At 61.9% G+C, this 56,735-nt stretch carries 57 protein-coding genes and 1 pseudogene (2 of these 58 running past the window's edge); 29 read left to right on the forward strand and 29 right to left on the reverse strand.

Annotated features, from left to right (window positions below):
- The 5 genes from RCO31_RS07155 to RCO31_RS07175 all read right to left on the reverse strand — a co-directional run.
- Positions 1-13, reverse strand: partial view of a MaoC/PaaZ C-terminal domain-containing protein gene (locus RCO31_RS07155; protein ID WP_308967557.1) — the 5' portion only. Its footprint begins 434 nt before the window's first position; 13 of the gene's 447 nt are visible here — the first part of the coding sequence; the start codon lies at positions 11-13; its stop codon lies beyond the left edge, outside the window.
- Complete coding sequence (locus RCO31_RS07160; protein ID WP_308967558.1) at positions 13-1,647, reverse strand: AMP-binding protein; 1,635 nt, start codon at positions 1,645-1,647, stop codon at positions 13-15. The genes RCO31_RS07155 and RCO31_RS07160 overlap by 1 nt, the downstream gene beginning before the upstream one ends.
- Entirely contained in the window at positions 1,644-3,434 is a 1,791-nt protein-coding gene (locus tag RCO31_RS07165; protein WP_308967559.1) for an acyclic terpene utilization AtuA family protein, read from the reverse strand. Before RCO31_RS07165 ends, RCO31_RS07160 begins: the two co-directional genes overlap by 4 nt.
- On the reverse strand, positions 3,431-4,207 hold the full coding sequence (locus tag RCO31_RS07170; protein ID WP_308967560.1) for an enoyl-CoA hydratase-related protein: 777 nt from the start codon (positions 4,205-4,207) through the stop codon (positions 3,431-3,433). The genes RCO31_RS07165 and RCO31_RS07170 overlap by 4 nt, the downstream gene beginning before the upstream one ends.
- A 703-nt stretch (positions 4,208-4,910) precedes the next feature.
- Entirely contained in the window at positions 4,911-5,357 is a 447-nt protein-coding gene (locus tag RCO31_RS07175) for a hypothetical protein (protein ID WP_308967561.1), read from the reverse strand.
- Between the two features lie 523 nt (positions 5,358-5,880).
- Between RCO31_RS07175 and RCO31_RS34685 the strand changes: the two genes are divergently transcribed.
- The 4 genes from RCO31_RS34685 to RCO31_RS07190 all read left to right on the forward strand — a co-directional run bounded on the left by RCO31_RS34685 (position 5,881) and on the right by RCO31_RS07190 (position 8,989).
- Entirely contained in the window at positions 5,881-6,141 is a 261-nt protein-coding gene (locus RCO31_RS34685) for a GCG_CRPN prefix-to-repeats domain-containing protein (RefSeq protein ID WP_374991439.1), read from the forward strand.
- Between the two features lie 160 nt (positions 6,142-6,301).
- Entirely contained in the window at positions 6,302-7,483 is a 1,182-nt protein-coding gene (locus RCO31_RS07180) for a serine hydrolase domain-containing protein (RefSeq protein ID WP_374991440.1), read from the forward strand.
- Positions 7,484-7,522: 39 nt separating this feature from the next.
- Positions 7,523-7,816 (forward strand): hypothetical protein, encoded by a 294-nt coding sequence (locus RCO31_RS07185; RefSeq protein ID WP_308967564.1) that lies wholly within the window; start codon positions 7,523-7,525, stop codon positions 7,814-7,816.
- A gap of 705 nt (positions 7,817-8,521) precedes the next feature.
- A complete protein-coding gene (locus tag RCO31_RS07190) occupies positions 8,522-8,989 on the forward strand; it encodes a hypothetical protein (RefSeq protein WP_308967565.1) in 468 nt (155 codons plus the stop codon).
- A gap of 568 nt (positions 8,990-9,557) precedes the next feature.
- Here the strand turns inward: RCO31_RS07190 and RCO31_RS07195 are convergent.
- A complete protein-coding gene (locus RCO31_RS07195; protein ID WP_308967566.1) occupies positions 9,558-9,815 on the reverse strand; it encodes a WGR domain-containing protein in 258 nt (85 codons plus the stop codon).
- A 920-nt stretch (positions 9,816-10,735) separates the two neighbouring features.
- Here RCO31_RS07195 and RCO31_RS07200 point away from each other — a divergent pair.
- The 4 genes and pseudogenes from RCO31_RS07200 (at position 10,736) to RCO31_RS07215 (ending at position 13,842) form a co-directional block, all read left to right on the forward strand.
- Positions 10,736-11,323 (forward strand): hypothetical protein, encoded by a 588-nt coding sequence (locus RCO31_RS07200; protein ID WP_308967567.1) that lies wholly within the window; start codon positions 10,736-10,738, stop codon positions 11,321-11,323.
- Positions 11,324-11,609: 286 nt separating this feature from the next.
- Positions 11,610-12,536, forward strand: a complete 927-nt coding sequence (locus tag RCO31_RS07205) for a zincin-like metallopeptidase domain-containing protein (protein WP_308967569.1) — start codon at positions 11,610-11,612, stop codon at positions 12,534-12,536.
- Between the two features lie 657 nt (positions 12,537-13,193).
- Entirely contained in the window at positions 13,194-13,508 is a 315-nt protein-coding gene (locus tag RCO31_RS07210; protein WP_308967570.1) for a DUF736 domain-containing protein, read from the forward strand.
- Between the two features lie 65 nt (positions 13,509-13,573).
- Positions 13,574-13,842: pseudogene (locus RCO31_RS07215) on the forward strand (DUF4326 domain-containing protein).
- 116 nt (positions 13,843-13,958) lie between these two features.
- Here the strand turns inward: RCO31_RS07215 and RCO31_RS07220 are convergent.
- Both RCO31_RS07220 and RCO31_RS07225 read right to left on the reverse strand, forming a co-directional pair.
- Positions 13,959-15,110: an RHE_PE00001 family protein gene (locus RCO31_RS07220; RefSeq protein WP_308967728.1), complete on the reverse strand. Its 1,152-nt coding sequence runs from the start codon at positions 15,108-15,110 to the stop codon at positions 13,959-13,961.
- Positions 15,111-15,507: 397 nt separating this feature from the next.
- Positions 15,508-15,666 carry a hypothetical protein gene (locus RCO31_RS07225; protein ID WP_308967571.1) on the reverse strand — a complete coding sequence of 53 codons (159 nt, stop codon included), beginning with the start codon at positions 15,664-15,666 and terminating at the stop codon, positions 15,508-15,510.
- Between the two features lie 70 nt (positions 15,667-15,736).
- Here RCO31_RS07225 and RCO31_RS07230 point away from each other — a divergent pair, with 70 nt between their 5' ends.
- From RCO31_RS07230 to RCO31_RS07275, 10 genes are all read left to right on the forward strand, one after another.
- Positions 15,737-16,015: a type II toxin-antitoxin system Phd/YefM family antitoxin gene (locus RCO31_RS07230; RefSeq protein ID WP_308967572.1), complete on the forward strand. Its 279-nt coding sequence runs from the start codon at positions 15,737-15,739 to the stop codon at positions 16,013-16,015.
- A complete protein-coding gene (locus tag RCO31_RS07235) occupies positions 16,012-16,449 on the forward strand; it encodes a type II toxin-antitoxin system VapC family toxin (protein WP_308967573.1) in 438 nt (145 codons plus the stop codon). The genes RCO31_RS07230 and RCO31_RS07235 overlap by 4 nt, the downstream gene beginning before the upstream one ends.
- Positions 16,450-16,747: 298 nt before the next feature.
- Positions 16,748-17,920, forward strand: a complete 1,173-nt coding sequence (locus RCO31_RS07240; RefSeq protein ID WP_308967574.1) for a site-specific integrase — start codon at positions 16,748-16,750, stop codon at positions 17,918-17,920.
- Positions 17,921-18,183: 263 nt separating this feature from the next.
- Positions 18,184-19,389, forward strand: coding sequence for a plasmid partitioning protein RepA (gene repA / locus RCO31_RS07245; RefSeq protein ID WP_308967575.1), 1,206 nt, complete (start codon positions 18,184-18,186; stop codon positions 19,387-19,389).
- 2 nt (positions 19,390-19,391) lie between these two features.
- Entirely contained in the window at positions 19,392-20,411 is a 1,020-nt protein-coding gene (repB, locus tag RCO31_RS07250; RefSeq protein ID WP_308967576.1) for a plasmid partitioning protein RepB, read from the forward strand.
- A gap of 212 nt (positions 20,412-20,623) precedes the next feature.
- Positions 20,624-21,856, forward strand: coding sequence for a plasmid replication protein RepC (repC, locus tag RCO31_RS07255; RefSeq protein ID WP_308967577.1), 1,233 nt, complete (start codon positions 20,624-20,626; stop codon positions 21,854-21,856).
- Positions 21,857-22,414: 558 nt separating this feature from the next.
- Positions 22,415-23,158: a ParA family protein gene (locus RCO31_RS07260; RefSeq protein WP_308967579.1), complete on the forward strand. Its 744-nt coding sequence runs from the start codon at positions 22,415-22,417 to the stop codon at positions 23,156-23,158.
- Positions 23,159-23,164: 6 nt separating this feature from the next.
- Positions 23,165-24,142 (forward strand): ParB/RepB/Spo0J family partition protein, encoded by a 978-nt coding sequence (locus tag RCO31_RS07265; protein WP_308967580.1) that lies wholly within the window; start codon positions 23,165-23,167, stop codon positions 24,140-24,142.
- A 219-nt stretch (positions 24,143-24,361) separates the two neighbouring features.
- Positions 24,362-24,880 (forward strand): plasmid mobilization relaxosome protein MobC, encoded by a 519-nt coding sequence (gene mobC / locus RCO31_RS07270; protein WP_308967581.1) that lies wholly within the window; start codon positions 24,362-24,364, stop codon positions 24,878-24,880.
- On the forward strand, positions 24,877-25,950 hold the full coding sequence (locus RCO31_RS07275) for a relaxase/mobilization nuclease domain-containing protein (protein WP_308967582.1): 1,074 nt from the start codon (positions 24,877-24,879) through the stop codon (positions 25,948-25,950). Before mobC ends, RCO31_RS07275 begins: the two co-directional genes overlap by 4 nt.
- A gap of 31 nt (positions 25,951-25,981) precedes the next feature.
- Here RCO31_RS07275 and RCO31_RS07280 read toward each other — a convergent pair whose 3' ends face one another.
- Positions 25,982-26,353, reverse strand: coding sequence for a hypothetical protein (locus RCO31_RS07280; RefSeq protein WP_308967584.1), 372 nt, complete (start codon positions 26,351-26,353; stop codon positions 25,982-25,984).
- 235 nt (positions 26,354-26,588) lie between these two features.
- Between RCO31_RS07280 and RCO31_RS07285 the strand changes: the two genes are divergently transcribed.
- The 7 genes from RCO31_RS07285 (at position 26,589) to RCO31_RS07315 (ending at position 32,470) form a co-directional block, all read left to right on the forward strand.
- Entirely contained in the window at positions 26,589-27,008 is a 420-nt protein-coding gene (locus tag RCO31_RS07285) for a hypothetical protein (RefSeq protein ID WP_308967585.1), read from the forward strand.
- A gap of 304 nt (positions 27,009-27,312) precedes the next feature.
- Positions 27,313-28,629 (forward strand): MmgE/PrpD family protein, encoded by a 1,317-nt coding sequence (locus RCO31_RS07290; RefSeq protein ID WP_308967586.1) that lies wholly within the window; start codon positions 27,313-27,315, stop codon positions 28,627-28,629.
- A gap of 56 nt (positions 28,630-28,685) precedes the next feature.
- On the forward strand, positions 28,686-29,681 hold the full coding sequence (locus RCO31_RS07295; RefSeq protein WP_308967587.1) for a tripartite tricarboxylate transporter substrate binding protein: 996 nt from the start codon (positions 28,686-28,688) through the stop codon (positions 29,679-29,681).
- Between the two features lie 2 nt (positions 29,682-29,683).
- Positions 29,684-30,157, forward strand: a complete 474-nt coding sequence (locus RCO31_RS07300) for a tripartite tricarboxylate transporter TctB family protein (protein ID WP_308967588.1) — start codon at positions 29,684-29,686, stop codon at positions 30,155-30,157.
- Positions 30,157-31,656 carry a tripartite tricarboxylate transporter permease gene (locus tag RCO31_RS07305; RefSeq protein WP_308967589.1) on the forward strand — a complete coding sequence of 500 codons (1,500 nt, stop codon included), beginning with the start codon at positions 30,157-30,159 and terminating at the stop codon, positions 31,654-31,656. The genes RCO31_RS07300 and RCO31_RS07305 overlap by 1 nt, the downstream gene beginning before the upstream one ends.
- A gap of 66 nt (positions 31,657-31,722) precedes the next feature.
- The gene (locus RCO31_RS07310) at positions 31,723-32,208 is read left to right on the forward strand and encodes a hypothetical protein (RefSeq protein ID WP_308967740.1); all 486 of its coding nucleotides are present in this window, start codon (positions 31,723-31,725) and stop codon (positions 32,206-32,208) included.
- Positions 32,120-32,470, forward strand: coding sequence for a hypothetical protein (locus tag RCO31_RS07315; RefSeq protein ID WP_308967729.1), 351 nt, complete (start codon positions 32,120-32,122; stop codon positions 32,468-32,470). The genes RCO31_RS07310 and RCO31_RS07315 overlap by 89 nt, the downstream gene beginning before the upstream one ends.
- Positions 32,471-32,876: 406 nt before the next feature.
- Here RCO31_RS07315 and RCO31_RS07320 read toward each other — a convergent pair whose 3' ends face one another.
- On the reverse strand, positions 32,877-33,221 hold the full coding sequence (locus tag RCO31_RS07320; protein ID WP_308967590.1) for an FCD domain-containing protein: 345 nt from the start codon (positions 33,219-33,221) through the stop codon (positions 32,877-32,879).
- A 1-nt stretch (position 33,222) separates the two neighbouring features.
- Here RCO31_RS07320 and RCO31_RS07325 point away from each other — a divergent pair, with 1 nt between their 5' ends.
- A complete protein-coding gene (locus tag RCO31_RS07325; protein ID WP_308967731.1) occupies positions 33,223-33,492 on the forward strand; it encodes a hypothetical protein in 270 nt (89 codons plus the stop codon).
- Here RCO31_RS07325 and RCO31_RS07330 read toward each other — a convergent pair.
- The 4 genes from RCO31_RS07330 to RCO31_RS07345 are packed head-to-tail and all read right to left on the reverse strand — an operon-like array spanning position 33,417 to position 39,433.
- Positions 33,417-34,415 carry a tripartite tricarboxylate transporter substrate binding protein gene (locus RCO31_RS07330; RefSeq protein ID WP_308967591.1) on the reverse strand — a complete coding sequence of 333 codons (999 nt, stop codon included), beginning with the start codon at positions 34,413-34,415 and terminating at the stop codon, positions 33,417-33,419. The two genes, RCO31_RS07325 and RCO31_RS07330, sit on opposite strands and share 76 nt — an antisense overlap.
- On the reverse strand, positions 34,412-36,022 hold the full coding sequence (locus RCO31_RS07335) for a hydantoinase B/oxoprolinase family protein (protein ID WP_308967592.1): 1,611 nt from the start codon (positions 36,020-36,022) through the stop codon (positions 34,412-34,414). The genes RCO31_RS07330 and RCO31_RS07335 overlap by 4 nt, the downstream gene beginning before the upstream one ends.
- A 5-nt stretch (positions 36,023-36,027) precedes the next feature.
- Positions 36,028-38,082, reverse strand: a complete 2,055-nt coding sequence (locus RCO31_RS07340; protein WP_308967593.1) for a hydantoinase/oxoprolinase family protein — start codon at positions 38,080-38,082, stop codon at positions 36,028-36,030.
- Between the two features lie 22 nt (positions 38,083-38,104).
- Positions 38,105-39,433 (reverse strand): FAD-binding oxidoreductase, encoded by a 1,329-nt coding sequence (locus tag RCO31_RS07345; protein ID WP_308967594.1) that lies wholly within the window; start codon positions 39,431-39,433, stop codon positions 38,105-38,107.
- Between the two features lie 238 nt (positions 39,434-39,671).
- Here RCO31_RS07345 and RCO31_RS07350 point away from each other — a divergent pair, with 238 nt between their 5' ends.
- Both RCO31_RS07350 and RCO31_RS07355 read left to right on the forward strand, forming a co-directional pair.
- A complete protein-coding gene (locus tag RCO31_RS07350) occupies positions 39,672-40,568 on the forward strand; it encodes a LysR substrate-binding domain-containing protein (RefSeq protein ID WP_308967595.1) in 897 nt (298 codons plus the stop codon).
- A gap of 67 nt (positions 40,569-40,635) precedes the next feature.
- A complete protein-coding gene (locus RCO31_RS07355; protein WP_308967596.1) occupies positions 40,636-40,773 on the forward strand; it encodes a hypothetical protein in 138 nt (45 codons plus the stop codon).
- Between the two features lie 72 nt (positions 40,774-40,845).
- Here RCO31_RS07355 and RCO31_RS07360 read toward each other — a convergent pair whose 3' ends face one another.
- The 15 genes from RCO31_RS07360 to RCO31_RS07430 all read right to left on the reverse strand — a co-directional run bounded on the left by RCO31_RS07360 (position 40,846) and on the right by RCO31_RS07430 (position 56,032).
- On the reverse strand, positions 40,846-41,154 hold the full coding sequence (locus RCO31_RS07360) for a hypothetical protein (RefSeq protein ID WP_308967597.1): 309 nt from the start codon (positions 41,152-41,154) through the stop codon (positions 40,846-40,848).
- A gap of 1,403 nt (positions 41,155-42,557) precedes the next feature.
- A complete protein-coding gene (locus RCO31_RS07365) occupies positions 42,558-43,733 on the reverse strand; it encodes an LPD7 domain-containing protein (protein WP_308967598.1) in 1,176 nt (391 codons plus the stop codon).
- On the reverse strand, positions 43,717-45,663 hold the full coding sequence (locus RCO31_RS07370; RefSeq protein ID WP_308967599.1) for a type IV secretory system conjugative DNA transfer family protein: 1,947 nt from the start codon (positions 45,661-45,663) through the stop codon (positions 43,717-43,719). The genes RCO31_RS07365 and RCO31_RS07370 overlap by 17 nt, the downstream gene beginning before the upstream one ends.
- The gene (virB11, locus tag RCO31_RS07375) at positions 45,629-46,660 is read right to left on the reverse strand and encodes a P-type DNA transfer ATPase VirB11 (RefSeq protein ID WP_308967600.1); all 1,032 of its coding nucleotides are present in this window, start codon (positions 46,658-46,660) and stop codon (positions 45,629-45,631) included. The genes RCO31_RS07370 and virB11 overlap by 35 nt, the downstream gene beginning before the upstream one ends.
- Before the next feature lie 7 nt (positions 46,661-46,667).
- On the reverse strand, positions 46,668-47,807 hold the full coding sequence (gene virB10, locus RCO31_RS07380; RefSeq protein WP_308967601.1) for a type IV secretion system protein VirB10: 1,140 nt from the start codon (positions 47,805-47,807) through the stop codon (positions 46,668-46,670).
- A gap of 11 nt (positions 47,808-47,818) precedes the next feature.
- Positions 47,819-48,673: a P-type conjugative transfer protein VirB9 gene (gene virB9 / locus RCO31_RS07385; RefSeq protein WP_308967602.1), complete on the reverse strand. Its 855-nt coding sequence runs from the start codon at positions 48,671-48,673 to the stop codon at positions 47,819-47,821.
- A complete protein-coding gene (locus RCO31_RS07390) occupies positions 48,670-49,341 on the reverse strand; it encodes a virB8 family protein (RefSeq protein WP_308967603.1) in 672 nt (223 codons plus the stop codon). Before RCO31_RS07390 ends, virB9 begins: the two co-directional genes overlap by 4 nt.
- Positions 49,342-49,343: 2 nt before the next feature.
- A complete protein-coding gene (locus tag RCO31_RS07395; RefSeq protein ID WP_308967605.1) occupies positions 49,344-49,646 on the reverse strand; it encodes a type IV secretion pathway protein in 303 nt (100 codons plus the stop codon).
- Positions 49,647-49,706: 60 nt separating this feature from the next.
- Complete coding sequence (locus RCO31_RS07400; protein ID WP_308967606.1) at positions 49,707-50,687, reverse strand: type IV secretion system protein; 981 nt, start codon at positions 50,685-50,687, stop codon at positions 49,707-49,709.
- Positions 50,688-50,698: 11 nt separating this feature from the next.
- The gene (locus tag RCO31_RS07405; RefSeq protein WP_308967607.1) at positions 50,699-50,974 is read right to left on the reverse strand and encodes an EexN family lipoprotein; all 276 of its coding nucleotides are present in this window, start codon (positions 50,972-50,974) and stop codon (positions 50,699-50,701) included.
- Between the two features lie 17 nt (positions 50,975-50,991).
- The gene (locus RCO31_RS07410; RefSeq protein WP_308967608.1) at positions 50,992-51,708 is read right to left on the reverse strand and encodes a type IV secretion system protein; all 717 of its coding nucleotides are present in this window, start codon (positions 51,706-51,708) and stop codon (positions 50,992-50,994) included.
- The gene (locus tag RCO31_RS07415; RefSeq protein ID WP_308967609.1) at positions 51,705-54,071 is read right to left on the reverse strand and encodes a VirB4 family type IV secretion/conjugal transfer ATPase; all 2,367 of its coding nucleotides are present in this window, start codon (positions 54,069-54,071) and stop codon (positions 51,705-51,707) included. The genes RCO31_RS07410 and RCO31_RS07415 overlap by 4 nt, the downstream gene beginning before the upstream one ends.
- Positions 54,064-54,402 (reverse strand): type IV secretion system protein VirB3, encoded by a 339-nt coding sequence (locus tag RCO31_RS07420; RefSeq protein WP_308967611.1) that lies wholly within the window; start codon positions 54,400-54,402, stop codon positions 54,064-54,066. Before RCO31_RS07420 ends, RCO31_RS07415 begins: the two co-directional genes overlap by 8 nt.
- Positions 54,402-54,698 (reverse strand): TrbC/VirB2 family protein, encoded by a 297-nt coding sequence (locus RCO31_RS07425; protein ID WP_308967613.1) that lies wholly within the window; start codon positions 54,696-54,698, stop codon positions 54,402-54,404. The genes RCO31_RS07420 and RCO31_RS07425 overlap by 1 nt, the downstream gene beginning before the upstream one ends.
- A 701-nt stretch (positions 54,699-55,399) precedes the next feature.
- Positions 55,400-56,032, reverse strand: coding sequence for an acyl-homoserine-lactone synthase (locus tag RCO31_RS07430; protein ID WP_308967614.1), 633 nt, complete (start codon positions 56,030-56,032; stop codon positions 55,400-55,402).
- 220 nt (positions 56,033-56,252) lie between these two features.
- Here RCO31_RS07430 and RCO31_RS07435 point away from each other — a divergent pair, with 220 nt between their 5' ends.
- Positions 56,253-56,735 carry the 5' portion of a LuxR family transcriptional regulator gene (locus RCO31_RS07435; protein ID WP_308967615.1) on the forward strand. It continues 249 nt past the right edge of the window, so 483 of the gene's 732 nt are visible here — the first part of the coding sequence; it begins with the start codon at positions 56,253-56,255; the stop codon falls past the right edge of the window.

Raw genomic sequence — 56,735 nt, forward strand, 5'->3', positions numbered from 1 at the left:
AGTGGCGCCCCATCAGGTGTCCTTCCGCTCGGTGCGCGTCTTGCGCGCACGCAGATCGAACATGCCCGACAGCGCCCGCGGATCGGCCCCGCCGGGGAAAATCTGGTGCTTCTGGATCTTCTGCGTGCCGGTCGTAGGTAGCGTGTCGGTGAAATAGATCCAGCCCGGCGCCTTGAAGTAGGCAAGCTGCGCGTAGCAGTGACGGAACAGCACGTCGGCTTTCGCCTCACGCTCCCGGTCGTCATGCAACACGACGCATGCCAGCACTTCCTCTTCCCGCGTCTCGTCCGGGACGGCGAGCACCGCGACCTGCTTCACGGCTGCATGCGCCTGCAACGTGGCCTCGACCTCGGCGGCGGCAATGTTTTCACCGGAGCGGCGGATGATGTTCTTCTTGCGATCGACAAAATGCAACATGCCGTCGGGATCCTGCTGCACGGTGTCGCCGGTGTGAAACCAGTTGCCACGCCAGGCGTGCGCAGTCGCGGCCTCGTCCTTCAAGTATCCCGAATAGAAGCCGCGCCGCGGCGTTTCGACTGAATGGCGCAGGACCATCTCTCCAGGCACACCGCGCGGTACGTCGTTGTCGTTTTCATCGACGACGCGCACCTCTATCCCCGGCACCGGACGGCCGAAGGCCCGAGTTCCGACCTGGCGCGGCGGCTGGTTGTCGAACAGTAGCCGCACCATCTCGGTCATGCCCCACACTTCGATGAGCGGAAAGCCGAAGCGCTGCTCGAACGTGGCGTGAAGCTGCGGCTCGACACCCGCGCCGATGGCGAAACGCACCGCGTGCCCACGCTCTTCCTCGCCTGCCAGTCGCCCGAGCAGCAGCGGAACGATCACGCCGAGATAATGCACAACCGTCGCGGCCGTCTCTTTCACCTCGCTCCACCAGCGATTGGGATGAAACCGGTCCGGCTGAATCTGGCAGCTCCCGTTCAGCATCGCACCGTAAAACGAGACGACCGCGGAATTGCAGTGGTAGACTGGCAGTGGATTGTAGATGCGGTCTCCCTCGGGCCGGAACGTCGCGAGCCCGCCGCCGTTGGCATACCAGGCCCCCGAAGCAAGTTCATAACCGTGCGACAGCATGCAGCCCTTCGGGCGCCCTGTCGTGCCCGACGTGTAGAGGATGCTTGCCTCACTTTCCGCCGTGATAGGACGATTCCCGGCGCTGGTGCGCGCAGGCGGAAGCGCCGAACCGTCATCGAACACGACGATCGGCGGGCGATGCGCGCTCACATTCATTCCGGCTTCAAGCTGCTCGCGCCGCTCAGGCGCGGCGAGCGCTAATACGGGCTCCGAATGCTCCAGCAGATAAGCGATCTCGTTCGCACGGTAGTCCGGGTTGATCGGCACTGCGGACACACCGAGGCTGTTGAGTGCCAGCTTGTGCAGGAAGTATTCGGGCCGATTGTCGAGCAACACGGCCACACGATGTCCGGGCCCGAATCCGGCGGAGCGATAGCGTGCAACCAGCGCGCTCACTTCGCGCCCTGCCTGCGCAAATGAGATCTCGTAGCCGTTCTGGTGATAGGGCCGATGCGCACCTTTGGGCACCGCCAGGAACGGACGCGCTCCATACGCCTGCTGGGCGGCCGCGAACGCCTCGCCAATCGTCGTGCTGTCGTCGATTTCAATCATCGGGTAGCCATCATTAGCTGATCGGCAAGCGTTCGCGGAATGGCGATGGGGAAATCCATCAGCATCTGCGCGAAAGCCTTGCCTTGGGGATCGATGCGCAGCGATGCGACACCGCCACCGCCGAGCGCGTCGTGCAGGACGAAATTGAGCGCATTCATGCCCGGCAGATCGTAGCGGTCGACACGCGTTACACCGGTCTGAGCGAAGAAGGCTGCTACGGCCTCCGGGGTTAGCGCGGCGCGCAACCAGGGCATATATTCCGTGCGTCGTGCAAGTATCCCGATGTTTGCAGTATTGCCTTTGTCGCCACTACGGCCCACGGCGAGCGCGATCAGCGGCGCGCTGGCATCGGCTACCTCTGCCGGCGCACTTTGGTACGGCTCGTCGGCGCTGGGCGAAAGCCGTGCCGACGCCGCAAAGGGCACCTCGAACTCCCCGCCGCAGATCGCAACACGCGGTGTCAGGCTCGCCTTCGGCCACAGGAACGAGAACAACCGCATGACCGGCTGCACGGCCGGCCGGCCGGCGAAGAACCCGGTGAGCCCTTGCGCCATCGAAGACGCTGCCGGTGCGATCTCGCGCGCGAGAATTTCGAGCGCTTTCTCGCTCGCGTGCCGTGCGCCGATCTTCAGCACGACCTCGCGGGCTGCGCTGCTTTGGGCTGCGGCGCCATACACCGCTTCGGTGCCGAGCACCTCCAGCGAGGTTTCGGTAAAATCGCCTAGCCCGCGCTCGGCGAGCAGACGTCGCACGCGAGCGAGGATCGCCTCGCCCGCGTGCTGCGCCTTCGGCCCAGCATCGCGTCCCGCAATCGTCACGGTGCCGATCGTGCGAAAGCCGTCATGCCACGTCGCGCTGACTTTCAGCTCGGCCGTCGGTGGCCGACCACGCGCCCCGCTGACGCTTACGCGGTTTGCTCCGTCCGCAACGATGGTTACCGCGCGGAAATCGCACACGACATCCGGCAGCACATAGGCCACGGGATCTCCGATCTCGTAGAGCATCTGCTCACCGACGGATAGCGGCGAAACGAGACCGCCGGTCCCCTCCGCTTTGGTGATCGTGAAGGTCCCGTCCGCGGCACAGTCGGCGATCGGCAAGCCCATGTCGTCCCAGCCGGGTACGTCACGCCAGTCCGTGAACAATCCTCCGGTCACCTGCGCGGAGCATTCGATCAGGTGTCCGGCCAGACTTGCCTGCGCAAGCTTGTCGTAGTCGCTCCACGACCAGCCAAAGGCGTGCACAAGCGCGCCGAGCGTCACCGCCGAATCGACACAACGGCCGGTGATCACCACATCTGCGCCGCGGTCGAGCGCGGCCGCGATCGGCTGCGCGCCGAAATAAGCGTTTGCGCTCAAGAGCCTTTCCGGCAGCGCTGCGCCGCTGAACATCTCGCGCGCGTCCGCCGCACGGATCGTGTCGATCTGTGCCATCACGTCGTCGCCGGTGACGACGGCGATCTTGAGTGGGACGCCGACCGCCTCAGCGCGTTTCGCCAACGCTGCCGCGCAGGCGACAGGATTGACACCACCCGCGTTCGAGACGACGCGAATGCCGCGCCGTCTGATCTCCGGCAGCAACGGGGCGACCATCTCGACGAAATCGGGAACGTAGCCAAGCTCCGCCTTGCGCGCACGGACGCGCGCGAGCAGCGACATTGTGACCTCGGCGAGATAGTCGAACACAAGGAAGTCAATCTCACCGCGCATCACAAGCTGGCCTGCGCCTTCGAGGCTGTCACCCCAAAAGCCAGCGGCACCGCCGATGCGGATGGTCTTTGCCATCATCGCCCCGTCCAAACCGGCGCGCGCTTCTCGTTGAAGGCGCGAAATCCCTCGCGCGCATCCTCGGTTTGAGCCATCTGCGGCAGCACGCGCTGCGCATACTCGAGGCACACGCCTAGCGGCAGCGCGTCCATCGTCGCGAGCGCGCGCCGTCCGATCCGGATCGCGGTCGGCGAGCTTGCCGCGATCGACGCAACGAGCTGCTCCACTTTCTCGTCGAGCTTCTCGGCGGAGACAACGTGATTGACGACGCCGTGCGCCAGCGCTTCCGCGGCCGTAATCGGCTCACCCGTCACACAAATCTCCAGAACCTTGCGCCGTGAGATGGTTCGCAGCAGCCATGGCAAGATCATCATCGGGAACAACCCGATCCGCGACTCCGGCGTGCCGAACCTCGCATTGTCGACGGCCACAGCGAAATCGCATGCGCAGACAAGGCCAAAGCCACCGGCCAGCGCGTGCCCGTTGACGCGTGCAATCACTGGAACCGGGCAATCGACGATGGCGCGAAAGAGTTCGACGACCGGATTGTCCACCTCTGCAGGATCGACACGAAACGGATCGCCCTTCGCGTCCGGCTTGAGGTCGCCGCCGGCGCAGAACGTTCGACCGGCTCCGGTGATGACGACCGCTCGAACGCCGTCCTCGATGCGAGCGCTGGCAACGCTCTCGCGCAGACCGCGCAACACCGATTCGTTCAGCGCATTGCGCCGTTGCTCGCGGTCAATCGTAAGCCACATCGCGGCGCCGCGATGCTCCTGGTGTACCTCCTGCACGGCCGACCTCCCATATTGAGTCGGATTCATTTTGAGCCACATTAGCCAGCACAGAGCAAAATGACAATCACCTTGCCGCTGCCGGCCACCGTGCCAGCAGCTCCCTCCTGCTCAATTCCGTCAGGCGTTTCACTCGATGCGACCGTGAGCTAGCGATGCTCGCCCAACGGCACGTCATGTTTCACGATGAGGCCAAGGGTTTTTGTGTAGAATTCCAGCGCCTTGGACTAGTCGTCGACAAAGACGGTCGTGACATAGATTCTCATGGGATTTTTTCCTTCCTGAAGATGTCTATGAAGCCAGATGGTCGCCGCTTGTCGCAGCGCTTTGAAATCGAGAGAGTGGATTTTGGTCCGGCCCGACCAAGAACGTGAACCAGTCCGGCCTTCTCCAACATGTCGACATGTTGGGTGATCGTCTGCCGGGAGATAGCTTTGTCGCCCTCCGCGACTGACACGGCACAAATCTGGAATAGCGACTGGTTCGGCTGCTCACGCAGCCGGATCTATGATCCTGCGACGGATAGGTCGGCCAATGCCTTGAAAACGCGGTCAAGCTGTTCAGCATTCATCCCGCACAATGATTTATTGCATGTCAGTGTGCTCGGCATCTGTCGCGGAAATCCTATAGACCGTCCCGAAACTCTTTCTCCGTTTCATGATTTCCGCGCATTGTGCGCGAGAAGGCTGATCAGATTACCAGCCTACCCTTCAATTTTGCCCTCCAGAATGATCCGGGCGTCGCCACGCCATGCGCGCATCTTGAAGAATGCCCGCCTTTCTGCGTCGTAGCCTCGGAACACGTAGAAGGTGGCATCATCCTCATCAGCGAACTGCGCTAGAAATTCCAACGGCACGCCGTTGTGGAAACACCAATCGACCTCCCCAACCCATATGGGAGGTTCACCCACGGAACGGAAAAGCCCCTCCGTGACCGACGCCAGCCACTTCGTAAGGTCGGCGGGCGCTTCGACCTCGAAGCGCCTGAAAAGTTCGTCCTCGAAATCCTTGTCCCACGACGATGCCGCGTAGGTGCTCTCCGTGAAATTGTGAAGAGCGGAGGCAAATTGTCCTCGCGGCGATCTCAGTTCGGCAACGGCCGCACGACCTTTCTCCTGAAATTTCTTTCTCAGTTCCTCTATCCGAGACAATCGCCTCCTCCTTCGCGAAAGTTAGGCAAGCGGTCCCAAAATGCCTGGTCCGATTCCTGATGGTGGTGGTGCATGGAAGGCTATCACGACGGCACATCGTTCAGGAACCGATCGGTCGCAACTGCTGCTTCTGCCTGAATCTGTTGACGACTATGTGGGGCGGACAACCCGGTTCGCTTGTGTCGGCGAAGATATTCACGCCAAGATCGCCATCGGTCCCCCAACACCAACTGCACGGCTGCCCCAGTCGCGTCGCCTTCAATTTCCACCCGTGATCTATTCCGCGTGCGGCAAGATCGGAGGCCACTTGTTCGGCGCGTGCGCGTGCGATCTTGAGGTTCGCCGCGCGTGAGCCGAGGTCATTCCCAAGCCCTCAGACGAGACGAGTGTCCGCGATGTTTCGGCGAATTTGGTGCTTGGAATTTCGCACTCGTAAAGGTTTCCGGGACAGCACAGTTGCGCGTTCTTGCAAGCTGCGATTGCATCAAAACGCGCGGGAGGAAAATGAGAGGTCTTGAATCCAATGTGTAAACTGGCCTTTGTCGGTGCGGCGTTCATTTTTGCCGCGTTCACTGCTGTTGATGCTCACGCGCTTCCGATCGCTCCTTCAGACCCGGCATCCCAAATCGACCAGGTGATTCAGATCCGTCAAGGATGTGGGCTTGGCTGGCACCGAGGCCCTGGTGGCGGCTGCCGCCGAAATACGGCTGCTGGCGGACCTCGCGGCGCTAATCGATGCTGGTTCGTCCGGACGCAACGGGGCGCGCGTAAGATCTGCCGCTAGGCCACCCTTAACGCGGCTTTGCGCCTCGCATATCCGGAAAACGCAACACTGGACAGCTCGTCCTCGAAGAACCGGGCGAGCCAACGCGCAAATTCGAAACGATCGCGACGCAAGAAACCGGGCGATCAAGAGTTGCGCCGCAGCGCGAGAGAACGACAACATGATAACTCGGCGTGACTTCCTGCAGGCTACCAGTGGCCTGGCCGGAACTTTCTTCACCGGAATATGGCCGCGCATCGCGAACGCCGATCCGATCCAGTCCATTCAGAATCTGGTCGATGACTATTGTCGAGAGTCCTTGAACAATTACGGGGCGAATGTTGGCGTCGTCGTCGGCATCGTCACGCCGGACAATGCCTCAAACAACGGGCGGATTATCTTCGCGGGTCAGAAAGCGCTCACCGACCCCTACGGGAAGCCCCTGGAGCTCAACGAGCGCACCCCGTTCGAAATCGGCTCGACCTCAAAGGTCTTCACGTCCGGGATCCATTATATGTTGCACGGCCCTTACGAGGGTACGCTCGGTTCCTGGTTGGGGCGCAGGATGACGATGTCGCGAACAGTCGCAAGCATCAGCTTGAAAAATCTTGCCGTCTATCAGACGGGACTGGCGGAGGATAACAGGGGCGGCGTCTATCCACCAACAATGATGGAGAGTCTGACGAACCTTTTCGACGTCATGGCGGGGCTCACGCCGCCATTTCGGCAGGGCACCTGCTATTCCTACTCCAACATCGGGTGGGCACTTCTCAGCATGGCGACGGTCAAACTCGATAGCACCGACACACAAGAATTCGCCCGCACATACAATGAAAACCTCGTGAAATTCTGTCGCGGCTTTTCCGCGATCAACACCCAGGTCTTCCATCCCGACTTCAAGCCGCGCTTGCCGATGGGCTACACGCGCAAATTCGCTCCGCTGTCATCGCGCAGCAAGTATCAGCCGTCCAGAGAGGCAGGATACGGGTCGGGGGGCATTGTCAGCACTGGCGCCGACATGATGCAGTTCTTGCTCTACAACATGGGACTTCTTCCCGGTGGACTGACCGATCCCGCCCTTACTTATCAGCAGAAGGAAACCGTTCGGGCTGCTCCCTGTTCTGGTAGAGGACCGGGTCCGATGACAAGTGCCGGCTGGTTCCACGCCAAAACCGAGACATCTCGAGGAGTGGCCGTCGTGCTCAACAAAAACGGCGGCGTTCCCGGCTTCACATCTTGGATGGGGTTCAGGAGCTGGCGGGGACCAGGTGCGCCTTCATCTCAAGGCGTGTTTGTGCTCAGCAATAGTCCTGCTAGCACGAGGATCGGGACCAGCGCCATGAAGATTCTCCTAAGCGGTTGAGAAACGCCGCATCACGAGCGCGCTTTCCATGGCACATTCTTGGTGTTCTGCCCGCGACGCTACGACCCTTTGCAATTGCAAAAAACGCACTCCGGCAATTCGGATAACGGCTTTTTTTGGTCTCGCCACCGGGTGCTGGCCATCCAGGAGCGAGTATCGAGCGGCGTCACCAATGCGCTAGGCATCACCGGCGATCAGCTTAGCACAGGCGTTCTCGACGACCTATTGGGCCTGATCGTTCTTATCGTTGGCGTCTGGGCCCTCATCGAGCTTGGCTTCCCGCGTGGTCCAGCCGGGCCGAACGCATATGGACCTGATCCGCTGGAAATCTGACGGAGCTAAGCGCAGACGCCGTGTTCTGGGTGCGTGGATCTCAGACGTCTGCTGCATGCATTCCCTTACCGCGTCTTCTGCAAATTTTCGATCAAGGCCAATCGCATTCTTCCTATTGTATCGGAACCCAATCAACAGCCATTACTCATGGCTCGTTGCTCAAATCGGCACGCCAACGGTTTTGCAGGACGTCGAAGGTTAGTGCTAATCAGCATCCGCAAAGCACTCGCGAGCAGTGCTGATGCGCTGCTCGCACAACTCACCAACATGGCGCGATGCGGCACATCGCATTCAATGGCTCCGGGCGCGTTCCTCTCCGCCCACCGTGGAACCTGAAGGCAAGCCGCAATTAGGCCGTGCTCAGTCGAAAATTGCGTCTCACTCTCGCCCCACTCTCGCAGAAGAAACGAGACTTGGGAGCGCGTGGTTACGGGTGGGCTGCATGGCGAACCGAACATTTCAACTCATGTTGGCGATGCTCGCGGGCGTCGTGCTGACGGCGACCTCGGGCAGCGCTGCGCCAGCCGCCGACGAATGTCTCGCCAAGCCGAAGGGCCCGGCGCCTGCAGGCAAGCATTGGTACTATCAAACGAACCGCACAACTCAGCGCAAGTGCTGGTATCTAGCCGACGCACGCGCGAAAATCGTAGAGCCACGCGACCGAAAGCAGCGGACGCAGCACCTCCCGACGATCGCGGAACAACCATGCAGCAGCCTCCAGTCGCGAACGCGCATGCGGAACTAAATGAGCAGCCGCAGGCGAAGCAACCGGCGGTGCCTATGCCACAGCCCTTGCCCGAGACACATACACAGTCCAAGCCCGAAACATTGCAGGGTGCGGCTGACGGCACGAATACGCGCAATTGGGCGCTTGCCTCGCGTTGGCCCGATCAGTCCATTGCGTACTCTTCTGATCGCACAGCGACGGTCGACGATCGCGTGCCGGTTTCACGAGCCGAAGAACCACAGCCGATACTCGCCGCGAATCCGGTCGCGCCGGTGGAGCGGCCGTCAATCGCCGCCGAGAATTCCTACTACACACCTTTTGGCCAAATCGTAGCTGCCCTCATCGTTGTTGTCGTTGTTGGCGGAGTGATCTTCATGTCCTTGGTTTCACGGCGGCGTCACCGGTCATTGGCGACCCTTGAAGATTACCACACAGAGTCCGTTTAGGCCTCATCAGTGGACATGCCAAAAACCTGGCGCCGCGTCAGTTTCGTGCCAGGACCCGTTGGTGCGTCTCTCGCTGCGAGGTGAGCCAGTGATCAGTTGGCAACATAATGCCCGTCGATCACCATCAAGCCCCTGCGCGTGAAGAGCTGTGCCATTGATCCGTCGGTGGTGACGGAAAGGCACATCCTGCGAGGTTGAGTCTTCTGCCAATTGCGACGGAAATGATTGGCCACGACCTGCCATGAGCCCGTGTCAAATTCAGTCGGCTCGCTCCCCCTTCAGCGCGTCCGCGCTACCGTCGGCGTTGAGCCGTATTCGATCGGGCCCTCGTGCCGCGGCGTGGCCGTAGAGTATGGTCTTGCCCGGAAGCGTCCGCGACGCTCACCGGTCCCTTCAAGCGGAATATTGCTGAGGCGGCACGTCGCGGCGATTTCATCCCAATGCCGCCTGACGTAACTGCTTTCAAGTCCAACATGATAGGGACTGGCTTCTCTCCAGCGCGGATATCCACCGCCACGAGAATAAAACCCCGTCATGAATTCAGGAATGCGCGCAATCGCTCTCACAATCAAGGCGTGAAATTTCGTCGGACGTAGCCACGACGTGTTTTTCGGACGAGCCAAGCCTCGAGTGCCTCGACGGCCTGCACCCGCCCAGCGAACAGATCGAGACGCCGGCGGCCACGCTGGCCGAGACGCCCCCATTCGCGCACCAATGCGGTATCGCCAAAGAGGGTCGGCTCGATCGTGAGCACGTAGAACCGGGCCATGTTACGCGCCGAGTCGCAGCGTTCGAGCACAAGATATTGCACCGTGAGTTTGGACATGCGCCAGAATCGCACGCGCCGAATCTACCGTCCAATTAAACTATTGAATCGATCGCGGGCTATCGATTCAGAATTTTCATACCAGCGATCAAAGCGATTGCGGAGCGTTCAACGACCTATCTCAGGCGATCTTCCGGCTTTGTGCGCTTCTCACCAAGCGCGAAATAGGCGTCGCCGTGTCGCGCCGGGCTGGCGGCTACGCTGAAGCCCCGCGAGCGAAACCGCAAAGTCCATCCTATGCTACGCTCGGCGGGCGGCTGGTACGAAGGGGATGTCGAGTGGGCGGATCGTCGCGATCGCCTTTCCGCATCTCTTCACGGCGTTCGAGCGCCGCTGCGCCGAGCGCACCGTCAAGGATTCGTGACCGGACGTCCTGGGAGGCGATCCTCGGCGCGGTTCTCCCGCCCGACGAGCGTCTGTTCAGCAGCACGTCGCGGCGAGATCGACGCCCTCACGTACAAGCTCGACCGGCAGGAGAAGGCGATCGCCGAGTTTCGAGGCGCGATCGCGATTGCGTCGCGTGGGGTAACAGACCAAGGGCGTCACCATTTCGGGCGCAAGCGGAGACGCGAACACGTGCGGTGGAGCGAAGTCGAGCGGGCGGCGGCCTGCTGTAATCTCCCCGGTTTCGGCGTCGGATGACCCTTGGCCGTCACCCCCTCGGTTTGTGCTGCGGTCTGAACCGTCCGCGGTCCGCTTCAAGGGCAAGTCGCGAAGCGATCGGCGCCCGCCGTCTCGCGATGAGCAGCCGCGTCCTTCGCAGGCCTGAAGGCCCGCTCGCCCGCAACCCGCCATGCTCGCGCCCTGGCAGCCGCCGCCCCCTGAAGCGGCCCGCTGGGCCGGTTCTGGTCAACCGCACCCAAGGGAGCGACCGCCAAGGGCCCAGCGCTCCAAAGGTGAAACCGAGAAAGGATCTCATCATGACCAAGACCGCCCGCTCCCCTCGCTCCACCGCGCGCGTCATTCCGCTCCGCCGCGGCGCGACGCTCGAAATGGTCCACCTCGCCTGCCCCGACTCCGCGCAGACGTTGCGCATCTCCGAGAGCTTCGGCCTCGCAGTTCTCGACAGCGACGGCATTCGCGACTTGCACGAGCGGCTGATCGTCGAGACCGCCGACGCTCTCAAGGACGGCCTGAGCGACCGCGCGATGGAAATCCACCTTCAGCGCATCGTGGGCGCCTACGTCGGATCGGCCCACGGTGCCGGCCAGTTCTACTCCCGCGCGGTCACTGAGGCGCGCGATGCGACCGCCAAGCTTGCCAACGACGCACGCGACGAGGACCTCAACCGCCCTGTCGGCGTCGACACCCAGGCGCAGCGCAAGCGCGAGTTCGCGGCCGACATGGGGCTTCAGGCGCACGCTCTCCGCATGGCGGCCGAGGGCGCGGTCGCCGCCTATGAGCAGGTTATCGGCGAGGCCTGGAAGCCTTTCGAGCGGCCGGTCGAACACGCCGGTGAAAACGTGTCGAAGAAGGCCGCCGCGACCCAGTTGGCGGCTTTCGAGTAAGCCACACGGCGGGGACTTCGGCCTCGCCTCTCACACGCTCCCGCTCAGGGCCGGTCGCGAGATCGGCCCTGTTTTATGTCGCTGGCTAAGCCACCACGAGAAGCGGCGTTCTGCGTAGCGGCCCCTCCCGATCGGCGGTCCATGCGGCGGATACGACGCACGCGCAACGGCTGCGCCGTCCTCCGCTGCGCTTCGGCCCGGTCGGGTGCGCGAGCGCGGGATGCCGCCGCCGCGGACCTCGTGAGGGGCCGCGGCAGTCGCGGCCTCCGAAACGGAGGTCATCGAAATGAGCAGGAAGGAAGAAAAACCGCGCGCCGACGTCTACGGGCGGATCACCGATCGCATCGTCGCCGACCTGGAGCGCGGCGTGCGGCCCTGGGTCAGGCCATGGGATGCGGCCAACGCCGCTGGTCGTATCATGCGGCCACTGCGGCACAACGGAATGCCGTACCGAGGCATCAACGTCGTACTGCTCTGGTCGGAAGCCGTCGCGCGCGGCTTCGCGTCGTCGACATGGATGACGTTCAAGCAGTCGCGCGAGCTCGGCGGTTACATCCGCAAAGGTGAGAGCGGAACGATGGTGGTTTATGCCAATAAGGTCACCAAGACCGAGACGGACGACAACGGAGACGACGTCGAGCGGACAGCGGCGTTCCTTCGGGCCTACACGGTGTTCTGCGTCGATCAAATCGACGGCCTCCCCGAGCTGTACTACAAGTCCACTACTCCGAGAGCCCCGCCGGCGCAGCGCATCGCGCACGCCGACGCGTTCTTCGCCAGCACCGGTGCGACGATCCGGCACGGCGGCGACAAGGCTTACTTCGCGCCGTCGCTCGATCTCATCCAGATGCCGCCATTCGAGAGCTTCCGCGACGCCGAGAGCTACGCGGCAACGCTCGCGCACGAGTGCGTGCACTGGACGGCGCCGGCGCACCGAGTCAACCGCGACCTCAGCCGCTACGCGAAGGACCGCAGCGAACGGGCCCGCGAAGAACTGGTCGCGGAGCTCGGCGCCTGCTTCCTCAGCGCCGACCTCGGGATAGTGCCCGAGCTCGAGCCGCGCGCCGACCACGCGAGCTACCTGGCTTCGTGGTTGGGAGTGCTGTCCAACGACAAGCGCTTTATCTTTGCTGCGGCGGCGCATGCGCAGCGCGCTGTCACCTATTTGCACGGCCTCCAGCCGAAATCGGCTGAAATCGACCAGGCGACATGAGCGCACTCAATTCATCGCGGACGCTTGCCTCACCGGCCGCCTTTCGTCAGCTCACGAGGGCCCCGCCTCGCCGTGGGGCCATTTGGCGTATCTTCAATCGTGCGCGGCATCCGGAGAGCGGTGCCTTCCTTCCCATCTCGTCCAACCGCGTGGTCGGGACGCGCCGCGCGGGATTACCGAGTCCCGAGATGTCCGCCAGTTCCTGACCGGGTGTCTTCCTTGAGCGGCGAAAGCGTGACGCGTCGTGAATTGCGCTCGTCTGGCATCGCCGTCGCGGGGGCGAGGCCACGAACGAGCCTTCGGCGCCGCTGGCGAATCTCTTTGTCGCCGTGCCCTGTCTCATCGTGCGCTGCAGCGTGCCTGTCGCCAGATCATATTCCCTCGGCCAACCTGGCGCGCCCAATGCGTCCTCGATTTGGCGTGTCTAACCGAAGGCCGTCGTCGCTTGCGCTCCGCCTCGATTCCAAGACCGCAACGGTCGTTCTCGGCTTTCTTCCCCTGGCCGCTGCGCGTCAATTCCTCGCGAGACAAGAAAGCCGCGCGCTGGCCGCCCTCTACTGCGTGCCGGCCCTCCGGGTGCGGTCCAATCGCCTTCGGTCAACGACTGCCATCGAGGCCGCGGTGGTCGCGGCCCGAGAACCGAAAGAGGATACGAACATGGCTACCATCGGCAACTTCAGCGTGAACGGCAATGGCTTCGTGGGCACCGTCAAGACTCTCGCTCTCGGCACCGTGAAGGCCAAGATCGTCGCGGCCGACCGCACTTCGGACAAGGCTCCTGACTACCGCATCTTCGCGGGCACAATTGAGTTCGGCGCCGCGTGGAAGAAAAAGTCCCAGGAGCAGAACCGCGACTATCTCTCGGTCAAACTCGACGACCCGAGCTTTCCGGCTCCGATCTACGCCACGCTGGTCGAGGTGGAAGGCGAGGAAGGCCACTCGCTCATCTGGTCGCGCCCGAGCCGCGACTGAGGCTCGGTGCAAAAGGCCCCGCCTCGCGGCGGGGCCTTCCAGCGTTCGCGGAAAGGGGAATGATCATGTGCAAGGTGCTGAATGCCCGGAAGGTCGGTAAACGCTCGGATGGATCGCGGGTCTACATCGGTCGGCCCACCAAGTGGGGCAATCCGTTCGTGATCGGGCGTGACGGCGCGCGCGCCGAGGTCATCCGAGGTATCGCGCCTGGATCGCCCCACAGCCTGCGCTGATGGGCACGCTCGACGAACTGCGCGGACGCGACCTCGTCTGCTGGTGCGCGCCGCTCGCTTGCCACGGCGACGTGCTCCTCGGTCTCGCGAACCGACGGTGATCAGTCGCCTGTCCGATCTAATCTCGCAAGACGGTCAGGCATGTCGAGCAGCTTCATCGCTGGCGCGGCGATCGTCCGACGTGTCCGGCGGGTTCCGCGGCGTACCGCACTGAGCGCTACAGAATTCCCCACGCCCGATACCGTCCTCTGCCGGTCGCTTCGCGCAGTCCGAGCTCCGCGACCAGGTTCTGGGCGGCGCGTGGCGTGATGCCGAGTTCTGCGCCGATCATGCCGGCGGAGGCGATCGGCCGGGTCAGCACGTAGTCGAGCAGGGCTGGCAGTTTTGAGCTGGCGCGGCGGCCGGCGAGTTTTCGGGCGAGCAGTGTGCGGGCCATGAGCCAGCGATCATGATGCTTGAGCCCCGCCGCCGCCGCGGCGGTGATCGCCTCGAGTTGGACGGCGAGCCGTGTCGCGGCATCGCCCGGCCGCCGCCGTTTGCGCGGGATGGTTTTGAGGCCCTCGTGGAGACAGGGCAGATGCCAACGGGCCTTGCCGCGGGCGCGCAACACGCTTGCTGCGAGCAGCCGGCCGAGCCAGGGCGTATGTTGCAGCGGTTCAATCGCGATCCACGCATCGGCCGCGATCGCTGCCGCGAGCGTCGGTGCCAATACGCGAACCTGGTCGACGACGGATCTCCAGTCGGCGAGACGTTCGTCCTCGTCCCAGTCGAGGTCGTAGACCAGCGGATCCGGCTCGGGGCGGTGCCTGGGGCGCCTAGTCTCGCCGGTGAGCGCGCGGTCGGTCTTGGCGATGGCGGCATCGACGGCAGCGAAGGCGGCCGCTAGCCGGTCGTCGGTCTCTGTGATGCCACGCGACTCGTCCACGTTCGCGTGGCCCACGCCCGCGTCGGCATCCTCCGCCAGGTCGACGCTTGCCGCTTCCTTCCGGTTGCCCCTTCCCTCCTCCCCACCGCGGCCGCGCAAGGTTTTGAGGCCGGCCGCCGACAGCGCCCACGCCGGCTTGGCGGCGGCGATGCGACGCCGCGTCCGCAGCACCGCGTGGGCGCGGGTCAGCTCATGGGTGGGGCTGCGGACATCCATGCCGGCGTCGTGGAGCACCAGATCTTCCAGGTGGACGAGCTCGCCCGCGAGCCACAGACTGGCGCAGGCATCTATATAATGTGTGCGAGCGACAAAGCCGTCACGGATCGGGCTGTTGGCGAGGCGCTCGTCGAGCCGGGCCAAGGAATCCTCGGCGGCGGCGAGCGGGCCGGCGAGCACAACCCAGGGCAGCGGGTCGGGGATCTGATAGCAGGGCAAGGCGTTGATAACCTTAACGCGATTCGCTCAAACGGAAGGTATCATGAGATTAGCTTCCGTCACAGCGATGTCCCGTTTTGGGTATCTCTCACTATCGATAACTATCTTTATCGATAGTCATGGACGGCGCGGCGCAAATCAGCGAGTCTGGTCGTCTACAGGCGCGGACAGCGCGTCGTCCGGGCACCAGATCGACGTGAGAGCACGCCATGCCGAGGCGCTTGGCCTTCTGGACGATAAAGTCCCCTGCCCTTCCGGTCGAGTTTCGCGCGAGCAAATCGCGCCAGAGCCGGATCGGGGTCAGGAATCGTCGAACAGGCTGTCGCGAAGTTTTCGGCCGAAGTCGACGCCAGCATCGACCAGAAACGGCGGGTCGAGCTCGGCATCAAGATATTGCAGCCGGGGCTCAATTCTCGCTGGCTTCGACCGCGACGATCTCCTCCTCGTTCAGATGCTCGGCGCGAACGGGCCGCCGATCGCGGGCGACGCCCTGGTTGGGATCGGCTGCCCCGTCGGCTTCGTGCAGAAATGGCCCGGTGGCGGGTGAACCACGCCATTTCTGCACGAAGGCACATTGAAAATCGCCTTGAAATCGCGTATAGTCACAATAGTCATTATGGTCATAGGAGAAGATCGTGACAACCTCCCGAAAGACCACGGCGCACGAATCCGGCCATTGGACCGTAGCCGGCGCCAAGGCACGGCTCTCCGAGGTGATCGAGCGTGCCCAGACCGACCCGCAGATCATCACCCGCCACGGCAAGCCTAGCGTCGTCATCGTCTCGGCCGAGGAATGGGCGCGCAAGACCGTCCGCAAAGGCACACTGGCCGAGTTCCTGATGGCCTCGCCTTTGCGGGATGCCGATCTCGATCTCGAGCGGGCCCGCGATCAGCCGCGCGACCTCGATCTATGAACGTGCTGCTCGACACCAACGTGCTGTCAGAGGTTCGCCGGCCGGCGCCGGAGCCGAAAGTGCTCACTTGGCTCGATGCGATCGATGAGGACCGCGCCTTTATCAGCGTGGCATCGATCGCGGAGCTGCGGCGGGGCCTCGCGCTGATGGACGACGGCCGCCGTCGCGACGCGCTTTCGGCCTGGCTGTCGGTCGATCTGCCCGGACGGTTCTCGGGACGGATCATCGCAATCGATCCGGCGATCGCGGAGCGTTGGGGCGATCTGATGGCGCAGGCTCGCCGCAGCGGCTTTGCACTCTCCGTCATGGATGGGTTTTTCGCGGCCACGGCGCTCAGCAGGGGCCTCGTGCTCGCGACGCGCAACACCAAGGATTTTGCGCCGCTGGGCGTACCGCTGCTCAACCCCTGGATCGACGATGGAGCGCCGGCATGAGCCCCTGCCCGCCTTCCGGACGCGGTTTCGACCTTGTGCCGAGAGAGCTGCGGTTCAAGGACAGGGAGGAGTCGGGTGCCAAACCGCTACGTGTGTTTGAGCACTGGGCGCTCGATATCCGCGATGACACCCCCAAGAGCGAGCGCGAAGTCGGCTTCATCCCACGGCCACTGGGTCGATCCCGACGTAGGCCGGGCGATTGCGCAAGACCTGAAGGTGCAGTGCATGCGCCTGCCAGCCCCGACGCCCGCGGGCTGCTGGGAGAATCGATGCTAAGGATTCTGACGGAGCACCGCTCATGGACGACATCACTTCCCGCGCACTAGTCTCCGACCCGGAGACCCGGCGAGCTCTGCAGCTCGATGTGCTCTCCGCCATCTTGCCGATGGAGCGGCGCGATCGGCTCGCCGAACTCCTCACCGACGATGACGTTGAGACGTTGAAGCATCTCGCGCGCAAGGGTCTAGGCGAGAACACCCTTCGAGCATTGGCTTCCGATCTTGCCTACCTCGAAGTTTGGGCGAAGGCCGCGACGGGCGTGCCGCTGCCGTGGCCGGCGCCGGAGAGCCTGGCGCTGAAATTTGTGGCCCATCATCTGTGGGACGCGGCCAAACGCGAAACTGATCCGCAGCATGGGATGCCGGCCGAGGTGGCGGCCGATCTGCGGAACGCCTTGCTTCTTCGGTGCGAAGGGCCGCATGCGCCGTCGACGGTCAAGCGCCGGTTGGCGAATTGGGGCACGCTGCATCGCTGGAAAGGGCAGGAGGGCCCGTTCCGGGGACCCAGTCTTCGCGCCGCACTGCGTCTGGCGGTCCGGGCCAGCGTCCGGCCGCGGCAGCGCAAGAGCAAGCGAGCCGTCACCCGCGACGTGCTCGATCGATTGCTCGCGACGTGTGGGTCCGATCGACTCGCCGACACCCGCGATCTGGCGATCCTGCTCCTTGCCTTCGCCTCCGGCGGGCGTCGGCGCAGTGAGGTGGCGCGGCTGCGGTTCGAGCAGATCAGCAACGAGCCGCCGGTGGCGCTGGACCCTCTGAACCCGCAGTCGCCGACCTTACCCTGTGTAGCGATCCAGCTTGGCCGGACCAAGACCGGCGTCGCCGACGAAGGGGGCAGGGTGCTGTTGGTCGGGCCGCCGGTCGAGGCGTTGCGCGCATGGCTCGAGCGAGCGGACATCAGCAAGGGGCCTATCTTCCGCGCCATTGATCGCTGGGAAGCGCTCGAGGAGCGGGCGCTGACCCCGCAGTCGGTGAATCTAATCGTCAAGCGGCGGTGCGCACTCGCCGGGCTGGAGGCGCAGGAATTTTCGGCGCACGGCTTGAGATCAGGATACCTGACGGAGGCGGCCCGGCAGGGGGTGGCGCTACCCGAGGCGATGCAGCAGTCACAGCACCGTTCGGTTCAGCAGGCGGCAAGCTATTATAATGAAGCCGAGCGAGGGCAGGGCAGGGCGGCTAGGCTCGGGATATAGACATGAGGCCCCCGTTTAAGTTGTCCACGTACAACTAGCTCGGCCCATAGGCCTCGCTGTTCCCAGCGGTTGGCCCCGCACGAGTTGTCAGCGTACAACTGACAAGCTTCGCCGATTCGCGAAGCCTACCATGGTACCGCGCTGCCCTTGTTAACTTCTCGTTAACCCAATAATCCTTGCGGCTCTGGGAGAATCGGGCATTACTGCCGATCAGCGCATTTTCGACTAAACTGCTCAAAAATCCGCAGATGCAGAGAGCACCGATGCCGGCCTCAGCTAAACCCACCGAGGAGAATGTGCGTGATCTGCGCTCATTGATCAACGCCGACGCCGAGGAACTTTCGGCACGGCTGCGGGCACAGCAACTCCGAGACTTCCCTCCTGCGGCCGAGAAAACGATCCGTCGGTTCTCATCGGCGGAGGCGGCTCGGTTCATCGGCATAGCCGAAGGCTACCTCCGGCAGCTCGTTTCGGAAGGAAAGGGCCCTGCGGCGCCGGCAAATAGCCGCCGCAGCTATTCGATCGAGGACATCGATGCACTGCGGAACAGTCTCGAAGCCGCCACCAAGGGCGGCCGGCGGTACGTCCCGCATCGTCGAGAGGGCGAAGCGCTTCAGGTGATCTCGGTGATGAACTTCAAGGGCGGGAGCGGCAAGACCACCACCGCCGCGCACCTCGCCCAATACCTGGCGTTCCGCGGCTATCGTGTTCTCGCAATCGACCTTGATCCTCAGGCAAGCCTTTCAACTCTATTCGGTCATCAGCCTGAGCTGGACGTCGGCGAGAACGAGACCGTCTATGGCGCCATCCGGTATGACACCGCGCGACGCGAGATGCCCGAGATCGTCCGTGCGACCTACATTCCAAGCCTCCACATCGTGCCCGGGCAGCTTGAGCTCATGGAGTTCGAGCATGAGACGCCCAAGGCGTTGTTGACGCGCCGGGACGACGACTCGATGTTCTTCGCGAGGATTGGCGAGGTGCTGGCCCAGGTCAGCGATGCATATGACGTGGTGGTGATCGATTGCCCGCCGCAGCTCGGCTTCCTCACGCTGTCGGCGCTGTGCGCCGCGACCGCCGTCCTCATCACCGTCCACCCCCAAATGCTGGACGTTATGTCGATGTCTCAGTTCCTCAACATGACCGGCAACCTTCTTGACGTGGTCGCCAGTGCCGGCGGCGCGACCCAGTACGATTGGATGCGCTACCTCGTCACGCGCTACGAGCCCAGCGACGGGCCTCAAACCACGATGGTTGGCCTTATGCGGTCAATCTTCGGTTCTCGCGTTCTGACGCACCCGATGGTGAAAAGCACTGCCATTGCCGATGCAGGTCTCACCAAACAGACATTGTATGAGGTTGAACGCAATCAGTTCACCCGCGGCACATACGATCGTGCAGTCGAAGCCCTCGACGCCGTCAACGGCGAAATAGAGAGCTTGATCAAACAAGTCTGGGCGAGGGGCTAACAATGGCGCGCAAGATCAGCTTCGATCTCCCAGCCACGCAGACAGCGACGCCCCAGCCGGACGCACGCGAGTCGTTGCCGCAGCGCACGCGTCCGCTCCTCGGACTTGAGCGCACGATCAAGCAATCAAGCGCGGTCGGCGCGATATCGCAGTCCTTAGGCGGCATCTCGGAAAAAGTTAAGCGCGCGGAGGAGATCGAGCAAAAGCTCATCGAAGGACAGGTCATCGTCGAGCTCGATCCAGCTCTCATCGAGGACTCTTTCGTCCCGGACCGCATGGAAGCCGCTCAGGAGCAGAACGCAGCGTTCCGCGAGCTTATCCGTCAGCACGGCCAGGCCGTCCCCATTCTCGTGCGCCCGAAGTCGAGCGAAGCCGAGCGCTACGAGGTCGCGTTCGGGCACCGCCGTCTCAGAGCCGCCCGTGAACTTGGGATCAAAGTGAAGGCGGTCGTGCGGCCGCTCACCGACGAGCAGTTGGTCATCGCGCAAGGTCAAGAAAACAGCGGCCGCACGGACCTAACGTTCATCGAACGGGCGCGCTTCGCCATGCGGCTCGAGCAACGTGGTTTCTCACGCGAGATCATCATGGCGTCGCTCACCGTCGACAAGGCCGCACTTTCACGTCTCATCTCGATCGCGACCCGTGTGCCCGCTGCTGTTATCGACGCCATCGGCCCTGCACCGGCCTTCGGCCGCGTTCGCTGGCAGGAGTTTACTGAGCTCCTGGAACAGGAGAACAATCGTGCGCGCGCGATTGAAATGGTGAAGGATCCGTCCTTCAACACCCTGGACACGGACAAGCGCTTCGAGGCGCTCGCTACAGGTCTGCGCAAGAAGGCGTCGCGCGCCAAAGCCGAAACGTGGGCGGCGAAGGACGGAACGCACGCTGCCAAGGTCGCCCGAGTCGGCAAGAAGCTCACCTTGACGTTCGACGACCGCGTCGCTCCGAATTTCGGAGACTTCGTCAGAGAGAGACTTCAGGAGCTTTACGACCAGTTCAAAGCCAGCGATCCGCCGGCCTAAACACAGCTTGCCCGGGCGGAATGAGCCGGCCGGACCAAGGCACCGCAACCAAGTCGGAGAACAGGCAAAAGAAAAAGGCCCCCGTCACGTCGCCGTTCCGGAAGCCCCTTCTTTGTGTTGGCGCTCAAAGAATCACACTTCCGCGAATCACTGTCAAGCGTTTTGGCGCCGTTTCGGCGAGCAGGTTTTCTTTGCCTAGCTGAGGCAAAGACATGAAGGCCCATACCCCAACGACGTCCTTTGGGCGGCGATCGCTGACGCTCGCCCATGTGGCGACCCAAATCGTCGCTTCGGGCCGGCCGCCTGAGAAGGTCGTGCACAAGTGGAAGATCTTCCATGCGATCTGCAGCGCTCGAGCACGCCTCGGTGTCTCGGAAAGAGCGCTCTCGGTCCTGAACGCGCTGCTGACCTTCCACCCGGAAACGGCACTGAGGGGAGAAGACGATCTCATCGTCTTTCCGTCTAACGAGCGGCTTACGCAGCGTGCCCACGGCATGCCGGCATCCACGCTACGCCGCCACCTGGCGGTTCTGGTCGACAATGGCCTGATCGTGCGTCGCGATAGCCCGAATGGTAAACGCTACGTCCGCAGGGGTACCTCCGGCGACATCGAGCTCGCCTTCGGCTTCGATCTTAGTCCGATCGTCGCGCGCGCGGAGGAGTTTGAGACCCTGGCCGCGGAGGTCGAAGCCGAGATGCGCGCTCTGAAGCTCGCGCGCGAGCGCATTACGCTTTGCCGACGCGACATCGCTAAGATGATCGCAACCGGCATCGAGGAGGGCGTGCCGACCCGACGAGCTGGAAAGGGGCCGGCCGATTGGCAAGAAGTCCACGCTGTCTTCCGGTCGATCGTAGACGGGATTCCACGAACTGCCACCCGCTCCCAACTCGAGGTGATCGCCGATGAGCTCTCGCAATTGGCGGATGATGTGCTCAATCTTCTGGAAACACACGTTAAAACTACGAATTCAAGCGCCAATGAGTCCCAATCTGAGCGCCACATACAGAATTCAAACCCAGACCACCCCATTGAACTTGAACCCAACCTCCAAAAAGGCAGGGCGGCGAGGGCCGAGCCAAAATCTCAGCCGACACGGTTTGCTGAGGGATCTTACCCCCTGGGTATGGTCCTCAGCGCATGCCCCGACATCGTCGACTATGCGAAGGACGGGATTTCGAACTGGCGTGATTTTATCGCCACCGCGACCGTTGTTCGATCGATGCTTGGGATCAGCCCGAGCGCTTGGGAGGAAGCGCAAACAGTGATGGGTGAGTTGCCGGCGGCGGTTGTTGTCGCGTGCATTCTGCAGCGTGGCGCGGCGATCAATTCCGCTGGTGGTTATTTGCGTGGTTTGACGCGAAAAGCTGAGGCCGGCGAATTTTCGCTTGGCCCGATCCTGATGGCGCAGATCAATTCCCGGCTGCGAGAGAAACGACGAGCGTGAGGCGATGAGGATAGGCCCCATGCGGAGGTTGATCGGGGCGCCTCGACGCATGCGGTCGACCTCTTGCCGTCGACGCCTCCGCTCCAACCCTCGGTCCAGTGAAATTCGACAGAGATCCGCACTGAGATCAGAGCCAGGATGCCGGTGCCTTCGGCAGACGATTTTCGGGGTCGACAACTGCAAGGAGGCTCACCCCCGTCGTTCCACCGCCACAAGGCCACGCATGTTCCGCCGGGCGACATGAAAGACGGATAGGTCACGCCATGCACGCCTTGGGCGAGGAGTCGTTCCTAGCCAGGGCATCCTTTCCGACGCACAGCTCGAAAAGCGTGATTTATGCCGGCGACGATCGCGCCGAGCCGCCTCTCTGGCTCCAGTCCTGCGTGTTGTCTCCGGTTGCCCTGCTTCATGGTCGTCAGGGCATACCCTGTCAATTGTGGCAGGGGACTGCATCCGCAAGTGCTGCGATGGTTCGAAACCGCCATGCGCCGAAGAGTTGGTTTGAACCAACACTCCCGTGAGCAGGCGATAGCTCACTTCGCGTGCGGACCGCATCGGATGAAGACGATCGTGATCAACAACCAAAAGGGCGGTGTTGGCAAAACCACTGTTGCCGTTCATCTCGCCTGGTATTTGGCCGAAGCCGATCGTCGCGTGCTGGTCCTGGACATGGATGCCCAGGCCAATGCCACGGATACGCTGAAGCGATATGCAGGGCCGGCTTCCGCCGCCGACATGTTCAAACCTGCTGCAGAGATTCGTCCGAGCGGAATCGACAATCTCACCTTGGCACCGGCGGTCACGTCACTGACGGATGTCGATCGCAGTGAGGCTGGTGCCATTTTGCGGCTTCGCGAGAATCTGATGGCAGCAGATGAGCATTTCGATGTCTGCGTCATCGACACGCCGCCCTCCCTCGGGCTGCGAAGCGTGGCGGCCCTGGTCGCAGCCTCCCATGTGCTCTCGCCAATTTATCTCGAGGATTACTCCGTCAAAGGCGTGAAGGGTCTGTTGCAAACCTTCATCGGAGCTCAACAGCGCTATGGACGGCCCGATGTGTCGTTTCTCGGCCTGTTGCCGTCAATCTTCAATACCAGGTCGCCGCGTCAGCGGGCTCATCTGGAGCAATTGCTTCGTGATGCAGGCAAGTATGTTTTTCCCGGTCACATCGTTGCGCGTGACGGCTACGCGGAAGCCGTCGCAGAGCGAGCTCCTGTCTGGACGCTAAAGCGGCGCTCCGCACAAGAAGCCGGGCGGGAGATTCGCGCAGTATTGGCGAAAGTCGCCGAATGCCTCGGTTGAGCTCCGATGGCCCTAGATCTCAGCTTCAAGGAACTGGTCGATACGGCCACACAAAATGGCGGCGTGAACGGGCGTCCCCTGCTGATACCCCTGGCTCAGATCGACGAAGATCCCGACCAGCCGCGGCGTGCCTTCAGTGAGCTCGAACTGAACCAGCTTGCAGAGTCCATTCGATCCGTCGGAATTTTGCAACCGATTAGCGTCAGGCTCATTCACGGCTCTGGTCGGTACGTTATCAACATGGGCACACGCCGCTATCGTGCCGCCCGGCTCGCCGGCCTCGATGTCGTTCCTGCGATAATTCAGGACAAAACCGAGCCTGATCGCTACGCGCAGATGATCGAGAACATTCAGCGCGACGATCTTGCAGCCTCCGAAATCGCCACGTTCGTTGTCGCGCAGCTCGATGCCGGCGAGAAGCAAGCCGACATTGCCCGCAGACTTGGCAAGCCCAAGGACTGGGTCTCACGCTATGCCGCCGTCCCGAGAATGCCTGATTTCCTGCGGGCAAAGCTTCAGACGTCCTCCATTCGCGCGGTGTACGAGCTCTATCAAGCATGGCGCGAGATGCCCGTGCCAGTCGAACGGGCGTGCTCGACGCAAGCCAGCTTCACCGATGCGGCAGCGAAACGCGCTGCGCATGAGGCCCGCGCGTCGTCGCCTGCCGCAATGCGTCCCCTTGCCGCCAATGCTTTGCAGCCCGCGCCGGACGCGGTTGGGAAAGAAGAGCTGACAATAAATTCGGCATCGGCTGACAACGGCCAAGGGCTGGCATCCAAACCTCGCAGCATTCGAGGCAGCAAGCATCGAGGCAAGGTCAATGTCGCCATATTGGTGCGACACAGCGATCGCTCAGGTTGTTTGCTCCTCGAAAGGCCCGCAAGCAATGGAGCACGTTTTGCATTTGTACGCTTTGGAGACTCCGGTCAGATCGAAGAGCTGCCCGCTTCTGAGTTGCAGATCGAAGAGATCATCCAGGGTTGAGCCGCTCGATACCGAAGCCGACCGATTTCTATCTTCCAGTTGCTTTGACGCCGTCGATTGACCGGCGCAGTGCGAATTTCGGACTGAACCGCCACGGCGCGCATTCAGAAGGGTCGATACCATCTCAAGGGAGGATGGGGGAGGATGATCGAGGCGTTTCTAGTGCAGGATAGGCTTTGCGCCAGCGATGTATTACATCGCGAACGGGATTGGTAGCGGATGGCCCTGATCTCGCTTCGCATCCCTGACGATGTGGCGGCGCGCTTTTCGGCGCTCGCAGCGACCAAAGGTGGTAAATCCGCGCTATTGCGGCGCCTGATCGGGGACGTTTTGGACACTCCGACGACGTGCGTAGCGCCGATGCTCGTCGGCCGACCCCACAAGGTGACCGTGCGATTTCGCGAGAGCGAGATGCGGCAGCTCACTGAGACGGCACACCAGCGCGGCATGACCCGCACCGGCTGGATCGTTGCCCTCGTGCGATCACGATTGGGGTCGCCTGTGCAGTATTCTCCGGGTGAACACGCTGTGCTTCGGGCCATTGTGCGGGAGCTCAACCGGGTAGGCGGCAACATCAACCAGATTGCGCGTGCGGCGAACACCAGTGTTTTGCACGGCAGGGCGGTGGAGTTCGATCTCTCCGAGATCCGCGAAGCCAGGCATGTCATCGAACTCGCCCTTGCGGAGCTGCGCGGCGCACTCGACGACAACGCGGACTATTGGGAGACGCGGCGGTGACCCGCCGCTGGCCACACTCGGGGAACTTGTTCGCCGAACTGCCCCCGATCTCCTATGTGTGGGAAACGCCGGTGCGGCGGCCTCGCCATGCGGAATGGGACAATCCCGATCGAGGCGGGGCCAAACGTCTCACGCCGGCGATGCGGGCGAAGCTCGAACGCATCGTGGGGCGAGCGCCGGAGGTGATGGTCAAGATCACAGGACGCACAAAAAGCGTCGGCCATCTCAAGTCGCACCTCGAATACATTACGAGGAATGGCGAGCTCGCGGCCGAAACAGAGCAGGGGGCGCTCATGACAGGGCGCGGCGGATTGAAAGACCTGCAGCAGCGATGGACGGACGATACCGCTCTCGACAACAAGCGCCGCCGCGATGGGACGCTCTCGGTCAACGTCATCCTATCGATGCCGGCCGGAACCGATCCGGCCGCAGTCAAGGATGCTTCGCGCGCCTTCGCGATCGAAATGTTTGAGTCCAATCACGATTACGTTTTCGTGCAGCATCTCGACGACAAGCATCCCCACGTCCACTTGACAGTTCGGTCGCAGGGTCACGATGGGAAGCGCCTCAACCCGCGGAAAGCCGACCTTCAAGCCTGGCGAGAGCGGTTTGCTGGCGAACTCCGGCTGCGTGGGATTGCGGCGGAAGCGACGCCGCGGCGCACGCGCGGAAGGGTTCAAAAAGCCGACCGAGGGACCGTGTTGGCGTTGCGCAAGCGGAAGATCACGCCCGATGTCGATCGGCTCGCGCGGGAGGAGGTGCTTCGCGAGGCGCGAAGCGGAAAGACTGCTGAACGGCCATGGGAGGAGCGGACTCGGTTGCGCCAGGAAGCAATCCGGCAGCGTTATCTCGATCATGCCTCGGAGCTAGAGCAAACGAGGTCAGCACGCGATCACGCGCTTTCGCTGCAGATCCGTCAATTCGTTCGCGACCTACCGAAGGTCGAAACCCGTCGGGACGTGCTGAAGAGGGAGCTTTCGGATTTTGCCAACAACCGGCACCGCGATGCGACGCGCACTGTCAAATTAGATCGACGCCGGGACAGCGGAGAGGACGGGCGCAGCAAGTAACCGCCCCATTTGCTAGTTGAAGTCCGTGTGCTCAATCCTGGGGGTTGTTTCCGGAGTGTCTCGAAGCAGGTCCGGCCGTCGCCACAATCGGAACGTACCCCAGTGCCTGATCCAGGGCGGCCAAGGCGTGGTAGGCTCGATCCAATGACGCAGTGGCCTCGCTCAAGTTGCGCCTCACTTCGTTCAGCCGGGAGACCGCAGCTTGGCCGGTCTGAAACAGATCTTGTCTGACCCCGGAAGCATGGCCTTCAACGACCGCGATTTCGAGATGATCAAGCAACTCTGTCAGTGCTTGATGCGCGAAAGCCTCTTCTCGTTCCAGTCGTTCAACAGCAGCAAGTGCCTCACGATAGCGGTTTAAGGCTTCGCTGGCTTTGGTTTTGAGACTGTCATTCTCGGCCATGCCACGATCTCCAACTCCATGATTGAGTCGTTTGCATTATTCCGAGCAAACGAAGTCTTAACGGAGGGACAAGAGCAAGCCCGCCGACGCAAACGCTTCGAGGGGATGGGATCCCAAATGGGTCTGCTGCCGCTTTCCGTGGCTTTGGTTTCTAACCGTCGATCGCCAACCGCACGCGCCGCCTTCGACGGTGTGCCGCTGCCGGCTGGCCGCACGATGCTGGAGCAGGCGGACGATGCGAAGCTGCGACGGTCGGCAGCGGATCGGAGGCGGGGCAAAGCAGAGCGGGCCAGACGCCGGCCAGGCGTTCGCGCTCGGCTTGGTCGTGTTCGTGGCCGTCGTCATCGCGGTCGTTTTTTGGCGCCGCCGCCTTGCTAACAGCCGCGAGGATCCCGCCGTTCCTCGAGGCTGCGGCGCGGCCGTACATCTGTTCGGCAAGCCGCTGCGTCATCTCTGGCTCGCTCGCAGCTGGTTCGCCTTTCCGCGCGCTGCGCAGGGACATAACCGCGTGGCGGTCCGGTGCGGGCACATATTCGTCCTGAAGGAGCATGTGAAGGGCGACGTCTGGCTCACGACGCCAACAGCGGCGGCCGGCGCACGCGGCTGGACGATCGTCGATCCGTTTGCCGGTCGCTCCGCGTTCGCGAGCGCGTAGAGATTTTCGGGATAGCGGTGCGCCTCGCACAACTTTGACGTCATCGCGGCGGCAATGTTCCTCTGGGTAGAAGAACATGATCGTCGCGGACCTGGAGCCTTCCTGGTCATGCACTCGCCACGTCTCACGGCCCGGCAGTAGATCTGCCCTGCATCATTGCGGCCAAACCTCGCTGGACCAACGCTGGATCTCAGCAACACGCGCAGGGCTTGATCACTGCCTGAGCTCCCCGCGCCTGGACTTAAAAGACCGCTTGCTATAGCTTTATGACAAGATGGACTTCGCAAGCAGCGGGGGGCGGGTGGTGTCTGACGGTCGTGTCGAATCGACCTTTACCAAAATCGTCTCGTGGCTGGCGGACTGCGAGGCTCTGCCCGCCGATATCGATGCCAAGGCGAGACTGCTGCTGCTCGACACCTTGGGCTGCATGCTCGCTGGTCTACGTCATCCCGACGTGGTGCAATTCGGTTATGCGTTGCAGCGCGCTTTCCCCGGTGACGTCATCTGGCCTGGCTCGAATATCGCGCTTGGGGCGGCAGGCGGCGCAGCCTTGGGTGCCGCGGCGGCCTGTTGGGATGAAGCCTGCGAGGGCCATGCTTCGGCGCATGGCCGCCCCGGCCTTCCGGTGGTCCCGTCACTGCTCGCGCTGGCAGCGGATCGCGACGCTAGCCTTGCTGATCTGCTGCTCGCACTCGTCACTGGCTATGAAATCGGGGTGCGAGCAGGACAGGCGTGGCGAATTCCGGCCGGGCTGCATGTCGATGGCAGCTGGCATTCGCTTGCGGTCGCGGCGGCGGCAGCGCGCTTGACGTCCGGACCTGACAAAATCCAGCCTGCCATCGAAGCGGCGGCGTGCCAGATACCAGCAAGTCTCTATCTGCCGGTCGCGGCCGGATCGGTCGTGCGCAACACGTTTGCGTCGCATGCCGCACTTCTCGGATTGTTGTCGGCGGCCGCCGCCGAGGCCGGTTTCGACGCACCCGCCGATGCCCTCGAGGAAGCACGCTTTCGGGTGCTGCAGGCCGCTCAGCCAGCCCAAGTTGCGCCCGCGGGCGAATGGACCATCCGCGATGGCTATCTCAAGCCATTCGCCGGCGTCCGTCACACGCACTATGGCGTGGAGGCCGCGCTGCGCATCCGCCGCAAGCCGGATTTTGCATTGAAGAATGTTCGCGCTATCAGACTGAGAACCTACGAAGAGGCCGCGCGCTACTGCGGCAATCGCGCACCACACACCGCAATCCAGGCGCAGTTCAGTCTGTCCTACGCTGTCGCCGCTGCGCTGGTGCTCGGCGATCTCGGCCCCGAGGCGTATGCTGATATGGGGGCGGGCAGCGCTATCATGCGGCTCGAAAAAACAATCTCCGTCGATGTTGACCCAAGGCGTGTCCGCCGTGGCGCCGATCTTGCGGTCGATACTGGCGCGGCAGTCTTCACGGAAATCGTGGATGTCGTCGCGGGCGATCCGGAACAGCCAATGCGGGTTGAAGACGTCAAATCGAAATTTGCGCGCTACGTCGAGCCTGCGCTCGGCGTGAAGCGCGCCGCCGCACTCACGTCGTTCTTCCTGGAAGGCGATTCTCGAGAGCCCGCGCGAAATTGTTTCGCGATAGCAGGTTGAGCGGGGCTCGAATATCGCAAGGAAGGTCAACACGCCGAGCGGAGAAGGGAAGGACCATGAGTGATCGTGCAGCAGGTTGCGAAGTGCGCGACCGTAGAACGATGTTGAAGGCTACGGCCGGAGCCGCGGCGCTGACACTGCTGGGTGGGCGCGTTGCAATCGCTTTTCCCAATCAGCCGATCACCATGATCGTCCCATACGCGCCCGGTACGACCGATCAACTTGCGCGTTCCCTCGGCGGGCAAATGGAAAAGACGCTCGGAAAACCTTTGGTGGCTGAAACGCGACCAGGCGGTGGCGGCACGGTGGGTGCGAACTTTGTTGCCAAAAGCGCGAAACCTGACGGCCATACACTGCTCTTCAGCTTCACCGCACCGCTGACCATTGCGCCATACCAGAACCCGTTGCCTTATAGCTTCGACGACCTGAAAGCGGTCTCGCGCGTGACGCTCGGACCCAACATGGTCGCCGCGCGTGTCGGGGCACCGTTCAAGGATGCAAAGGAGATGGTAGCGTATGCCAAGGCGAATCCCGAGAAAGTGAGCTTTGGCAGCGCAGGGGCGGGAAGCACGACGCATCTTGCGGGGGAGGGATTTGCCCGCGCGGCCGGTATCAAGGTCAATCACATCCCGTTTCAGGGCGTGACCCCGGCGGTGACGGCAGCGGTGGGCGGCACGGTTGATCTGGTCATCGGGCTGGCGCAGGCGCTTTGGCCGCAGATCGAAGGCAAGAAACTGGTGCCGATTGCGCAACTTGGCAGCACCCGCGCCAGTGTCATTCCCGACGTGCCGACGTTCAAGGAGCTTGGCGTCGATTTTGTAATGCCGGCCATCATCGGCGTCTGGGCGCCCGCCGCTACTCCGGACGATGTGGTCAAGCAGATCGCGGGCGCGGTCGAGAAAGCCGCAGCCTCTGTCGAATTCCTGGATTTCGCAAAACGCACACTGACCGAAGTGGAGGTTGCGGGGCCACTGGCTTTCCAGAGCGAATTGGAAGCGGAGAGAAAGCTCTATCAATCGCTTTTGGCCGATCTTGGAATGATGAAGAAGTAGACGTGAAACCCTCCACGCGCGACTTGGTCGGGGCGGCGTTGTTTTTCGTGCTGGGCGGCGTCGTTGCCGTCGTTGCTGCGCAGCTCCCGATGGGAGGTGTGCGTCTTCCCGGTTCTGGCGCCTTTCCGATCGTCATCGGCATTGCCATGATCGTGCTTGCGACGTCACTGGCGCTGCAAAGAACCTTGCCGCCGAATTCGGTTTCATCGTCAGACGAGATTGATGAACCTGAGCAATGGGGGAACGCGCGTGTCGCACTGGTGTGCGCGCTCATCGCAGCCTTTGTGCTGCTGCTCCCGGTCGCCGGATTTCCTCTTGGCGGCGCGCTATTGATGATTGCGCTTTACGTGATCGGAGCAGGGCGACTCGGCGTCGGCTCTGTGGCAGCGGGCGTGGTCACAGCGCTCGTCGCGTACGCTCTTTTTGTTCTGCTCCTCGATGTGCCGCTGCCCCGCGGCTCGCTCTGGGGGTTCTGATGGAAGGGCTTTTCGCAGGTTTTGCAACCATCCTCCAGCCGCTCAATATCCTGTTCTGTTTTGCAGGAGTGCTGGTCGGTACGCTCATCGGAGTCCTTCCTGGTCTCGGCCCGACGGCAACCATTGCCATGTTGCTGCCCCTGACGATCGGGCTTGATCCGGTCACAGCCATCATCATGATCGCCGGCATTTATTATGGGGCGAGTTATGGCGGCTCGACCACGGCAATTCTCGTCAACATTCCCGGAGAAGCCCAGAGCGTCGTGACCTGCATTGACGGCTATCGCATGGCCCGCCAGGGTCGGGCCGGGCCCGCGCTCGGCATCGCTGCGATCGGTTCGTTCATTGCCGGTACGTTCGGCGCGGTCGCAATCGCTTTCATCAGCATGCCCCTGGTCAATGTCGCCGTCCGGTTTGGGCCGCCGGAATATTTTGCCTTGATGGTATTGGGCTTCGTAATCCTGCTCGTTCTGTCCAAGGGATCGGCCATCAAGTCGCTGATCATGATCATGACGGGATTGTTCATTGCCACGATCGGGCAGGACGTGATTACGGGTGAACCGCGCTTTACGTTCGGACTGCCTCAGCTGACGGACGGAATCGGCGTTGTCATCGTCGCGATGGGCATTTTCGGAATGGGCGAAGTGCTGACCAACCTCGAGCGCTTGCAGCAGCGGAGTGTCGAGCCTGTGGCGGTCAGACATCTGTTCCCGACGCGTCATGATTGGCGGGCGTCCGCCGGCCCCATCGCGCGCGGCTCCGTACTCGGCTTTCTCGTCGGTCTCCTGCCGGGCGGCGGTGCGACGCTCGCATCGTTTGTGTCCTATGCCCTGGAGAAGCGGATTTCGCGGACGCCGGAACGGTTCGGGAAGGGCGCCATCGAAGGGGTCGCAGGACCGGAGGCGGCCAATAACGCCGGCGCGGCAGGCTCTTTCATCCCCTTGCTGACGCTGGGACTGCCGGGCAATCCGGTGACCGCCATCCTGCTCGGCGCACTCGTCATGTATGGCGTTTCTCCGGGACCGTTGATGATCCAGAGCCGCCCCGAACTCTTTTGGGGCGTGGTTGCTTCGATGTATGTCGGCAACGCGATTCTCCTGCTGCTCAATCTGCCGTTGATCGGAATCTGGGTGCAGTTGCTGCGGATTCCATATCGCACGCTCTACGCTTCGCTGATCCTGTTCATGATTGTCGGGGCATTTTCGCTAAGCAACAGCGTGTTCGATATCGGCCTCCTGCTGGCCTTCGGCATAATCGGATACGCCTTGCGCAAGCTCGATTTCGACACGGCACCATTGATTCTGGCCTACGTCCTAGGCGGCCCCATGGAACTCAATTTGCGCCAGACTCTCATGCTCGGGCGGGGCTCCTGGGATTTCTTGCTCGACCGGCCAATTGCTCTCGGCATTCTCACCGTGACGTTGTTGGTGGCCATTCTTCCCTTGTTTGCGACGATGCGCCGTCTGTTGCAGCCGGCGCGCGCGGCCAATGAGCTTTGACACCTCGCCCGAACAAAGGTTGCATCTCCATCGGTTCATTTTGCGCATCCGAAATGGACGCCGTAGATGGCCAGCATCGATAAAATTGCCGAGCGATTTATGCCGAGGCCGGGCGTAGTTTACACCGCCGCTGTGTTTAACAAGCACGGCTTCGATCGAGCCGACCGCTATTATCCGAAGATCGACGTCCGACGTAATCGTGGACGCTACGCCACGCACGTTGAACTGTGCGACTCGTTCGCACGTCGCAATTACAACCGTAGCCAGGCACAGCAGATCGCAGCGATCGATGCGACAATTGCCAACGCTCGCGGAGCCGCGAGCCGAAAGGGCTTTATTTTCTATCAGCAACCCGTTCGGTTCGAACTTCGAGGGGCCTCTTACGCTCGAGCAACGCATGGGGCTGCTGGTGTTGGTGATCGAAAAATGCGAAGCAGCGGGGATTCCCGTTACACGGGTCTCATTGTGGAGGCGATGGGTTGGAACTTGCCTCATCTCGTGCGCGAGGCACTTCTGGCATTCTGTAGCCGACTTCCACCTTCATCTGCATAATCAACGGGGCGCATCAATAGCCAATTACTATGAGGGACTTCTGCTCGGCGTGCGTGAGTTCGATACAAGTCTCGGCGGCATGGGCGGATGTCCCTGCTGCGGAAATGGTCGCGCAGCAGGCCATGTGCCGACTGAGGATTTTGTTGATCTCTGCCACGAGAAGGGAATTGAGACCGGTTACAAGTTCGACCGGAAGGGCGGGGATGTCTATGCCAATCAGATGGCGCCATGGAAGTCGGACGACGGTCTGCAAAAGCTCTAAGGAAAGTAACGCAATGTGGCTCAGTGTGGCTGTTCGGATAATTCCTTTCAACCCATACAACCGCGCTGCCGCTGGATCGGCGTAACGGACATGAAATTCCGCTTAGGGTGGACCATCTCCGCTTGTCCGACGCGACAAAAGCTGTTCTTCAAGACGAGCTGCCGTTCACGCGCGACTCCGTTGCTGTCATCCGTCGAAGGAGCATCACCTCAGTAGGTTTGTACAATTCTATTCCGAGTTCGCGAACTCAGTAGGTTTCTACGTAAAGTTCATGAGTTCAGGCGCGGCGCGACTTATAGGCAATTGCGCAAGATTGATCAGTAAACCTTAACTGCTCTTTGCCATGGGCTGTCACGCTGGTCCAGTTTGATCTCTACTTTGCGCGCGCAGCATTCGCCGCGCCGGGCTAGCGGGTTTTCTCGCGAACTCGCTTTTCGACCTGCCGCAAAAGCACGGCCAGCGATTCCTCAAGGTGTTCTCGAGCGAAGCGCTCGGCGCCTGCCGCATCCTTTTCGTGAACGGCGCGACAAAGTCTCTCAAAAACTCGAACAGTGTGGACGTGACGTTCCACGGTCGCGTAGTCGATCGACCAATATCGCCACGCCAATGTCCAGGCGCTCTCGTCGAGTGTTTCTTGCAGGATCGGCTGGAGGCGTGGGTTTGCCGAATGAGTGACCATCGTCTTGTAGATATCGGATATCTGGACGGCAAACTCGCTCGGATTAGGCCTCAACATCACCGCGCCGTTCAAGCTGGATGCGTTCGCGTATTGCACCGATCTTAAGAAGCGCGCCCGGCTCGCTGGTGCGGTCAACGCGATGAAGTTCGAGGTAGATCGGGTGACCGGAGAACACTTCGACGGCATCGGCCTTACCAATGATATCACACGCAATCTCGGCCGCTCGATGAAGTCTCAATCTTGGTGGCTGATGGCCAGGGACTATCCTCAGTCGATCTGGATGTTGAACTGCGTGATGACGCCGCGCCATATCTCCCGCTCCTCGTTGACGAAGCGGGCATAGTCGGCGGGACTCATCGGCAGTGGCTCGGCGCTCTCCCGGGCGAGGCGCTCGACAACGCGGTCGCTCTGGATGATCACGTTGACCTCCTTGTTCAGGCGATCAATGATCGCTGGCGGGGTTCCGACAGGAGCCAGGAGGCCGTACCAGGAATAGATCGTAACATCGGGATATCCGGCCTCGCGCATCGTCGGCACATCCGGAATGCTCGGCATTCGGCGTTCGCTGGTCACTGCGAGGCCGCGGAGAGTGCCCGCCTGAATAGCGGGAGCGGAGGTCGCCACGCCGTCGAAGTAGAAGTCGACGTCTCCGGCCAAGATCGCCTGCAAACCCGGCGCGCTGCCTTGATAGTGGATTGGCACGAAGCTGATGCTGGTGCTGGCGCGGAAAAGCTCCGCCGTCAGGTGGGAGGTTGCACCTGCTCCCTGGGTTGCGACGTTCAGACGATCCGGGTTCGCTTTGGCGAATTCGATCAGGTCGTTCAAACTCCGGAACGGAGACTTGGCAGGCACATCGAGCACCAGGGGTGACCGGCCGATCATCGCAACCGCTGTCAGCTGGTCTGTCGAATAGCCTGGGTTCTTGCGCAACAACGGCATGAAAGCCGTGGTCGAAGCCGTGCTGACAAGCAGCGTGTATCCGTCGGGCTTAGCATGGGCGGCTGCCTGCGCGCCGACGACCGTGCCGGCGCCGGGGCGGTTCTCTACGATGAATGGCTGGCCAAGCTTCTGCGCCAATCCTTCGGCCAACATGCGCGACAGGATGTCGGTCGTACCTCCCGGCGGATAGGGTACGATGATGCGCACCGGCCGTGTCGGATAATCCTGCGCCCACGACAGGGCCGGAGCGAACGCCGCGATGGCAATTGCGATCGCAAGTGAGAAGGCGCGCCGATTCCACATCAATCCTGGATGATTTGCGGTCATGCAATTCTCTTCTTGTTCTCGGCTGATATTGACGAGGTTGGCTCGGGCTTACCCCACCCACCACCGCCGCACGTTTCGATGATGATCAGATCACCTTTCTGCACACGCAAGGTGTTCAGTGCGCCAAGATCGAGAATCTCGTCCCCGCGCTGAATGCGAAAAGCGCTGCGGCTTCCCGGTTCGCCGCCACAGGCACCCCACGGAGCGGTGTTGCACCGGTCGCCATTACTGCAGAACGTCACGTCATCGGACACGATCTCGTAAACCTTGCGGATGCCCATGCCGCCGTGGTGCTTGCCCTTGCCGCCCGAGCCAGTGATGAGGCCGTATGAGCGAACACGGACGAAGTCGAGGTCGAGCTCCATGACCTCGATGGGAGTGTTTCCGGTGTTGGAGAGCGGTTGCGCGACGCCATCGCAGCCTGCGCCGTGCATGGAGGCACCAAGGCCGCCGGCAATCACCTCGTGATAGACGTGATATTGTTCCGGAGTCCTTCGGCTGAAAGCGACGCTCGTCGTCGTCTCGTGGCCGCAGGCCGCCACACGATCCGGGACATCCGTGGCGAAGGCAGCGCGAAGCGCGCTGAAGATCCGGTAGCACGTGGACATTCGCGACCGTACCGGTGCGGGATAGATCGGATCGCAGATGGACCCTTTCCGGGTCCTGACAGTAATCGGGCGGTAGCTGCCGTCATTCACAGGCACGCCTTCCGACATCATCGAGACGAAGAAGGTGAAGACGGCCGAAAACGTGGAAGCGATAGGCGAGTTGACCGGGCCTTCCACCTGGTCGGCACACCCGCTCAAGTCCACGTCGACTTGATCACCGGACACGGTTACGGTGGCGCGGATTGCGAGGGGCGGCTCGCCTGACCGCAGCGGATCGCAAAAATCCTCGCCATGATACGTACCTTGCGGCAGGCGCGCGAGATTTGTGCGCATGTAGCGCTCGGAGTAGTCCTGCAATTCCGTCATGGCCTGCGCGACGGTGTCGGCGCCGAAGCGCTCCACCATCTTCTGCAACAGTTCGCGGCCGCGCAGGCAGGCGAAATGCTGCGCCCGGTAATCGCCGAGCACCAGTCCGGGCGCACGGACGTTGGCTCCGAGGATTTGTTCCAACACGCCGCCGTGGAAAGCCGCGTTCTCCTTCAGCTTCATCGGCGGGATGATGATGCCTTCCTGGAAGAGCTCCGTTGCCGTGCTGCTGATAACCGCACTGCCGCCCACGTCCACGTGGTGTGAGATGCTCCCGGCGAAGCCACACAGGTGTCCGGCGTGGAATATCGGCAGCATCATGATGATGTCATGCAGATGCTGCCCGTTCGCATAGGGATGGTTCATGACGTAGACCTCGTCCGGCTCTGTCGCCGCGAGCTCGAACCGCTCCCGCAGGTAGCCCACTGCAGAGGAAAGCGAATTCATGTGCATTGGGATCATGATGGACTGCGCAACAACGCGGCCGCCTGCATCGAGCAGGCAGGTTGAGGTGTCCTTCGCCTCCCGCGCGATCGAGGAATAGGCCGAGAGGAGCATGACCGAGCCCATCTCATTCGCGATGGAGTGGAACATGTTCGTCGCAGTGCTGAACATGACCGGATCGAGGGACATGACGTTTATTCCTTGCGGGAGTTGCGCCTCGTCAGATGCAGATTGCCGTAAGTGTCGACGTGAAGCCGCCAGCCGGTCGGCACTGCCGTGGCGGTGGTGGACTCGAAGATCATGGCCGGTCCATCCAGTTCTGCGCCGACGGGCAGCTCCGACCGCTCATAGGTGCCCCACTGCTCGGCGCCGTTCAGCCGCACAGTACGGGGACGCGGCGTGGGCTTGGCGACGGTTCGGGCCGGCTCCGGCAGTACGCCCTCGCGTGGCATCGCTGCTTCCAGGCGGTAGTTCACGATCTCCACATCCTGTTCGCGGAAGGAATAGCCGTAGCGGGAGCTGTGCGCGGCATGGAAGGCCTCGGCAATGGCACCCGGTCCCCGGCGCCCGAGCTCAGTTGGGTCCACTGCCACGGTCAATTCGAAGCCTTGGCCGATGTAGCGCGCATCGACAAGCATGCTGAGAACGAGGAGGTCGGTCGTTACGCCGAAACCTTGAAATTCAGATCGGGCATGGACCGCGAGCGCGTCGAAGACGGCGGTGATCGCCGCAGAGTCCAGGCTGGCAAGCTTCCGCCCAGGATCCGCTTGCGTGTAATCCAGGCGGATCTCGGAAACGGTAAGGCCATAGGCGGAGAAGATGCCGGGGTTTGGCGGCACGACGACACTTTCGATCTCCATCACCTCAGCGACGCTCGCGGCAAAGATGGCGCCGCCCCCTCCATAGGGCAAAATCGCGAAGTCGCGCGGGTCCCGTCCGCGCTGCACGGTCGTTTGCCGGACGGCTTGGGCGATGTTGACGATGGCGATGCGAAAGACGCTGAGCGCCAACTCCTCCGCCGACATGTTGAGGCGAGCGGCGAGCGGCCCGGAGGCCCGGACCGAGAGAGCAGGATCGATATGCATCTCGCCACCCAGGAAGCGGGCCGGATCGACCAACCCGAGGATGACAAGCGCGTCAGTGAGCGTAAAGTCGGCGCCCTCGCGGGCGTAGCACGCGGGACCGGGCTGCGCGCCCGCGCTCTGCGGACCAACGTGCAGCATACCGCCATCGTCGATCCAAGCGATGGAGCCACCGCCCGCGCCGATGGTGGTTATATCCATCATCCGGATATTGATCGGATGTCCGTCGATCCTGTATTCGGCCAAGCCCTTTGAGGCCATCATCGCTTGGAAGTCTGCGATCAGGGCGATGTCGCAGGAGGTTCCGCCGATATCCATCGTCAGCAGATTGCCGATGCCGCAGTGTCGAGCAATGAAGGAGGCTCCAGCCACGCCTGCTGCTGGGCCAGAGAGAAACATGCGCACGGGGAGGCGGGCGGCTACCTCTGCCGGCAGAACGCCGCCGTTCGACTGCATGATCATCAGGTCGCGCCGGTAGCCTTGCGAAAGCAGCGCATCCTGCATGCGCGTCACATAGCGCCGGATAACAGGTCTAACGTAGGCGTTGATGACTGTGGTCGAGGTGCGTTCGTATTCCCGAAATTCAGGTGTGATGACCGAGGAGAGCGAGACATCGAGATCAGCGAAGGTTGCCTCGATAAGCTCCCGCGCTCTGTGCTCATGGGCTGGGTTACGGTAAGCGTGTAGGAAGCTGACGGCAATGGAAGTGGCGCCGCGCTCTTCCACCGCCCGGCGCACGCTCGCGACCAGCGCCTTTTCGTCAAGCGGCTGTACGATGCGGCCGTCGGCATCCAGCCTTTCAGGAATGCCATAGATGGCCTCGCGCTCGACGAGAGGCGGGGAACGGCGATAGAACTGGTCGTATATCCGAGTCTTCTCCTGCCTCCCGATCAGCAGCACATCCTCAAAGCCCTTCGTGGTGAGTAGGGCGACGCGCACGCCCTTTCGTTCGATGAGGCTGTTGGTCGCGACTGTGGAGCCGTGCAGAACCTCCTCGACTTCACCCCAGGCGACGCCGGTCTTCTCCAAGAGTTTGCGCACGCCATTGAGCGCGCCCTCGCTCGGGTCCCAGGGCGTCGAACTCACCTTCAATGTGGTCGGCGTCTGACCGTCGCGTAGCAGGATCAGGTCCGTGAATGTCCCGCCGATCTCGATGCCGATCCTCATGCATTTCGTCCGGAAAGTTCAGTTACGCCGCGCGCCGGTCGAGCCAGTCCCGGAAGCGATACCAATTACCGACAATCGGAAGCATCCACGGATGGCCGGTGTAAAGCAGTCGAGTGGGAAAGCCGCGGCCGTCGAAGACGGGAACGCGGTTGCTCTTGCCCAAGATCTTCTTGCCGACCTCCGCGCCCAGATAGGACAGGATAGCCACCCCCGAGCCGTTGCAAGCCATCGCATAATGCAGGCCTTTCTGCGTAACGCCCATATGGGGTAGATAGTCGAACGCGAAGGCGGTATTGCCGGTCCATGCATGGGTGACGCGCACGTCCTTCAACTGCGGCCAGCGTGCAAGCATCATGCGATAGAGGAGCGGGGTCGAGACATCCGGCGTGACCTGGGTGAAGCGGGCCCGGCCACCGTAGATCACGCGTCTATTGTCGTGCGAGAGTCGATAGTAGCATAGGATCCGGCAACTATCGGCGATGGTTCGGCCCTTGGGGATCAGTTTCTTGGCGAGATCGGGATCGATCTCCTCCGTCGCGATGATGTGCGAGGCGACAGGAATCAGGCGTCGTCTGAGGTCGGGGGTCAGGCTGCCAGTGTAGCCATTGGTGGCTATCACCACCTCACGCGCCTCGATGGAGCCGCGTGTGGTTTCGACGCGCCAACCCGAGGCGATACGCGTAAGTCGGTCGGCCCGTGTCCGACCGATCAGAGTCGCGCCATGACGTCGCGCCGCATTCATTAGGCCGCGGTGATAGAGCGCGGGATGCAGCTTGCCCGTGCGGTTCACCACCATACCTCCATAGTAGAAGTCGGACGCCATCTCCTCGTGCTGGCGTTCGCGTGGCAGCATAGAGGCATCCGCCCCGGCAAAATCGTTTAGCGCATCGAGCTTCGAGGCCATGCCGTCGTAATGCTTCGGCGTCCAGGCGCCAACGAAGCGCCCGGTACGCTCGTAGTGGCAATTGATGCCCTCGCGCTCAATGACGGATTCTATATGCGCGAGGCCTTCCGAGGCATCTCCCATGACAGCGCGAAGCCATTCCCGTGCCTCGGCGGGGCTGCTGCGGGCTTTCGCTCCGGACAGGCCCTTGCCCACGCTGTTGCCGCCCGAGACGCCGCCGCCGTTGCGTGTGGAGGCGCCGAAGCCGAGATCCTCCGCGTCAAGTACGACAGCCCGGGCGCTGCCGCGACCGAGTTCGATCGCGCAGTTCAGCCCCGTCAGTCCACCGCCGACAATGACGACGTCGGCCTTCGTTGGAAGATCGATCGGCTCATCCTGCCCCATCTTTATTGCTTCCCACCAAAACGGGCGGGCCTTGAAATTGGGATGAAAGATTGCGGGGTCCATGCTGTCCTCAAGACGCAGCGGAGTGGGTGCTGCGGCGCAGCCGATCAGCGAAGAAGACATAGAGCAGAGGCCGCTGTGTCATGGCTTGCCCATGCCGCCGTGCGTCGCCATTGACCGTCGGTTGATCAATCGAAGGCATGAATAGCTCACGAGTGAAGATGCCTTAGGCGAATGTTTGGGCTTGTCGCTCAGGGCAGTCAAAGGCATTCTCGATCTGAGATCATTACCAAAAGTTATGATGATCACGTATCGCCAGCTCGAAGCGTTTCGCGCAATCATGATCCACGGCTCCGTAACGGCAGCGGCGGAACGTCTCCGCATCTCTCAGCCGGCGGTGAGCAAGACCCTCGCGGGACTCGAGCGCGAAATCGGTTACGCACTATTCACACGCATCAAGCGTCGGCTGGCACCAACGAGAGAAGCGCGGTTGCTCGAGTCCGAGGTGACGCGATTTTACCACAACCTGGAGCGGGTGACCGAAGTAGCTCGCGAGATCCGCGAGCGCGAGCTTGGTGACTTGCTGATCCATTCAACGTCGGCGCTCGGTCGTTCAGTGTTGCCCGACGTAATCGCGATGTTCATGAAACGGCACGCCAAGGTGCGCATTGCTTTTCATGTCCGCAGTTCGAGCTACATCAACCAGAAGATGGTCGACCAGCAGATCGATCTCGGTTTCTCGATGATGCCGTTCGAGCACCCTTCGATCGTTTCCGAAGAGCTGAGTAGCGCCGCCGCCGTCTGCGTCGTGCCGGACGGCCACCGGCTGGCGCGCCGCAAAGTGATCCGGCCGGCGGATCTGCGCGGCGAGAGATTCCTGTCGTTCCCGCTCGACGGTCGCATGCGCCACCTGATCGACGCCGCCTTTGAGCAGGAACGGATAGAGAGGCGACTGGATATCGATGTCTATTCCTCGGCCGATGCCTGCGCGCTGGCAGCCCGCGGGCTCGGCGTTTCGATCGTCGATCCCTTCACAGCGCGCGACCACATGAACGAAGGGGTCATAATGGTGCCGTTCGAGCCTAGAATCCGCTATCTCTTCCGCGCCATGCGACCACGCTATCGCAAGCCGTCGCGGCTCGCCGATGAGTTTCTTGATTCGGTGAAGGCCTATCTCAAGGCAAAAGGCTGGGCGTGAGGTGTCGGTACTGGGTGACGCCGAAGTTGGCCCTAACGATCCGCGCCGAGTCCGGCAAGCTGTTCCTGTGGGGACAGGACAGGCCGAGTACCAGCTGTTCGCTGAGAGCGAAGGCAGCTTCTTCATCTTCATGTACCTCACCAACGCGCAGACCGTGTTCGTGCGCAACGCGGACGGAAAGGCGGATCGATTGCTCTGGCAGTAGGCCCACAAGCCATACTCTTGCCGCCGGGTTGCCTACCCACTGAAGCCTCGAACGCGGTAGAATGGACTTATCTCACGCCTCGCCGGCGGCTACGAATTCGGCGACGGCGCTGCCGACCATCGCGACCTCGCGAACTCCGGCCACGCCGATTGCAACGCCCTTGGTAACAGGATCTTCGGAGTTTTTGGCGATGACATTTGCAAGAAAACCAAGAATCGCCGGGATCTGGAATATCTCAAGCAGGATCTGCGCGGCACGTTGGGCGCCTGTGGCCTCGTCCCAGCCTTGAGCTGTCGCCACCGCGTTCCAGCATCCCCAACCGGTGACAGCCCCAGAGTCGAGCATCACGCCAAGATTGATTTGGTTGCCCAGAGTGCTCACGAGTTCCTCCGGTACAGACGCGGTCCAGGCGGTCGGATTTCCGTCCAGTCGCTGCGCACTCCACGTCATCCCGTATCCTTCCCGGGCAGCATAACGTTGGCGTACAGGTAGAATTGAAAACCCCGCTTTTGGCGGGGGTCTTCTTAATGGGCTCTATTCCTGCTGGCCAGCGCATTATCCGGCCGCACGCTGCCGCCTCTTAGTTGCTGCAATAGAGATAATAGCAAGGGCAGACAAATAGAGTGCGACACCAAGAACAGGCATCACGTATATAGCGGCGACCAATTCGCAAGTCCCGTCTTGACAGGTGCCGAGATAACCCAAATGCGCAAGAGCCATTCCGATAGCGAGCGCTATGCCCAACGAAACGAACAGCACGGCTGTTATCGATAGAGCGCGCAGAATGGAAATCAACATGCGTCATCTTTCGAGTTTGTCGGTTAGATCCAGCGTGCAGCGAAAAGGTGGCGAGAGATCGACGACCAAACCGCTTCAGCAGAGTTTTTCATTGCTGGCGTCGTCCGGTTGACGCGAATAGCGCGAACTCGCACTCGCCGACGAGATAGCGGAGACCTCCTGGGCGGTCCTCGGTCGGGTGCAGATCGAACTTTTCGGCATCCACGCGCGGGCCCGATCGAGGTCCTTCGCTGGCAACTGGATTGCCCCCTTCGCATGCCAAGCATCGTTCGCTCCTCCTGCAAATCAGTGAAATTCCTCCGGCGTGGTGGGGGAGGGCTTTTCGATTTCCCGTCGGCGGTCGCGGTAGATCCAGACTTTGCTTCCCCGAAATCTAGGGGCGGTGAGAAAACGCAAGATGTGGTCATTTATGTCGCGGGAGGAGACTCACGACTATTTCCACCAGTTGGTCATTTCGACGAACAACACCACATTGCGACCACGGTCGCCATGGCTATGAGGGTAATCCGCATAGGGGACAAGGGCGCTCCGGTGGCGCCTTGGCGGACAAACAAGTACGCGACGTTGGAGCATCCACGAACGCTTCGAAGGTGATGCGTGTGGTGTCGATCTTGCAATCTTGCAAAAGAGCTTAGCCGACTAAATCGAAATGAATTGCAGTCCATCGTGGTCGAATCCGGCGCCTCCAGACACCGGTGCGCTTCATGTCGGAGAAATTGCGCACGAGCCCAACTCAATGCCGTCGGCACTGGATCGGTCAGCATAATCTGCTTGATGAGGTCTTCGGCGAGGAGATCGCGCTGCACTCGCGATTGGCGGTCGGCATGTGCTCGCTATCCGCTGCTCTGCGGGACATTGGAAAAATCAATGCAATCCACTCCTCGTTGTGAGCAGGTCGCTCCCTTCTCCATGGGCGTAACGAAACATCGCCACATCATCGTGATGAACAAGCCACGAGACAGAATTGTTGGTGGTGCGATGGGACTTCATCGTTCCCGATCCTGAATTCTCTCCCATACTTGGTTCTGGTTTTGACGCGCATCGCCTCTGTCGTTTCCCGATCGATCACGATCCTGAACGGGTTCAATGACCGTCGCTCGTCCGAACGAGTGACCCTGCTCGAGGTGCTGAGCAATCCGCTCCTGGGCCGCATTCAAGATGCTGGCGCGCACCCGCTGGTTCTCCGGGAATGCGCGTTCCAGGGCCTTCTCGATGATCACCATTTGCGATTGGGCCGCGACCAGGTCGCGATCCCGCGCGGCAGCCTGTCGGTCTGCGGAACGAAATTTCGCCGCCGTCACCCGCCATTGGTTCCGCGGCACCTGCCGCCGCTCGTTACGCGATTTGCCACTGGCCGCATCGATTACCTTGATCTCTTTTTGAACATGCTCGACGCCGTCCCGGCGCACGTGAATGCGGTCGCCTGGTCTTGCGTTGCTGTCGGCGGTGGCCCTTTCCAACCCGACACCCCAGAGCTGATGACGCCGTCCATCGTCGAGCTCGACGGTGAGATAGGCTGAACGTTCGGCATCTACTCGGTTGCGGTAAGGCGCCTGACCGACCTCGATCAGGCGTCCGGATACGCCCGCATCGTAGTCGAACCTCGCGGAATGGCCACTGTTGACCGGAGCCGATCGGTCGTGAGCTTCCGGATTCCGCGGACGGGTTCTCTCCCACACCTCTCGCCGGGCCGCAAGCGCCTGCCGCTCGAGCTCGGTCGGCTCGTAGCCTTGCACCTCCATTCCGTGCGCGCTGGCCTCGAGCCATGCCTCGCGCCGGAATTGTTTGGAGCCGCGAACATGAAGGGCCTGCCAATGTCGATGCTGCGCAACGCTGACCATGTCGCGGATCACTTCGACAGCCGCCAGACGGGTGACGAGGCGGTCTTCTTGGGCCTTGAAGGCGAGATATTCGCCCCGCTCGTCGGCATACAGATTCGTCTCCTGGCCGATTTGATTCTTTCCGACCTCTTCCGCGACAACGTAGTACTTGCGGCGGATACGCTCGGGGAAGGCATCGTCCTTCGTTGCCGACGGCGCCGTGTCGATCGGCGCAGCATTGGTCGACCGAGCCTCGTCGTGACTGTCCCTTCCGGAAGCGCGCTCGGTGCGGTCCCGCCGCTCAATGGTGAACTCATCTCGATCGTCACGCATGTCGTTCATGTTGCTGTCCGTTCCGCTTCCGGCTCGACCGCCGCGCCGGGGCGATGGCCTGGGCATCGATGTGGTTCAGGGTCCAGGCTTTCATGTCCTCTTCGGAGAGCCCTTCGAGATCCACGTCCACGTCGGCGAAATCGAACGTGGCGTTGGTGGGGATTGTCGCCGGGTCGGCGACTTCCTCGTCACTCATCGGTCGCTTCCGGAATACGGCGCGCAGCTCCGCGACTTCAGAGCGAAGCTGCTTGATATCGGCGTCAAGCAGCGCGTTCGAGCGGCCCTTGGGCAATTTCGGGGTTGGCGGCGGCAACACGCGCGGCACGAACGCCGTGTCTTTGTAGTACACGATCTTCTCAGCGATGATCGGCGGAATGCCAGTCCCTAAGATGAACGCTTTGGATTTCGGAAGCAGCTTCAGCTCTTGCGGCAGCATGAGGGCGCGGCGGTGCTCAGAGACCGTTTCGCTGATCGCACGCATCGCCAGCCCCTTCGGGCCGCTGCGGCTCCGCGCCTTCACAGTGTCGTACCCGAAGCGCTCCGAGAGCTCATTCGCCACGTCCTGTTCCTTCGGGGCAAACACCACCTCGACGGCATGGTTGGTCATGATGTTCTTGGCGACGTCGATTCCGTAGACCGCACGGAGCTGAGCTGGGCTCTGAATGACGGTGAGCAGGCGAATGCCGTAGCCAGCGACAAAGGCGACAGATTTGGCCAGCACATTGACGTTGCCAAGTGCTGGAAATTCGTCGAGCAATAAGAGGACCTTCCGGTTGAGCTTCGGATTGTGTTCCGGTAGTTCACGCGTGTTGAGGTCGACCACCTGCTGGAAGAACAGGTTGAGCAGTGGCGCCATGCGGTCGAGATTGTCGGGAGTCACGCCGAGGTAAATCGACATCGGTCGTTGCCGTAGCAGCCGCAGATCGAAATCGTTGGTCGCCGTCGCGGCGTCGATCCGCGGGTTGAGCCACAAGCCTAAGCGCGCGGTCACCGTCTTACGCACCGAGTTCATGGTATTCTCGGATGCGGCAAGGAAATCACTCAGCGCAGTGACGCAATGCCGGGAAAGGGGCGAGGGACTGGACTTGCGCGCGGCGACGATCTTGTCGAAATGCGCCTTCAGGTCATGGGCCGAAGAGAGCTGATGCAGGATCTCGCCGATGGTGAAGGGAAGGCCTGGCGTCTCGGCCACATAGCCGCCGATGGCCACGAAGGCTGAGCGCGCGGCTTCGAACCAGAACGGATCGCCGCGGCTCTCGGCCGGAAACAGCATCACGGCGATCCGTTGCAGATCATCGTATAAGTCAACCGGATCATTGCGCACATAGCCGAGGGGATTATAGCGGGCGGTTCGGCCATTTTCGTCGAGCGGATCGAACAGATAGACGTCCTGGCCATGCGCAGCGCGGAAGCCGGAGGAGCGATCCCAGTTCTCCCTCTTCACGTCCAGAACGACAACCGAGCCGGCCCAATTGAGAAGATTTGGGATGACATAGCCCACGCCTTTGCCGGAGCGGGTCGGAGCGTAGACCAGGACGTGCTCTGATCCTCCGAAGCAGAGCACAGCGCCGTCTTTGCGGCCGAGCAGCAGGCCTTCCGGAGAACGCAGCCCCGCCGCCTTGATCTCCCGCTCGGAGGCGAAACGGGCGCTTCCGTGCAGGGCCGGAGGCCGATGACGGAGCATAACCCCGAGCATTCCAAAAGAGACGATAAGCCCCGCGAACGTCGAGAGCGTCAGCCAGCGATCGAAGCGCGGGTCGGCGCCATAGTGCGGCCAGCCAGTGATGATCTCGGACCAATGGAAGCCGCCATCGTGGAGCCGAAGCCCGAGCAGCAGAACGTTCGAGGCGACCAATAGAAAGAGCGCGCTGGCGCCGAGCACGAGCGCTGCGCCAAAGACCGCCCTAGCGGGCGTGGTCGCGCTTGCGAACGGGGTCATAGTCAATTTCCGTGATCCGGTAGCGGCCCTCGCGCTTTTGCATCTGGATAACGACATCGACCAGAAGGAAAAGGAGCGAGCGGATGTCGTCGCGATGAAGATCGCGACCCTCGGTGCTTTCCTTCACCAACAGCGTGAGTTGTTCGAAAGCGAGCCGGGCACTGTCGGCATGCACCGTGGTGATCGAGCCCGGATGTCCGGAATTCACGTTCCTCAGGTAAAAGAAGGCGGTCCCGTCCCGCAGTTCCTGGAGCAGAATGCGATCAGGCCGCATGCGCAAGCAGGACTCGAGGAGCTCGCGCGGCCCGACTTTGGCAAGACCCTGCCCGTCCTTGGCATAGAGCAGCCGCACGCAGTTCTGATGCGGGACTGCGAGCTCGGCGGTGTCCTCGATGGTGATCAGCCGCTCATGCGCAGGGATTGCGGCAATCAACGCCTTGGACAGCGTCGTCTTGCCCGAGCCGGTCGCACCCGAAATGAGGATGTTGCGACGGGTCAAAACGGCGAGCTCAAGGAACGCGCGCCAGGCGCCGGCGTCCTTCAACGCCAGCAGCCGATCTTCGTCGGCCGATAGATCGTCGCTGGCGGCGCGGACGTCGTCGAGGAGTTTGGCGCGCTCCAGGGCCTCGAGCGTTATCGTCAGCATCGATGGCTTGCGAATCGTCAGGCTTATCGTACCCGCTGGTACAGCCGGCGGGACCACGATCTGGCAGCGTTCTTCGCCGATCAGGGTTGTCGATACGACCGGACAGTCCGGACCGATGTCTTGGCGAGTATAGCCGGCGGCCGCCGTCGCCAGATGCAGCAGGTGGTCCCGCGTCAGAGTTGCTGCTTCATGGCGCGTCCAGCCCTTTGGGCCTTCCACGAAAACCTCGCCCGGCCGGTTGACGACGATCTCGGTGAGCGTTTGATCCGCGAGATAGGGCGAGAGCGGCTCGAGATAGCGCTCGAGGACAAGGCGGCTGCCATCGCGTTCAACGCGTGCAAGACTGGTCATGGCTTCGTCACCACGGCGGGGCCGTAATCACGCCCGGAACGGTCCGGTCAAAAATCTGCGTGCGCGTCTCGACGCGCCGAAGCCGATAGACGGAGGAGAAATCGAGATCGCGGGCAATAAAAATATTGACAAGCTCGCCCTGGTTCTTGTTCAGCGTCGGCGGAATATCGATTGACCGCTCGACAGCGACGCTGGCAGCCGTGTTCGTCGCTCCGGTCGTATTGTTGACCTGGATGTCGCCGTCCTGCAGCTGCTGACGCCCATAGGCGGACCCGTCGCCGACGATCGAAAGCAGGAGCGCTGCCCCGAAGCGTTCAAAGAAGTGCGTATCGATGTCGCCATCGAATCCGGCGCGGCCAAGCGCATCGGTCGCTGGCGAGGCCAGCGCGACGATCACGCCCGTCGGTGTTTTCGCCCGCGTCCACAACACGAACATGCGCTTGGTGCTGCGCCGCACATTGCCGCGATATTCGCCGACGATCTGCGTGCCCTTTTCCATCAAGACGACGTTGCCAGAATCCGACATGACGTCACGCAAGACGACGCACGAGACGAAGCCCGCGACGTCTGATGACATGGCAGTCTCCAGCGCACATGGGATGGAGGTCCCCTGGGTGACCACGAGGTTGCGGTTCGGCAGGCGCGCCGCGCGCACTCCCTCGAGCGCCGTGGCCTTCAGCTTGTCGGCCAATTCGTTACGTGGCTCCGGCCTCTCGAACCCATACGGGTCGGGCCTGACCTCGCCGGTGACCGCGTCGTGTGCGGGGTGTGCGGGCCGGCCCGGCCGATTGTAGGCAAGGACCGGAGCCCGCCGCGCGCTTTCCAATAGCTTATCCGTCGCCGGCATGGGGACCGCTGGTGTGACGGCCGGAGGTGCGGCCGGAAGGGACGCGGTGGTGATCGGCGCGGGAGGTGGCTCCGTGGCGGGCTCGAAGGCGGCCGCCTGGCGAATCACGAGCTTGCGCGAGGCATCATTCGTCGGTTTTTCGCCTTTCCACGTGCCCCAGATGATCAGGGCGGCGAACGCGATGAGCGCGAGTGCGCCGAATGCGCGCTTGAGCATCACCTTTCGAGCATCGTCTCCTGCTCCCGTCACAGGCGTGATGCCGCGCTCCTCGGCAAGCGCCTCGTTGTGGACCTCGCTCATCTCATTCTCCCTCAGCGCCGCTTGGTGGATGGTGGCCGCGCCTTTGGCAACCGCGCGATCGAAGGGCTGGTCGTATTGGTACCCGGGTTGACCCCGACCGCGTCGAAGGCCTCGTTGGTGATGCAGAGGACGTCGCTCCCCTTGCGCAGCCGGAACCCCTTGGCGGTCGCATGGACGACTACGAGTTCGCCGCGCACGTCTTTCGGCACCAGGCTTTCGGAACCATCCGAATTGATGAGATAGATTGCGGGAAGTTCGCGATTTCCCGCGAAGCGGAACGTCGTCTCCTTGCCGTCGTCGAACACGGATTCCGGTTCGAGATCGATCGTGCCCTGGGCCGAAAAGCGCCAGTTGCGCGCGCCGTAGGCATGATGCAGGTCAAAAGTCTGGTCGATCAGAGCCCCCTCGCGCTCGGCCCCACGGGCGGCAGCCTCGGCACGCCGACGCTCCATGTCGTCACCCGGATAAGCGAAGCGCACGACGAAGTAGCTGTCGGCCAACGAACTCTCGGTGATAGACAGCTCGAACTGGTAGGAGCGCTTACGCCCGTCAACGCGGGTGGTGATAACCTGCAGATTGGTTGGCGGATGTTTTTCGCGCGGTTTGAGGAAGAGGATTGATCCTGCGGGCGCGATCTCCCAAGCGACCGAGTCCCCGATCGCGACATGGGCAACCTCTTCATCGTCGGCAAACACGACCTGCGTCGAGGCTCGGATCACGCCGTTGACCTTGACGACATTGGTCGGATCGTAGGCCACGTTTCGCACCCGCGTGTCGCGCTGGCCCGGCGATGGTTGTTGTAGAGCGAGGACCGGTCCGGCAAAGCCGACCGCCAGCATCAGGAAGAGGAGAGCGACGCGTTTCATGGTACGACCTCCGGATCAGCCCGGTACTCCGAGACCAGGAACCCGAGAGGGTTGGTCAGCCGATCGGCGGAGGACATCGGCGCATTCGTGTAGGAAAACGTGAGCGTCGCGACCCAATGGGTCACGTGCATCTCCTCGCCCTTCCGGCTCTCCTTGAGAAAGCGAACAGAGGCGACATTGTCGGTCAAGAGGGAGATCGCCTTGATGCGCACGGTGGCGACGCCGAAGCGGCCGTGAAGAACTTGCGGGCTCTCGGGATTGGAGCCGCGATACCACGCTGCGAAACGGCCTTGTTCGGGCTGCGTTGAGAGCAGTGAAATCGTGCGGAAATTGGTTTCCGCTTCCGGATAGCTGTAACCCTCGCGGGCGCGGACGTAGCGGCCGAGAAAGTACTTCGTGACCGCCTCGTCGTAGCGTGACGGTGTCGACTTGAGCGCCGAGACGGTCTCGACGATGCCGGTGGCGTTGTCGACCCGGATCACGAAGGGCTCGACCGTCTTGAGCGGCGCCAGCGCCGCGACAGCACTGAGCGAAGCAACCGCCAGTGCGCAGGCGCCCGCCGCCACGAACCAGGCTATGCGCCTCGAGCGATGGGCCGACAGCAGGAGATCCTGCTCCCATCGACGCGCATTGTCGAAATACGCTTTCAGGTCGCCCTGCCGAACCACCCTCACGTCTCCTTGCCACAGGGGGGATAGGAGGCGGCGATGTCGATCTGGCGGCTCGAGTCCCGGCTGGCGGCAACTGAATCTGGCGGCAAGGTCGAACCGGCATCGCCTTTGCGGATGACCGGTGGGGACGGAGGGGGCGGCGCTTCACGCCCGGCCAGCGGCGTCCCGGACTCCCAATCCCACAAGGAGCGATTGAGCGGCCGGCGCGCCATGCCGTCACAGGACGGCGGCGCATTTGACCAGCTTGCACAGCCGCCGAGCAGCAGTGTGATCACGCCCATGATTGACAGTTGACGCCACATTCTTCACCCCCGTTCGTCTCTTGCGTTTTTTTATGTCTCAATATCTCTGCTCGGAGCCGTCTAAGACGTCCTGCTTGCACGTCGCATGCTGCCCCCCTGGCGACTCGCGTTCATCGCTGCCATGGCGCGGCCCGCCGACCAGCGAGCGCCGGCATAGGCGCCTCCTGCCGCCGCCGCGGCGTTGGCGACGAGTGCATTGGTGACCAAGCGGCTCGCCAGAGAGGCGCCGCCGCCAGCGAGCCCGCCGGCGATGGTCGGCAACTGAAGCGCGATATAACCGGAGAGCCCGAGCACCGCGCTGATGGCGACTGCGCCGACCAGCATTTCACCGGCTGTTGCCGCGTTCGCTCCAAATTTGTCGATGAAGCCGCTGACCGTGGTGAGCATCAGCCCAACCAACGCAACCACGAGAATGAGGAGAATCACAAAATTAGCGACTTGACGAAGCCAGGCTTCGGCAAACGGACGCGTTGCTTCGAACAACGCCAGCGCGATGAAGATCGGCCCCAACGCAATGACGACGCCAAGTCCGATCTTGGCATAAAGCAAGATTGCAAATTGCAGAAAGGAGCCGATGGCGACAAAGACCAGGAGAATTGCCGCGATCATTGCCGGTGCAATCTTGGTGAGGCCGGCCTGATCATAAATTCTATTGGCGACTTCGATCCCTTTCGACAGCAGTTGATCAAAGGGAACGCCGGAATTGGTATTCAGACCCGAGCCGGCCAACGCGTTGCCAATCTCCTTGGGCAGAGAGTCGAAGAACAAGCCGGTGACATACTGCTGGAACGTGCCGGCATTTGTCGCGAGCACAACAATGAGCACGATGCGCATCGCCCGCCAGGCGAATTCCATGATCGGCTCGGAAATCGCGCCTCGCATGACCGCAAAGCCGTAGAGGACCACGTACAGCATCACAGCGAGGCGAAGCGGACCGTCGACATAGGACGCGAGGTTCGACACCGAGGTCGAGACGAACGTCGTGATCGGCTGCTCGAATTCCCTTAAGAAGCTGTCGAAGACGTTGACGGTCACGGCCATTGGAGCGATTCCTACTTGAAGGCGTTTTTCATTTCTTGGATGGTGATCCGGTCATCTGCTTCATTCGCATTGATGCAATCGGTCGTTCTTCCGAGGTCGCCAGGATTATCCCGGCATGCGCCAAGGATCGCCTGCAGCTCGGCACGATGATCGATGAACCAAGCGACCGTCCTTGTCGGTTGGCGTGAAGCATCGCCGGAAACGGGCGGGGGAGGCGTTGTGGCGGTCGGCTGCGGATCGTTGTCACCGCATCCAGTGAGACCGATCATCAAGACGAAAGCGAGCACGACACAGCGTTGGATTGTCATTGCAGCGCGGCCTTCATTTCATCGATGATCTGGCGCTCTTTCTCCCGTTCCCGCTGTCCGTCCATGTCGCTGCGCGCCTGCTGGATCATCGCGAGACCTTGCATGCGCAGCAGGTCGTTCTGCAGGAGGGCCTGTTCGGCCTGAAGACGCGCCGAGAGGTCGAGCACCTCCTTGACGTTGGTCGCCGAGCTGATGCGCCTTCGCAATTCCTCGAGCGCATCGATCCGCTGCGAGGCGGTGTCATAAACAACCTGCCCGAGCGAATGCTTCGCGCCCGTCTGTCGCGCGATCCGGTCCAGTTCGTTCTGGTAATACGAATTGGCGTTATTCCCTGTGTAGGCGCGATTCTGACTGAGGTATTGATCGATTCCGCCCGCGAAGTTGCCGGTTCCTTGTCCGGAAATGAGACGTTCGATGTCGGAGAACTGTTGCGGGAGCGCTTTGCGGAACTCAGGGGTGTTGAGGAGCGTCCCGATGTCGTTCGCATTGGTCAGCTTATTGAAGCTGTCGTGGAGCTGCTTTGCCTGGTTGAGCTGGTCTTGCGCGACCTTCAGCTGCGACGTCATTGTGTCGACCTGCTTCTTGAGTTCGGTGAGCTGCTCAAACTGCCGTGCGAAAACGTTCGGGTCGAACACGACCTGTCCCACGACCGGTGAGGTGACCAGAATGGGGCAGAGCGCGACCAGGCGGATCCATGCGCGGCGACAGATCATCGGGCTCTCCTGCGTTCAGCCTGGAAGATCGGCAGCCAGCGGGCGGGATCATTGCCAACTTCGGTCCGAATATGATCGAGCAACTCGACGGTCTCGGTGCGGCCGGAGAGGACGGCGAGCGCGTCGTCGAAGTCGCCGAGATCGAGTTCCGCCACGACCGAGTTGTGGCCCTGTTTCACCAGGAAGCGCCGGCTCTCGGGGGCGAGCTCCTCTTTGATCAGACAGAACTCGGTGTCGGTCAGGTGGAAGCCGTCGACGTAATCGGAGCGGGTGCCACGCGCGTTCGGCAGAAAAATCTGGGTGGGGCATTGCTCGACGATTGTGTGCGCGATGGGCGAGGTGAGGGCATCCCGCGGGGATTGAGTGCCGAACACCATGACGCCGTTCTGCTTGCGGATCGTCTTCAGTTTGTTGTTGGCGAGATCGCGAAAGGCGTCATCGCCGAGCGCCTTCCAGAACTCGTCGATATCGATGATCAGGCGGCGTCCGTCGATCAGGCGCTCGACACGATGGAAGAGGTACATCATCAGCGGCGTACGCACGCTCGGATGGTCAAGCAGATCCGTCATGTCGAAGCCGACGAATCGAGTGTCGAGGCCGACGTCGTCTTGCTCGCCGTCGAGCACCCAGCCGAATGGAGCGCCGAGACACCATCGCTCGAGCCGGGCACCGATGCCATCGCGATCCTGCTGACCGAGAAAGGCGCGTAGTGCGCCGAAGGAGCGCTCCTCCTGCCGCAGCTGGGCAAGCGCGCGCAGCCCGGAATCGATCCGTTCATCTTCGGCGACCGTCAGAGGACGGTTCTCGGGCGTGACAAGCTTGCGGACCAGTTCGCCGAGGAAGGCGAGATTCGTCGGCGTCAGCTGCAGCGCTTTAAGCGGCGCACAGCCTGTCGGCATGCCGTTCCGGAGCGTCAGGTAGGTCCCGCCGACAGCGCGGACGAAAATCTCGGCGCCACGGTCCTTGTCGAAGAAGACGTAAGAGGCGCCGAGCCGCTCGGCCTGCGACAACAGGAAATTTTGGACGACGGTCTTGCCCGATCCGGACGGACCGCAGATGAACGTGTTGCCGAGGTCGCCGTGATGGAAGGAAAAATAGAACGGCGAACCAGAAGCGGTCTTGAGCATGGCGACCGCAGGACCCCAATGGTTGCCATTCGGCTTGCCCGTCGGATAGGTGTGGAAGGGGGAGAGGGCCGCGAAATTGCGTGAGCTGATCGCACCCGATCGCGCCCGATATTTGAAAAGGCCTGGTAGCTGGGCCCAATAGGCCGACTCGAGGCCGAGGTCCTCGCGTGCGACGACCGCACCGGCGTCGGCAAGGGCGCGGCGGGCGACGCTCATGTGATCGAGCAGCCGGCCGGGCGTTTCGGCATAGACCAGCACCGAAAGATGATGATCGCCGAATACGAAACGATTTGATTCGAGGTCGTCGAGTGCGTCGCTGAGCTCGTCGATCTGCGAGGCTGCCAGATCCTGCGCCGAGACCAGCTGGTTCTGCTTACGCGTGAGCACTGTCTTGGCATCGGCCTTCGACAGAAAGGCGAATGATTGCGTGACGATCAGCTCGAAAGGGGCGGACAGAAGCGAATTCAAGAGCCCGGGCCGCGTTGACGCTGGATATTCCTTAAGTCCGAACATGCCGGCAAAGCGCGACCCACCGGCACACCTGATTTCGAGGGCTTCGCGCCCAAAAATGATCCGATTGGAATAGAGCGCGGGCCCGATCGGCCCTTGTGGCAAGGGGACTGAAAGCCATTCGCCGGATGCGACGCCATGCAGCAGTTCCATCGCCTCCGAAAAGGCGATGCCGTCACGTTCGACCAACCCAACGATACGAGCGCCGTATCGCTCAAGCGCCGCAACGAGGTCGCGGGACGCATCATTGAGCTTTTTCAGTCCTTCTCGATCGACCTCAGCCGTCGCGTCGGCCGTCAGGGCAAGCCGTTTGAAGAAGGCAGCGGCGGTATCGCTCGTGCCCCGGCCCGGATGCCAGACTAGCGTTAGATAGAGATCATTCCGGAAGAGAGTTTCATCCCGAAGCCGCTCGCGGTATTGGGCGTCGAGCGCGGCTGCGTACGGCGAGCGGAACTCCCCGTGCGGATAGTCCGACGAGCGACGGCGCACAAGATGCGTCCACAGCGCTAGACGATCATCAGCGACGTTGCGCAGCGTCAGATTGAGCTTGCCATGGAGGTCATTGAGATCTGCGGGATCAGTCGTCTCAAACGACGTGCCATCGAGCCGCAAGACTGTAATGAGGGCCCGTGTCGACAGGCTAATCACCGTCTCAGTGACGTGCCGGACGAATGGCAGGTAGACGTCGGGTTCGAGCTCCCGCGCTTTGACGGCGGCATCACGCATAGCCGAGGCCCTTCGGCCGGTGCCGCCGTACGAGCTTGAGCGGTGTGCAGGACGATCCGCCCCAGAACGACGCGTTACGCATGCGTCCCCTGGTTTCGATCCAGGCAAGAAGAATCCGGAACATGTTGGGATCATGCCGACAGATGATGCGGCAGAGGCCATGAATCGGGATCGCGACCAGGCCGTACAAGATGCTTCCTGCCACCAAGAATAAAATGCAGGAGAACATCACGTTGACTGCCATGGCCTCCATGGTGACGCCCGCGATCATCGCCGGACGCGTGCACGCGAGGAACAGCGTATCTTCCGTCAAGCGCGCCGGTTCACTCATCACTGGCCTCCGGTCAGCGTCGAGACGACCTCGGAGGCGCCGAACACGATGGCGACGCCGAGCACGACATAGGCGGCCTTACGTAGATCGAGGTAACCGAACATCCAGGCGATGCCGACGATGATGACCGCCAGCGTCGCCAAAAGGCGCGCGACGTTGCCGGTCAACATGTCGACGATGTTCTGCAGCACGCCTTCGATGTTGGCGGTCTGCGCCAGTGCCGGTTCGGCAAAGCCGACGCCGAGGACGAGCGCGATGCAGGTGAGGATAACGGCTCTGCGAAGCGCAGATGTCATGAAAAGGCTCTCCCGATGAATGGTGTAACCGGCTCGGCCGCACGGTGCAGAGGACGAAACGAGGCGGCTCTCTGCTCAGCGCTCGTAGACGAAAACCGAAACGCCGCGCTTTGAGCGATAGACATCCCAGCTTGCGCGTTCGTTGGCGACTGGGTCATCTGCCGTCGACCCATCGCCCGGCCCCACCCCGGCTGGGCCGGCCGGAGGCGCTTTACGCACGGAAGCGTCGGATGGAGCAGGTATCGACGATGGCGCAAAGCTAGCAGTCACCGTCATGGTTGCCTTCGTGAGACTGCGCTCGCTCACCCTCGCGGCCTGCAGTCGCGCACCAAACAATCGGTCTACAGCGGCGACGTGCTTGCACACATCGAATGCTGCGGAAATCGTGAGGCCCGCTTGCTTCATGTCTCCTGGACTTAGTTGGGCAAGGCCTACTCGAATCGACTGACCAGTTGCGGTAGCCTCCGTCGCAAGCTGGATGGCTTCCTCACGGCTGGTCGCGTGGAGCGGGATTGGCCGGCGTCCATCGATTGTAATCAGGAGTGGCTCGAATGAGCTCGCTTGTCGGACAATGGCGGTTAGCGGTTCGACTGGGGCTCCTGGAGCGCAGCGTTCGAGCAGGGCGGCGAATGCGATGGCGTCCATTTGCGGACTTCCTTGTTTCCAATTGGAGTGAGAGAAGGCCGCAATTGTCGCGGCGGTCACGCTGCGAGCGCCAGGCTCGGCGGCGCGAGCACGGGTCCGGAAATTCTCCCAACGGCGCGGATCCCTGCAAGAGCGCCTTCGCTCACCGGCAACAGTCCCGCGACAGCTTTGGTGGTTCCAATCTGGCGCGGTTCACCGAGACGCTCGAGACCCCAGCCGGCTCGTCGAAGAATTCTCTCCATTCTGAGATCCGTGACCGTGGCAATCGCCTCCAGGCCATGCTTGCAGCCCCATTCAATCATGGCGGCGAAGAGCAAGAAGGTCGCGTGCTTCAGGCCGTTGTCAGCCGTGGCATCCGCCTTTCGAGTGTCAACACAGAAGCGCGAGCTCTCCCACACTCGCTCGCACGCCGGCGCCGGCCGACCGTCCAGCAAGTCGGAAAACGTGTCAGCGAGCATATTTCCGCCGGTCGTTGGCAGGAGGCGCACGCAACCGACAACGTCCTGCGCGTCAAGAACCAGGAGGTAGTTGGGAGACAGCAAATCATATTCGTCGCTCTCCAATCCGGCTGACACAGAGACCGTCCAGTCCAGCCGATCCTTGAATACGCGCCGGCGCAGGCTGTGCATTTTCAGCGCCAGTTCAGAATGCTTCGAAAATTCGGAGGGCGCGAAGGCAACAACTTTCAATTTCGAATCTCCAGCTATCGGTGACCGGCTGGAGCGAACGAAAGCAGGCAGGATTGCGACTGTGACCTGTCTGTTTTGGCAGGGCTGCTGGTAGTGAATAGCAGCGCCCAAAAGTTGCCCCATGGCGGCAATACAGTTCGGCTGCACAACAAAGCCGCGCGCATCGTCGACGCGGGTGAGAGTCGGGAGACAATGCCAGAAGAACCTCGAAGGGGGCTTAATGACAAAAGAGGTAGAGCAAGCCTGTTATGAATTTATGGATGGTGTTCATACGGCAGTCACAGAGAATGATTTTCAGCGTATCGCGGAGCGGGCCGCACACACTCTCGGGTTTCGCTGGTTCGCGTATTTCGGTCGGCGCAGCCGTGCCCCTTTTCTGATTTCGTCCTATCCCAAGAGCTGGACCGACTATTATTTCGATCAACGGTACCAGGACATTGATCCCATCCTCCATCAATCAAGTGGGCCCTGCCGGGCCTTTCGATGGGACGGACGGGAGGCGCGAGCCGCGCGGTCGGCAAAAGAACGACGTCTTTTCGACGATGCGCTCAGTTTCAACATCAGGACAGGTTTGACAGTTCCAATTGTTGGAGGCTTCGGTCGTGTTGCGGCATTCACGTTTGCCGTCGATGAACGCAGTCCGGGACTAGACCGTCGAGTTGAGAGCGCCAAAGACTTGTTGCAGCTGATTGGGCTCACCTAT

The sequence above is a fragment of the Bradyrhizobium sp. LHD-71 genome, from assembly GCF_031157255.1.
Lineage (GTDB): Bacteria > Pseudomonadota > Alphaproteobacteria > Rhizobiales > Xanthobacteraceae > P52-10.

What these genes read in the sequence shown, in the direction of transcription:
- RCO31_RS07305 (WP_308967589.1), top strand. Translation starts at nt 30,157, where the DNA reads ATGGAAGGGCTTTTCGCAGGTTTTGCAACCATCCTCCAGCCGCTCAAT.
- RCO31_RS07345 (WP_308967594.1), bottom strand. Translation starts at nt 39,433, where the DNA reads ATGGACCCCGCAATCTTTCATCCCAATTTCAAGGCCCGCCCGTTTTGG.
- repC (WP_308967577.1), top strand. Translation starts at nt 20,624, where the DNA reads ATGAAGGCCCATACCCCAACGACGTCCTTTGGGCGGCGATCGCTGACG.
- RCO31_RS07295 (WP_308967587.1), top strand. Translation starts at nt 28,686, where the DNA reads ATGAGTGATCGTGCAGCAGGTTGCGAAGTGCGCGACCGTAGAACGATG.
- RCO31_RS07200 (WP_308967567.1), top strand. Translation starts at nt 10,736, where the DNA reads ATGACCAAGACCGCCCGCTCCCCTCGCTCCACCGCGCGCGTCATTCCG.
- virB9 (WP_308967602.1), bottom strand. Translation starts at nt 48,673, where the DNA reads ATGAAACGCGTCGCTCTCCTCTTCCTGATGCTGGCGGTCGGCTTTGCC.
- RCO31_RS07425 (WP_308967613.1), bottom strand. Translation starts at nt 54,698, where the DNA reads ATGACATCTGCGCTTCGCAGAGCCGTTATCCTCACCTGCATCGCGCTC.
- RCO31_RS07350 (WP_308967595.1), top strand. Translation starts at nt 39,672, where the DNA reads ATGATCACGTATCGCCAGCTCGAAGCGTTTCGCGCAATCATGATCCAC.
- RCO31_RS07285 (WP_308967585.1), top strand. Translation starts at nt 26,589, where the DNA reads ATGCGAAGCTGCGACGGTCGGCAGCGGATCGGAGGCGGGGCAAAGCAG.
- RCO31_RS07190 (WP_308967565.1), top strand. Translation starts at nt 8,522, where the DNA reads ATGCAGCAGCCTCCAGTCGCGAACGCGCATGCGGAACTAAATGAGCAG.
- repB (WP_308967576.1), top strand. Translation starts at nt 19,392, where the DNA reads ATGGCGCGCAAGATCAGCTTCGATCTCCCAGCCACGCAGACAGCGACG.
- RCO31_RS07205 (WP_308967569.1), top strand. Translation starts at nt 11,610, where the DNA reads ATGAGCAGGAAGGAAGAAAAACCGCGCGCCGACGTCTACGGGCGGATC.
- RCO31_RS07370 (WP_308967599.1), bottom strand. Translation starts at nt 45,663, where the DNA reads ATGACCCCGTTCGCAAGCGCGACCACGCCCGCTAGGGCGGTCTTTGGC.
- RCO31_RS07180 (WP_374991440.1), top strand. Translation starts at nt 6,302, where the DNA reads ATGATAACTCGGCGTGACTTCCTGCAGGCTACCAGTGGCCTGGCCGGA.
- RCO31_RS07335 (WP_308967592.1), bottom strand. Translation starts at nt 36,022, where the DNA reads ATGTCCCTCGATCCGGTCATGTTCAGCACTGCGACGAACATGTTCCAC.
- mobC (WP_308967581.1), top strand. Translation starts at nt 24,362, where the DNA reads ATGGCCCTGATCTCGCTTCGCATCCCTGACGATGTGGCGGCGCGCTTT.
- RCO31_RS07280 (WP_308967584.1), bottom strand. Translation starts at nt 26,353, where the DNA reads ATGGCCGAGAATGACAGTCTCAAAACCAAAGCCAGCGAAGCCTTAAAC.
- RCO31_RS07310 (WP_308967740.1), top strand. Translation starts at nt 31,723, where the DNA reads ATGGCCAGCATCGATAAAATTGCCGAGCGATTTATGCCGAGGCCGGGC.
- RCO31_RS07210 (WP_308967570.1), top strand. Translation starts at nt 13,194, where the DNA reads ATGGCTACCATCGGCAACTTCAGCGTGAACGGCAATGGCTTCGTGGGC.
- RCO31_RS07235 (WP_308967573.1), top strand. Translation starts at nt 16,012, where the DNA reads ATGAACGTGCTGCTCGACACCAACGTGCTGTCAGAGGTTCGCCGGCCG.
- RCO31_RS07395 (WP_308967605.1), bottom strand. Translation starts at nt 49,646, where the DNA reads ATGTGGCGTCAACTGTCAATCATGGGCGTGATCACACTGCTGCTCGGC.
- RCO31_RS07400 (WP_308967606.1), bottom strand. Translation starts at nt 50,687, where the DNA reads ATGGCCGTGACCGTCAACGTCTTCGACAGCTTCTTAAGGGAATTCGAG.
- RCO31_RS07240 (WP_308967574.1), top strand. Translation starts at nt 16,748, where the DNA reads ATGGACGACATCACTTCCCGCGCACTAGTCTCCGACCCGGAGACCCGG.
- RCO31_RS07340 (WP_308967593.1), bottom strand. Translation starts at nt 38,082, where the DNA reads ATGAGGATCGGCATCGAGATCGGCGGGACATTCACGGACCTGATCCTG.
- RCO31_RS07410 (WP_308967608.1), bottom strand. Translation starts at nt 51,708, where the DNA reads ATGATCTGTCGCCGCGCATGGATCCGCCTGGTCGCGCTCTGCCCCATT.
- repA (WP_308967575.1), top strand. Translation starts at nt 18,184, where the DNA reads ATGCCGGCCTCAGCTAAACCCACCGAGGAGAATGTGCGTGATCTGCGC.
- RCO31_RS34685 (WP_374991439.1), top strand. Translation starts at nt 5,881, where the DNA reads ATGTGTAAACTGGCCTTTGTCGGTGCGGCGTTCATTTTTGCCGCGTTC.
- RCO31_RS07330 (WP_308967591.1), bottom strand. Translation starts at nt 34,415, where the DNA reads ATGACCGCAAATCATCCAGGATTGATGTGGAATCGGCGCGCCTTCTCA.
- RCO31_RS07420 (WP_308967611.1), bottom strand. Translation starts at nt 54,402, where the DNA reads ATGAGTGAACCGGCGCGCTTGACGGAAGATACGCTGTTCCTCGCGTGC.
- RCO31_RS07415 (WP_308967609.1), bottom strand. Translation starts at nt 54,071, where the DNA reads ATGCGTGATGCCGCCGTCAAAGCGCGGGAGCTCGAACCCGACGTCTAC.
- RCO31_RS07265 (WP_308967580.1), top strand. Translation starts at nt 23,165, where the DNA reads ATGGCCCTAGATCTCAGCTTCAAGGAACTGGTCGATACGGCCACACAA.
- virB10 (WP_308967601.1), bottom strand. Translation starts at nt 47,807, where the DNA reads ATGAGCGAGGTCCACAACGAGGCGCTTGCCGAGGAGCGCGGCATCACG.
- RCO31_RS07260 (WP_308967579.1), top strand. Translation starts at nt 22,415, where the DNA reads ATGAAGACGATCGTGATCAACAACCAAAAGGGCGGTGTTGGCAAAACC.
- virB11 (WP_308967600.1), bottom strand. Translation starts at nt 46,660, where the DNA reads ATGACCAGTCTTGCACGCGTTGAACGCGATGGCAGCCGCCTTGTCCTC.
- RCO31_RS07365 (WP_308967598.1), bottom strand. Translation starts at nt 43,733, where the DNA reads ATGAACGACATGCGTGACGATCGAGATGAGTTCACCATTGAGCGGCGG.
- RCO31_RS07165 (WP_308967559.1), bottom strand. Translation starts at nt 3,434, where the DNA reads ATGATGGCAAAGACCATCCGCATCGGCGGTGCCGCTGGCTTTTGGGGT.
- RCO31_RS07195 (WP_308967566.1), bottom strand. Translation starts at nt 9,815, where the DNA reads ATGTCCAAACTCACGGTGCAATATCTTGTGCTCGAACGCTGCGACTCG.
- RCO31_RS07160 (WP_308967558.1), bottom strand. Translation starts at nt 1,647, where the DNA reads ATGATTGAAATCGACGACAGCACGACGATTGGCGAGGCGTTCGCGGCC.